The organism is Siminovitchia sp. FSL W7-1587 (assembly GCF_037963795.1).
Lineage (GTDB): Bacteria > Bacillota > Bacilli > Bacillales > Bacillaceae_C > Siminovitchia > Siminovitchia thermophila.
Map to the genome: position 1 here is coordinate 3,164,575 of NZ_CP150169.1, position 57,671 is coordinate 3,222,245.

At 43.4% G+C, this 57,671-nt stretch carries 47 protein-coding genes and 1 riboswitch (2 of these 48 only partly in view); of the genes, 34 read left to right on the forward strand and 13 right to left on the reverse strand.

The features are described from left to right. The 7 genes from NST31_RS14810 to NST31_RS14840 all read left to right on the forward strand — a co-directional run. A protein-coding gene (locus NST31_RS14810; protein ID WP_077113953.1) for a PDZ domain-containing protein crosses the window boundary here: on the forward strand, positions 1 to 829 show its 3' portion. The gene continues 374 nt to the left of window position 1, outside the view; only the last 829 of its 1,203 coding nucleotides appear in the window; the start codon falls outside the window, past its left edge; the stop codon is at positions 827 to 829. Positions 830 to 926: 97 nt separating this feature from the next. Continuing rightward, positions 927 to 1,844 (forward strand): oxidoreductase, encoded by a 918-nt coding sequence (locus NST31_RS14815; protein ID WP_077113952.1) that lies wholly within the window; start codon positions 927 to 929, stop codon positions 1,842 to 1,844. Further along, positions 1,837 to 2,277: a hypothetical protein gene (locus NST31_RS14820; RefSeq protein ID WP_339161642.1), complete on the forward strand. Its 441-nt coding sequence runs from the start codon at positions 1,837 to 1,839 to the stop codon at positions 2,275 to 2,277. The genes NST31_RS14815 and NST31_RS14820 overlap by 8 nt, the downstream gene beginning before the upstream one ends. Further along, positions 2,274 to 2,690 carry a hypothetical protein gene (locus NST31_RS14825; protein ID WP_339161644.1) on the forward strand — a complete coding sequence of 139 codons (417 nt, stop codon included), beginning with the start codon at positions 2,274 to 2,276 and terminating at the stop codon, positions 2,688 to 2,690. Before NST31_RS14820 ends, NST31_RS14825 begins: the two co-directional genes overlap by 4 nt. Positions 2,691 to 2,993: 303 nt before the next feature. Continuing rightward, complete coding sequence (locus tag NST31_RS14830) at positions 2,994 to 4,127, forward strand: DUF418 domain-containing protein (RefSeq protein ID WP_205178703.1); 1,134 nt, start codon at positions 2,994 to 2,996, stop codon at positions 4,125 to 4,127. Between the two features lie 15 nt (positions 4,128 to 4,142). After that, positions 4,143 to 5,267, forward strand: a complete 1,125-nt coding sequence (locus NST31_RS14835; protein WP_077112915.1) for a sensor histidine kinase — start codon at positions 4,143 to 4,145, stop codon at positions 5,265 to 5,267. Beyond that, entirely contained in the window at positions 5,264 to 5,869 is a 606-nt protein-coding gene (locus NST31_RS14840; RefSeq protein WP_077112914.1) for a response regulator transcription factor, read from the forward strand. The genes NST31_RS14835 and NST31_RS14840 overlap by 4 nt, the downstream gene beginning before the upstream one ends. Positions 5,870 to 6,318: 449 nt before the next feature. Here NST31_RS14840 and fetB read toward each other — a convergent pair whose 3' ends face one another. Further along, positions 6,319 to 7,074 (reverse strand): iron export ABC transporter permease subunit FetB, encoded by a 756-nt coding sequence (gene fetB, locus NST31_RS14845; protein ID WP_077112913.1) that lies wholly within the window; start codon positions 7,072 to 7,074, stop codon positions 6,319 to 6,321. Then, positions 7,071 to 7,763, reverse strand: a complete 693-nt coding sequence (locus tag NST31_RS14850; protein ID WP_253191903.1) for a phosphate ABC transporter ATP-binding protein — start codon at positions 7,761 to 7,763, stop codon at positions 7,071 to 7,073. The genes fetB and NST31_RS14850 overlap by 4 nt, the downstream gene beginning before the upstream one ends. A gap of 231 nt (positions 7,764 to 7,994) precedes the next feature. On the opposite strand from NST31_RS14850, the gene NST31_RS14855 reads away from it, so the two are divergent. Then, positions 7,995 to 8,702, forward strand: coding sequence for a cytochrome c biogenesis protein CcdA (locus NST31_RS14855; protein WP_077112911.1), 708 nt, complete (start codon positions 7,995 to 7,997; stop codon positions 8,700 to 8,702). Between the two features lie 106 nt (positions 8,703 to 8,808). Continuing rightward, positions 8,809 to 9,849, forward strand: coding sequence for a hypothetical protein (locus NST31_RS14860; protein WP_077112910.1), 1,041 nt, complete (start codon positions 8,809 to 8,811; stop codon positions 9,847 to 9,849). Between the two features lie 56 nt (positions 9,850 to 9,905). Here NST31_RS14860 and NST31_RS14865 read toward each other — a convergent pair whose 3' ends face one another. The 3 genes from NST31_RS14865 to NST31_RS14875 form a co-directional block, all read right to left on the reverse strand. Continuing rightward, the gene (locus NST31_RS14865) at positions 9,906 to 10,040 is read right to left on the reverse strand and encodes a YjcZ family sporulation protein (RefSeq protein WP_077112909.1); all 135 of its coding nucleotides are present in this window, start codon (positions 10,038 to 10,040) and stop codon (positions 9,906 to 9,908) included. A gap of 35 nt (positions 10,041 to 10,075) precedes the next feature. Continuing rightward, a complete protein-coding gene (locus NST31_RS14870) occupies positions 10,076 to 10,261 on the reverse strand; it encodes a hypothetical protein (protein ID WP_077112908.1) in 186 nt (61 codons plus the stop codon). A 224-nt stretch (positions 10,262 to 10,485) separates the two neighbouring features. Next, positions 10,486 to 11,400, reverse strand: coding sequence for a class I SAM-dependent methyltransferase (locus NST31_RS14875; RefSeq protein WP_077112906.1), 915 nt, complete (start codon positions 11,398 to 11,400; stop codon positions 10,486 to 10,488). A gap of 751 nt (positions 11,401 to 12,151) precedes the next feature. Between NST31_RS14875 and NST31_RS14880 the strand changes: the two genes are divergently transcribed. From NST31_RS14880 to NST31_RS14890, 3 genes are all read left to right on the forward strand, one after another. Beyond that, positions 12,152 to 18,769 carry a SpaA isopeptide-forming pilin-related protein gene (locus NST31_RS14880; protein ID WP_339161651.1) on the forward strand — a complete coding sequence of 2,206 codons (6,618 nt, stop codon included), beginning with the start codon at positions 12,152 to 12,154 and terminating at the stop codon, positions 18,767 to 18,769. Between the two features lie 745 nt (positions 18,770 to 19,514). Continuing rightward, on the forward strand, positions 19,515 to 20,687 hold the full coding sequence (locus tag NST31_RS14885; RefSeq protein ID WP_339161653.1) for a response regulator: 1,173 nt from the start codon (positions 19,515 to 19,517) through the stop codon (positions 20,685 to 20,687). A gap of 136 nt (positions 20,688 to 20,823) precedes the next feature. Beyond that, complete coding sequence (locus NST31_RS14890; protein WP_077112904.1) at positions 20,824 to 23,943, forward strand: ATP-binding protein; 3,120 nt, start codon at positions 20,824 to 20,826, stop codon at positions 23,941 to 23,943. A 65-nt stretch (positions 23,944 to 24,008) separates the two neighbouring features. Here the strand turns inward: NST31_RS14890 and NST31_RS14895 are convergent, their stop codons facing one another. Then, complete coding sequence (locus NST31_RS14895; RefSeq protein WP_171973952.1) at positions 24,009 to 24,248, reverse strand: 4Fe-4S binding protein; 240 nt, start codon at positions 24,246 to 24,248, stop codon at positions 24,009 to 24,011. Between the two features lie 245 nt (positions 24,249 to 24,493). Between NST31_RS14895 and NST31_RS14900 the strand changes: the two genes are divergently transcribed. From NST31_RS14900 to NST31_RS14915, 4 genes are read left to right on the forward strand one after another with little or no spacing between them, the layout of a single operon-like run. Continuing rightward, positions 24,494 to 24,814, forward strand: a complete 321-nt coding sequence (locus tag NST31_RS14900) for a metalloregulator ArsR/SmtB family transcription factor (RefSeq protein WP_077112902.1) — start codon at positions 24,494 to 24,496, stop codon at positions 24,812 to 24,814. A gap of 17 nt (positions 24,815 to 24,831) precedes the next feature. Further along, the gene (locus tag NST31_RS14905) at positions 24,832 to 26,925 is read left to right on the forward strand and encodes a heavy metal translocating P-type ATPase (protein ID WP_339161657.1); all 2,094 of its coding nucleotides are present in this window, start codon (positions 24,832 to 24,834) and stop codon (positions 26,923 to 26,925) included. A gap of 14 nt (positions 26,926 to 26,939) precedes the next feature. Beyond that, complete coding sequence (locus NST31_RS14910) at positions 26,940 to 27,647, forward strand: response regulator transcription factor (protein ID WP_077112900.1); 708 nt, start codon at positions 26,940 to 26,942, stop codon at positions 27,645 to 27,647. A 2-nt stretch (positions 27,648 to 27,649) separates the two neighbouring features. Continuing rightward, the gene (locus NST31_RS14915) at positions 27,650 to 29,422 is read left to right on the forward strand and encodes an ATP-binding protein (RefSeq protein WP_339161660.1); all 1,773 of its coding nucleotides are present in this window, start codon (positions 27,650 to 27,652) and stop codon (positions 29,420 to 29,422) included. Between the two features lie 225 nt (positions 29,423 to 29,647). On the opposite strand, the gene phoU is transcribed toward NST31_RS14915, so the two are convergent. The 5 genes from phoU to NST31_RS14940 all read right to left on the reverse strand — a co-directional run bounded on the left by phoU (position 29,648) and on the right by NST31_RS14940 (position 34,035). Then, on the reverse strand, positions 29,648 to 30,304 hold the full coding sequence (phoU, locus tag NST31_RS14920; protein WP_077112898.1) for a phosphate signaling complex protein PhoU: 657 nt from the start codon (positions 30,302 to 30,304) through the stop codon (positions 29,648 to 29,650). Positions 30,305 to 30,322: 18 nt separating this feature from the next. Further along, on the reverse strand, positions 30,323 to 31,135 hold the full coding sequence (pstB, locus tag NST31_RS14925) for a phosphate ABC transporter ATP-binding protein PstB (protein ID WP_139345682.1): 813 nt from the start codon (positions 31,133 to 31,135) through the stop codon (positions 30,323 to 30,325). A 30-nt stretch (positions 31,136 to 31,165) separates the two neighbouring features. Further along, positions 31,166 to 32,044 carry a phosphate ABC transporter permease PstA gene (gene pstA, locus NST31_RS14930; protein ID WP_077112896.1) on the reverse strand — a complete coding sequence of 293 codons (879 nt, stop codon included), beginning with the start codon at positions 32,042 to 32,044 and terminating at the stop codon, positions 31,166 to 31,168. Further along, on the reverse strand, positions 32,044 to 32,991 hold the full coding sequence (pstC, locus tag NST31_RS14935) for a phosphate ABC transporter permease subunit PstC (protein WP_083717624.1): 948 nt from the start codon (positions 32,989 to 32,991) through the stop codon (positions 32,044 to 32,046). The genes pstA (NST31_RS14930) and pstC (NST31_RS14935) overlap by 1 nt, the downstream gene beginning before the upstream one ends. 63 nt (positions 32,992 to 33,054) lie before the next feature. Further along, positions 33,055 to 34,035: a PstS family phosphate ABC transporter substrate-binding protein gene (locus NST31_RS14940; RefSeq protein WP_077112894.1), complete on the reverse strand. Its 981-nt coding sequence runs from the start codon at positions 34,033 to 34,035 to the stop codon at positions 33,055 to 33,057. A 303-nt stretch (positions 34,036 to 34,338) separates the two neighbouring features. Here NST31_RS14940 and NST31_RS14945 point away from each other — a divergent pair, with 303 nt between their 5' ends. The 7 genes from NST31_RS14945 (at position 34,339) to NST31_RS14975 (ending at position 40,501) form a co-directional block, all read left to right on the forward strand. Further along, positions 34,339 to 35,226 (forward strand): phosphate ABC transporter substrate-binding protein PstS family protein, encoded by an 888-nt coding sequence (locus NST31_RS14945; RefSeq protein WP_339161662.1) that lies wholly within the window; start codon positions 34,339 to 34,341, stop codon positions 35,224 to 35,226. A 24-nt stretch (positions 35,227 to 35,250) separates the two neighbouring features. After that, positions 35,251 to 36,183, forward strand: a complete 933-nt coding sequence (gene pstC / locus NST31_RS14950) for a phosphate ABC transporter permease subunit PstC (protein WP_339161663.1) — start codon at positions 35,251 to 35,253, stop codon at positions 36,181 to 36,183. Continuing rightward, positions 36,180 to 37,070 (forward strand): phosphate ABC transporter permease PstA, encoded by an 891-nt coding sequence (pstA, locus tag NST31_RS14955; RefSeq protein ID WP_339161664.1) that lies wholly within the window; start codon positions 36,180 to 36,182, stop codon positions 37,068 to 37,070. Before pstC (NST31_RS14950) ends, pstA (NST31_RS14955) begins: the two co-directional genes overlap by 4 nt. A 32-nt stretch (positions 37,071 to 37,102) precedes the next feature. Continuing rightward, a complete protein-coding gene (gene pstB, locus NST31_RS14960) occupies positions 37,103 to 37,897 on the forward strand; it encodes a phosphate ABC transporter ATP-binding protein PstB (RefSeq protein ID WP_139345680.1) in 795 nt (264 codons plus the stop codon). Positions 37,898 to 38,066: 169 nt separating this feature from the next. After that, positions 38,067 to 38,711, forward strand: coding sequence for an HD domain-containing protein (locus tag NST31_RS14965; protein WP_339165571.1), 645 nt, complete (start codon positions 38,067 to 38,069; stop codon positions 38,709 to 38,711). 72 nt (positions 38,712 to 38,783) lie between these two features. After that, positions 38,784 to 39,026, forward strand: coding sequence for a DUF2198 family protein (locus NST31_RS14970; RefSeq protein ID WP_077112890.1), 243 nt, complete (start codon positions 38,784 to 38,786; stop codon positions 39,024 to 39,026). A 518-nt stretch (positions 39,027 to 39,544) separates the two neighbouring features. Further along, entirely contained in the window at positions 39,545 to 40,501 is a 957-nt protein-coding gene (locus tag NST31_RS14975) for a multidrug resistance efflux transporter family protein (protein ID WP_339161666.1), read from the forward strand. Between the two features lie 925 nt (positions 40,502 to 41,426). Here the strand turns inward: NST31_RS14975 and NST31_RS14980 are convergent. Next, positions 41,427 to 43,142 carry an EAL domain-containing protein gene (locus NST31_RS14980; RefSeq protein ID WP_339161668.1) on the reverse strand — a complete coding sequence of 572 codons (1,716 nt, stop codon included), beginning with the start codon at positions 43,140 to 43,142 and terminating at the stop codon, positions 41,427 to 41,429. Positions 43,143 to 43,205: 63 nt separating this feature from the next. Further along, positions 43,206 to 43,400, reverse strand: a complete 195-nt coding sequence (locus NST31_RS14985) for an aspartyl-phosphate phosphatase Spo0E family protein (RefSeq protein ID WP_077112888.1) — start codon at positions 43,398 to 43,400, stop codon at positions 43,206 to 43,208. Between the two features lie 93 nt (positions 43,401 to 43,493). Continuing rightward, positions 43,494 to 43,575, reverse strand: a riboswitch (cyclic di-GMP riboswitch). A 273-nt stretch (positions 43,576 to 43,848) separates the two neighbouring features. On the opposite strand from NST31_RS14985, the gene uvrB reads away from it, so the two are divergent. The 11 genes from uvrB to trxB form a co-directional block, all read left to right on the forward strand. Then, entirely contained in the window at positions 43,849 to 45,822 is a 1,974-nt protein-coding gene (gene uvrB, locus NST31_RS14990) for an excinuclease ABC subunit UvrB (RefSeq protein WP_339161670.1), read from the forward strand. Positions 45,823 to 45,829: 7 nt separating this feature from the next. Continuing rightward, positions 45,830 to 48,718, forward strand: a complete 2,889-nt coding sequence (gene uvrA / locus NST31_RS14995; RefSeq protein ID WP_339161672.1) for an excinuclease ABC subunit UvrA — start codon at positions 45,830 to 45,832, stop codon at positions 48,716 to 48,718. Between the two features lie 72 nt (positions 48,719 to 48,790). Further along, complete coding sequence (locus tag NST31_RS15000) at positions 48,791 to 49,948, forward strand: DUF4097 domain-containing protein (RefSeq protein WP_339161673.1); 1,158 nt, start codon at positions 48,791 to 48,793, stop codon at positions 49,946 to 49,948. A gap of 3 nt (positions 49,949 to 49,951) precedes the next feature. Beyond that, positions 49,952 to 50,302 carry a phage holin family protein gene (locus NST31_RS15005; protein WP_077112884.1) on the forward strand — a complete coding sequence of 117 codons (351 nt, stop codon included), beginning with the start codon at positions 49,952 to 49,954 and terminating at the stop codon, positions 50,300 to 50,302. A gap of 230 nt (positions 50,303 to 50,532) precedes the next feature. Further along, positions 50,533 to 51,462: an HPr(Ser) kinase/phosphatase gene (gene hprK, locus NST31_RS15010; RefSeq protein ID WP_139345676.1), complete on the forward strand. Its 930-nt coding sequence runs from the start codon at positions 50,533 to 50,535 to the stop codon at positions 51,460 to 51,462. A 49-nt stretch (positions 51,463 to 51,511) separates the two neighbouring features. Then, complete coding sequence (gene lgt / locus NST31_RS15015) at positions 51,512 to 52,321, forward strand: prolipoprotein diacylglyceryl transferase (RefSeq protein WP_077112882.1); 810 nt, start codon at positions 51,512 to 51,514, stop codon at positions 52,319 to 52,321. Between the two features lie 29 nt (positions 52,322 to 52,350). Further along, the gene (locus tag NST31_RS15020; RefSeq protein ID WP_339161674.1) at positions 52,351 to 53,289 is read left to right on the forward strand and encodes a nucleoside recognition domain-containing protein; all 939 of its coding nucleotides are present in this window, start codon (positions 52,351 to 52,353) and stop codon (positions 53,287 to 53,289) included. 2 nt (positions 53,290 to 53,291) lie between these two features. Next, the gene (ppaX, locus tag NST31_RS15025; protein ID WP_205178727.1) at positions 53,292 to 53,945 is read left to right on the forward strand and encodes a pyrophosphatase PpaX; all 654 of its coding nucleotides are present in this window, start codon (positions 53,292 to 53,294) and stop codon (positions 53,943 to 53,945) included. After that, positions 53,942 to 54,484: an acyltransferase gene (locus tag NST31_RS15030; protein WP_077112879.1), complete on the forward strand. Its 543-nt coding sequence runs from the start codon at positions 53,942 to 53,944 to the stop codon at positions 54,482 to 54,484. Before ppaX ends, NST31_RS15030 begins: the two co-directional genes overlap by 4 nt. A gap of 264 nt (positions 54,485 to 54,748) precedes the next feature. After that, on the forward strand, positions 54,749 to 56,275 hold the full coding sequence (locus NST31_RS15035) for a tetratricopeptide repeat protein (protein ID WP_339161678.1): 1,527 nt from the start codon (positions 54,749 to 54,751) through the stop codon (positions 56,273 to 56,275). A gap of 655 nt (positions 56,276 to 56,930) precedes the next feature. Then, positions 56,931 to 57,671 carry the 5' portion of a thioredoxin-disulfide reductase gene (gene trxB, locus NST31_RS15040; RefSeq protein ID WP_339161679.1) on the forward strand. Its footprint extends 207 nt past the window's final position, so only the first 741 of its 948 coding nucleotides appear in the window; its start codon is at positions 56,931 to 56,933; its stop codon lies beyond the right edge, outside the window.

Sequence of the window (57,671 nt, forward strand, 5' to 3'; positions counted from 1 at the left end):
TCAGATTCCTTACATAGAGCAACTGCGGGGGAATATGACTTTTTTATCAGGCTTATCCATTCTGCTTGCACTCCTTATTTTAATGGAAGGCATTCTCATGATGCGGGGCGGCTTAAAAGATGTTTCGCCAAAATTGCGTACAAGCCGCAGAGGTTTGACCGTTGGCGCTCTCCAGGTGAAACGGTTATGGCTTGTTCCGGTACTCTTTGTTTATCCGGCGGGTCCTTTTGTATCGACACTCGACTGGTGGCCTGTCGTTCAATGGGGCGGAGAAACATTTACGATCATTCTTGTGCCTTTTTTACTCGGTTTCCAACAGCAAGTTCAAGGTTGTCTCCCTAAAGACGCCGTAGTCAAGCTGGGGAAACAAACGCTGATTCTTGGGATTATCGTACTTGTTGTGGCTAATGCCCTTGTATTTTTCTATCCGTCGGTTGCCCCTCCAATCGTTGCCGGAATCAGTATATTGGGGCGCTTTTGGATTTCATACCGCCACCGGGTTCGTGAAAATAATACATTATATTATTACACTCCGCTTAACGATGGCGTCATGATTTTGGATGTCCTTCCCGGGTCCCCGGCTGACCGGATGGAGTTGAAAACAGGAGAAGTTATCGTAAAATGTAATAACCTTGAAGTAACCAATAAAAAAGAATTGTACAAAGCAGTGCTAAAAAACAGGGCGTACTGCAAACTTGAAGTGCTGGACGAACATCAAGAAATTCGCTTTGTCCAGTGTTCCTTGTATGAAGGCGATCATCACGAGTTGGGGATTCTGTTTATAGAAAGACGGGAAAGGCCAAAGGACACGGAAGTCGCTTCTTTTTAAACGATGAGACAATGATATTGAAACCCGAATTCAAAAAAAGCATGTTGGCCGCAGTTTTTTGAGTTCGGGGCTTTATTTTTTTAAAGGAGAGTTTATCGTGAAACATGTCATCTTGGGGATTGCCTGCGTTGTCATAGTCGGACAAATTGCAGGACTCATTTTATACCATATTCCCGGCAAACAGGAAAAGGCTCTGGAAAGTCATCCGGTTTTGGACAGCCAAGATAGTACGGTGACTGAGGAACAACCTTTGTTTGCCGAAGAAGTGATTGACTATTCCCTTCAACATGATAAGTTGAGTGTTACGTTTGATAAAGGTGAGAACTGGACCCCGGTTCCAGTTGAAAAAGAGTCTCTTTTTGGCGGGGAATATAACGGTAACCAACAAGAGCTCATTGAGAATAGTTATATCCTTACGAAAGAGCGGGCCGCGTTTTTATATTCGGTGGGGAATAGTTCGGAAAGCGTGCAAATTAAGATGGCATATTCTCTTGACCAAGGGAGGTCTTGGGAGGAGACCGTCGTGGCGGAGCAATATCCTCCTATGCGTTTCCGAAAAGTGTCTTTTTTAAATGATCAATTTGGTTATGTGATCAGTTCGGGAGGGCGCACGATGTCGCAAGAAGTGTCGAGTGTCTTTCTAACGAACGATGGCGGGAAAAGTTGGAGAGAAACTAACAGTTCGAATGTAACGAGATTACTGGCGGATGGCGGCTTTACAGATGAGCAGACAGGGTTTTTATCGTTTGGGATTATAAATCCCGAGCGTCCTGAGCTTCATGTGACACAAGATGGAGGGGATACTTGGGAGGAAGCGGAGATCCGTATCCCGGAGCAATATGAAAAAATCTTTGTGATCGCTGAAACCCCCTTTAAGGAAGGGAACAGCCTGGCGGTGCTGGTGAATCAGGGTCCGAACGGAGATTATAAGGGGGGAAAAGTAAAAGGAAAATTCGTTTCGGATGACAACGGAAAAACGTGGGTGTTTTCGACGGAGGTACCGGCAAATGAATGAACACTTTAAAAAATTTAGCGGTTGGGCTCTGCTGCTTCTGGCTTTGGGTTTATTTTTATGGCAGGGCGGATTTTTATACTTGCATGCCAAATTTCAAGTGGAGTACAGTGATGGCCGGCTCTTTTACATGATCAATATTTTCAGCATCATCTGCCTGGGATTGGCCCTTCTTTTGTTCGTTACAGCTACAAGAAAGTGGAGGGTGGCAGGAGGCCTGATCATGGTGATAGTCATTTTAACAAACGGGCTGCTACTCGTTGCGGACGCTCGGAAAACAAATAATATAGTTAGCCTGTCACCGAACTTGAAACATGTGTTATCCATGAAAGAAGATAAGAAAACAGGTGAGACCACATACTACAGGACTTACTATTATCTCTTAGCCCGGCCAAAAGAAAGTTTCCCTTATCAACAGCAGGAGACTTCAAGGTGAAATGGATCGCCAACGACGTTGCGGCTGTCACTTATAAAGCGGCGGATCAAACGATTCATCAATACATCGGCACATACGGGGATCGCGGCAGTGGGGGATCCTATTACTATGTAGGACCATCCATTCACGGGCGCTGGTCCGGAGAAAATGCAGAGGTTATCAGCAATCAAGAAGGAATAACAGTGCGGCAAAACGGAGAAATGGATACCTTCAACTGGGATCAAGTTGTCCAGTTTGGAACCCTTGCGGTTGTGTTAGTGAACAATGGCGAAGCCGCTTGGACTATTTCTTTAAACGAAAATTTTGTTGTTCAATCCGATTCGTCTGTTCCGCCGATTGGAGACATCAGCCTATATAAGGCTACAATGGAGAAAAATGAGCCTGTAAAACTTACATATAAAGGTTCGGAATGAGGCCGCCATCGTCCGAAGGAGGTTGGGACATAAGCAAATACGAAACAGCAAATGGTAAAAGCTGATTCATATTCGTAAAAATCGTAAGAATAAAACCGCGTGAAATCAAGGTTTTAGGGGTAACCACCGTAACCACCTTGATTCCATGCGGTTTATTTCATTTTTACAGGGTTTTGTCCCGACCCCTGTTTTTGTAAAAATATGACACCTGTCATACATATTCACTTACAGGTGTGAATGTTTTTGAACTCTTTTCGCAGTTACAATAACATTATCAATCCGAATAAGAAAAGAGTGAGGAAGATGGAAGAACGCATAGGAAGAATCCGTCTGCTTGATATTCTGCGGGGCTTTGCCGTCCTGGGAACGCTGGGGACGAATATATGGATTTTTGCCCATCTTGGGGATTTGAGTTATATCACGACTTATCATTTTTCCGGATGGTGGAATGCGGATGATTTCTTGCGTATGGCCGTTCTGTTTCTTGTGAATGGAAAGTTTCTGGGGCTGCTGACTATCATGTTTGGGGTGGGTCTGGAATTAAAATACAGGCAGGCACTTCGAAAGGGGAATACCTGGCCCGGCGTTTATATATGGACATCCACTTTTTTGATCATCGAAGGCCTTATTCACTTTACCCTCGTGATGGAATATGACATTTTAATGAGCTACGGTCTTACAGCAATCATTGTCGCTTTCATTGTGAAAAAGGGCGACCGTTTTATATCGAAGACGATGAAGGTGATTGGGAGCATCCATGCTGTACTTATTTTAGGTATATTGATACTGAGCCTGCTGGCAGCGAATGCGTCATTGGGCCATTTCGGGGATGTTGTTTCCCTCTATAGGGATGGGACATGGCTTCAGCAAATTCAATATCGCCTTTCTCATTTCTTGCTGTTGAGAACGGAAGCGATTTGGGTTATTCCGATGAACATATTTTTATTTTTGCTCGGTGTGCGCCTGATGCGTTCCGGTGTTTTTGCCCCGGACGAAAATGGCAGGAGAAAGCGTGACAAGTTGTTTAAACTAGGGATTTATATCGGCTTGCCATTAAATCTGTTGATTTTTGTCCCTGGCGGCGATTTTGACTTGGCTGTCCGCTATTTATTTGCTCCGTTGATGTCGCTCGGCTATATTGCGATCATTGGAAGAATGATAGAATATAAGAAATGGAATAGACTTTGGAACCTTCTTGAAAATGTCGGCAAGATGTCTTTGAGCTGTTATGTGGTGCAAAATATTTTGTCATCCATCTTATTTTACGGATGGGGTTTTGCGCTAGGCGGGAAGCTGGACTCCCTGCAAGTCATTGTTTGTTGGGGGATCATCACCTTCATTCAACTGCTTTTTGCGTCTATCTGGTTCCGGTTCTTTCATCTTGGGCCGTTGGAGATGATTCGCAAGCGTGTCACTGGAATCGCTGTATCCCGATAACACCGGAGGATTTTTATGAAAAATAAAATCTACCCAAAAGAGCAAATCAAGCATTATTTGCTGATTGATGCCGTGTCTATCATATTTTTAAGTTACATCGTTTTGAGTTCAGAGAGCGATCTTGGCATCTTGGAAAGACTCTGTTCCCTGTTCATATTTTTTATATCGTTTTATGTTGCGCTTTGGTATAGGGACTGGCGCCTTTTGGCCGCTGTCATTACCGGTATTGCCATCTTGACACTGTTAGGCGTAATTGTTGGTTCTTCCGTTTTGCTGTTTGGTTTCATTTTTGCCGACCTTTTGGGAAGAGCGCATTCAAAGTGGCACATCGGCCTTGGCATTGTTGCTATTGCACTGATGTTTCTTCTCGTTCCCTGGAAAAGTCAAGAGGCCTTTTTCACACTGAAATATCCCATACTGTTGCCGATCATGATATTGCAAATAGTTTATCCGGTTTTGATTTATATAAAAGAAAAAAATAAAAGCCTGCGGGGAGAACTGGATGCAGCCAATCAACAAATACAACATTTTATTCAACAGGAGGAGCGGCAGCGGATCGCAAGGGATCTCCACGATACCCTTGGGCATACGCTGACAATGATTAAAATGAAAAGCGAGTTGACCGACCGGTTGATCGATCAGGATCCCCGGCAGGCAAAGAAAGAGCTGAAAGACATATTGGATACGTCCAGAATAGCTCTGAAGCAGGTCAGGGAGCTTGTCTCGGATATGAAATTCATTTCCCTTGAAAGTGAATGGGGGCACTCCAGACAACTGCTGCAAACAGCAGGTATGGAACTGTTCATCACCGTAAAGGGCCGTCTCCGGCTTTTATCAAGTGTGGAAGAGACGATGCTCGCCCTCTCTGTCAGGGAAGCGGTAACCAATATTGTCAAGCACAGCAAGGCGAAGCATTGCACGGTGGAACAGGGAGCGAACAGCCAAGTCTACTATGTAAAAATAATGGATGACGGAGTGGGGTTGGTAAAAACAGAAGGTGGAAACGGGATCCAGTCGATGAAGGAGAGAATGCAAGCACTTCAAGGGTCTGCTACGGTGGAAAATAGGCCTGACGGGGGGACGGCCGTCGTCTTAAAAATCCCCATTCGCCAAGATGGAAAGGGGAGACCTGCGTCATGATAAGAGTCGTAATAGCGGAAGACCAGCAGATGCTGCGCGGCGCCTTAACTTCCTTACTAAGGTTTGAGCCGGATATTGAAGTAGTGGCCGAAGTATCGGATGGAAAGAAAGCATGGGAAGTGATCCGGAGCTATCAGCCAGATGTGTGCGTGCTTGACATTGAAATGCCGGGGATCAGCGGATTGGAAGTTGCCGAAAAAATAAGGGATGAGCAATTGCCTTGCAAAGTCATGATTGTCACCACTTTTGCGCGTCCCGGCTATTTGCAAAAAGCAATGGATGCCCAAGTGGAGGGTTACTTGCTAAAAGATGAGCCGATTGATTTTTTGATTGAGTCCATTCGAAAGGTCATGGAAGGACAACGGATGATTAGCACCGACTTGGCTGCCGCTCTTTTTATAAGGGAGGAGAACCCGTTGAGTAAAAGAGAAGTGGAAGTGTTGCGCCTGGCGAATGAAGGCATGACGACAAACACCATCTGCAAGACACTCTTCTTGACGAAAGGGACCGTGCGGAATTATTTATCTTCGGCTATTCAGAAACTGGGAGCCGAATCGAGGCAACAGGCGGTAAAGATCGCCGAAGAAAAAGGATGGATATAAGAGAAAAAGGACCATTGGATTATTTTTTTAGGGAAGCCCTTGTTTTTCATTCCAAAACCCCACATCTATCTCTTCGCGAAAGCATTCACTTTCTCCTTGTGCGGTATAACTATTTGTGAACGAGTTATGCCGTTTTTTGTATCATGGCTTCACCATGGTTTGATCAACTTCCCAGTATATGGTCTGGACAAGAAAAACCAATATGGAGACGGAAAGCCTCATGAATACTTAAAGGATGCGACTTCCCTCTGTCATCGCCAAATACGATATGCATTGCTCCCTTACCCCATCTCTATAATGAATAGAGGGGGGAATGATTGACATGGACAGAATGGGCAGAGCATCTCGGAAAAACCACTTTGTTATTGGGAAGGTTTTTTGTCCATATCCTCATAAACTTTTTCAAAATCCGGTTTAGGGCCTGCTTGCCAAATGAGGGCAGCAGGCGCTTAGTTTTTCAAACGGTTTAGCTGCATTCGATTGTTAAACAACGATGGATAGGACAGGAAGCCCAGCATGGCGCCGGAAATGGCCGCGGCTGTCAGCAAAAGAAAGAGAACGAGCAACTGGAACATAACGGCCTGGAGCGGATCAGCCCCGGCGATGATCTGTCCGCTCATCATACCCGGCAATTGGACGAGTCCCATCGTTTTCTGGCTTTCGATCGTGGGAATCATGCTAGCTTTGATCGAAGAAATCAATTGGGAATGGATCGCCTGCTTCGGAGTGCCGCCCAGAGATAAAATTAATTCGGCCTCGTCTTCATGAGCTTCCACTTCGGAAATGAACCTGTTTAAGAAAAGAATAGAAAGCACCATGGCGTTTCCAATCACCATCCCGCTGATCGGTATGATGTATTGTGCAGTCGGGGGCGTAATCCGCAACCCGAGCAATATCCCTTGGGTGATAAGCTCAATGAATATAATCGTGATTGTCACTTTCCACGTAATGCCTTTAATAAAGCTCCCTTTTTTCCGAACATTTTCCACTGCTGCCCCAATCATTAACATAATCATCAATATCACATAGATGGGTTGCTCCGATTCAAAAACAAACTGCAATAAATATCCGACGATCAATAGCTGAATGATTGATCGGACTGTTGCCACAATCGTATCTTTTTCAAGTCCTAATTGAAGCGTTTTGGACAATAGGAGCGGAATGAGCACGAAAATGAGTGTGAAAGCCAATGCAGTATAGCTCATGACCATCCTCCTTCCACAAAGCGCTTCACTTTTTCTGTTTGCGGAGATTCAAGCAGGGTGCTTTCTCCAGCTTCAACGAGGCGCCCATCCATCATCACCCACGTATAATGTCCTATTGTTCTAGCCTGCTCCAAATGGTGGGTAATCCAAATCATCGTGACGCCGTATCTGCGGTTTATTTTTACAATCAATTGTTCAATCTCTTTCGAAGAAGCGGGATCGAGCGAAGCTGTAATCTCGTCCAACAGTAAAATATCCGGGCGATTGACAAGTGTCCTGGCTATCGAAACCTTTTGGCGTTGGCCGCCTGAAAGGCTTTTGCTGTCTCTATCTAAAAAAGCCTCGTCCAATCCAACGTCTTCCAAAAAAGAGGCAGCCTCTTTTTTCGGGAGGTTTTTTCCTGCCAATTTCAATGGTAAGGCCAGATTGTCATAAACTGTTCCTTTAATCATGGGCGCATTCTGAAGGGCGATCCCGGCCATTCGCCTAAGTTCAATAGGCGCATATTCATTTATATTTTTGTCATGAATAAAAATATCTCCGGAGGTGGGGGAGATCAAACCATTGCAGAGTTTCAACAGCGTTGTTTTCCCTGCTCCCGATGGACCGGCCAGCGTGGTGATTTTTCTGGCGGGAATCGAGCCGGTTATTTCTTTTAATATATCGGCATCACCGATAGAATAAGACACGCGGTGAAAATGAATGGCGGGTTTCAGCAGATGTTCTGTAGTAATTGTTCATGACACTTCCTTTCCCGACGTGAATCATGTATGAAATAATAGTACAGGAGATGCGAGTGAACCTCAAACAGGTTGTTTGCTTTTTGTTAAAATGGAGGAGCGGCACAGTTTTTTCACAATCATGTCAATTGTATTTGGCATCGTTCATGTTTAAGATAAAGAAAGAGGCTGGTGATCAATATGCAACAAATTAACCTTTTCCTTGCTTTCGGGGCGGGCTTTTTATCTTTTATTTCCCCTTGTTCCCTCCCATTATATCCGGCATTTCTTTCCTATTTAACCGGCATGTCGGTCAGTGAGTTGAAGTCGGATCAGGGAGTTTTCAAGAAGAAAGCCTTTATCCATACACTATTGTTCTTACTGGGCTTTTCCATCATCTTTTTGGTGATTGGCTTTTCTTCAACGCTGTTGGCGGACTTTTTCATCAAGTTTAAAGATCTTATGAGGCAAGTAGGCGCGATTGTCCTCGTTTTTTTTGGTTTAGTGTTGGCTGGTGTGCTGAACTTTAACTTCCTGAATATGGATAAGAAAATTCAATTTCAGAACAGGCCCGCAGGGTATGTGGGTTCTGTATTGATTGGACTGGCCTTTGCCGCAGGCTGGACTCCATGCACCGGGCCGATTTTAGTGGGGGTCGCTACCCTTGTCGCTCAAGATCCGGGAAAAGGACTCTTTTATATGGGCGCCTATGTCCTCGGATTTTCGATCCCATTTATTTTAATGTCTTTATTTATGGATAAAATGACATTCCTGAAAAGAAACGGACAGCGCTTTATGAAGATTGGCGGCATTTTGATGGTCATCGTAGGGATTCTTTTGTTCTTTGATTGGATGACTGTGATTATTTCCCTTTTACTCCCCCTATTTGGCGGTTTTACCGGGTTTTGAGATGCTTGGCATGGCATTTGTCACAAATTTATAATAATGAAAGTCGGTCCTGCGTTTTTGCGGGGCTTTTTCTATGTTACGATAAAAGTAAAACGAGGGGATTTTTATGACAGCTGTTCAAAGAGACCGTCGATTTTACGTTCTGCTATTTCTGCTCTTTCTTGTTCTTGGCGTCAATACATTCTTATATCGTTCCCCCATTACACCATTGGTTCTCTCTGCGGATGCGAATTGGGTCGTTATTGGGTCACTGATTGACTTGGCTATTGTTGCTCCGCTGCTCATTTTGTTCTTGAAGCGAGGGAAAAAGATCACGGTTAAATCATTCGTGATGTGGATGGTGCTTGGGGTTGTACTTGCCCGTTTTCTCATACCAAGCGTCTATTTCGAGCCATTCACCTACTTGCCAATTGCCGCCATCGGCTTGGAAGCTGTCATCTTATTGGCTGAATTGGGCTTGGTCGTTTTGCTGGCTTGGAGGCTTCCGGGCATTATTCGTTGGATCAAAGCGCATGGCGAAAGCCCGTTGTTCCTGCTCCCCGCAGCTGTTGAAAAGCGTGTTGGCTCCCATGTGTTGCTGAGGATTGTGGCACATGAAATCATCGTGTTCTTTTATGCGTTTGCTTCATGGAAAAAACATCCCCCGAAAGGTGAATCCTATTTTACCCTTCATCAAAAATCAAGCTTGATTGCTGTTTACATTATGCTGATTCATGCGGTGGTGATTGAGACGATTGGGATTCACTGGTTGATACACGGAAAGTCGCCGGTGATTTCTGTTATCCTGCTCATTCTTAACATTTACACTGTCATTTATTTTATCGGCGAAATTCAGGCGGTACGGTTAAATCCCTTATCGGTTAAAGATAAGAAACTGTATGTTTCGTTGGGGATGGGAAAGCGGATGGTTATCCCATTTGCAGAAATGGAGAAGATCCATTGGGGAAAGGAGGCAGCCGAATTCAACCTCAAGTCCAAAGAGCTGATTACGTTTATCGCCAAGGACTTTGAGGAAGTGCCGCCCCATTGTGTGATTGAATTTAGAAAACCGCTGGAGGCATCCATGCTTTATGGATTGAAAAAAACATACACGAAAGCGGCCATTCGCCTGGATGAGCCCGAACGCTTTAAATCACTTTTTTCATAAAAAAGAGCCGTCCTCGCTCCAGTGGCGGGACGGCTTATGATAATGCCAGTGTTCTACTAGTAGCAGACTGCTCCAATAATGACCAGCAGGATAAATAGTACGACGATTAACGCGAATCCGCCACCGTATCCGAAACCTCCGTATCCAAAGCCACCACATCCGAAACCGGGATATCCAAAACCGAAGCCCAAAAGTATCACCCCTTTCTCATTGAATTAGGAATTCCTTATTCACTGCTGCTTTCATTTTCTAGTCTCTCTTCTTCCCGCGGCCTTCCCCAAAAAAATGCCCAGGGATCCCTCGGAAGCTCCTCCCTGTCCCTATGAGGCTGCTCACGGACAAAATCCACATTTTGCGCGTGAATAACCAAATTATCCACGTGAATGACTTTTTCTTTCTTTTGGTTAGACATCGCTATCCTCCTCTCCCTGTGGGTAACGGTTCTTTGTTATATTATTCAACATGGATATTTGTGTATAGGCGAAAGAGGAAACGAATAAAAAAATTACCAAAAAAATTTGCAAAAACTTTAGATGGAAAAAAATGTGGGTTTTTAAAGCACAATGTGAGTATAAAAAATACATCCAAAAACCGGCTAACCTCCGTGAAAGGGGGTTGCCGGTTTGAATAAAGTGTTTATTTTTTTACAGCATGAATGTAATGAATCGTTTCAAAGGCAGACAGGTAGTCTGTACGTTTGTCAAAATATAGTTCGTGGATTCTTTCTGGAGTTAAGTGTTCATAAATGAGTAAACCCGATTGTTCCAACATGCTCTCCATTTCAGCATAGGAAAAGCATGACCTCATTGGTTCCCCGCTTGCTGCTGCCATTTTCACCATATTTTCTACTCTGTTGGAAACTCCTTTTTCTGTAAATAGCCTTTCATCGGCAAAATCCAAAACGATGGAACTTCCGTGTGGGACATTGGCAAATAACTGGTTGATCAGATTTGCGTTTTCTTCCTTCGTTAAATAATAAGATACGCCTAAAAGACTAAAAAGAGTTTTTTGGTTACTAAACCCAGCGTCCAGCAACTTTTGAACTAAGAAGTCTTTGGTGAAGTCCATGGCAACAAAATGAAGGTTGCCGGGAATTGTGAAGCCGGCTTTAGTCAATTTTTCCTGTTTCCATGCTTGTGTGTCGGGGTGATCGACTTCGAATATGTCAAGGGTATGCTCCATCTCGGGATGGCGAAAACAGAAAGTATCCAAGCCCGCTCCGAGTATGACATACTGTTTTAGCCCCAGTTTCATTTCAGTCCCCACTACCTGTTCACAATAGGCGGCTCGTGCCAATGGTGTTGGTGAAAGTTGAACTTGTGTGATCCATTTGATGATTTCTTCTTTATTTTCCAAAGATTTTTCCGCTATTTCTTGATTAAAAAACGCTATACCCTGAACCATATTTTCTTTAATGCTATGAAACTCTTCTGTGGTAATGAGCTCTTTGGCCAAATAGTCGTTAAAAATTTTCGGTGAATCGAATTCACTGTGATAAGCTCTGCCAAAAGCCGCTATCAATGAAGTTAAACTAGACTTGCCTTCTTCCACGCAAATTCACTCCTTCAAGTTAAAACGAAAAAAAATAGGATTCCCCTGGCCAGGAGAATCCTATTCTACAACTTAAATTCATAAAAGTAAATTATAGCACAAAAAATTAATTTTGTCAAGATATTAGGTGTAAGTAGTTAACGGGGGGGAAAATTCGGATTATTGAAATGAAAAGGGCATTCCAGGATGTCTTTTTTATAAAAAGCGTCAGGGAAGTCATGTAACAAAAATGTCATAAATAGATACGAAAAAATGACTTCTATATCCGAGGTTCAATGTTTGCAGTACTTGGTATCGCTTGCATGAAAAATTCACTTAAGCCTGCGAATTTCATTTTATACGTGTTCAATGGAAAAAACACCTTATTGTACAGATTTTGTAAAGTTTCACCATCCATAATCCTTTTTTGGGACCAAATTCAACGAGAACAGTAGTTCAAACTGTTTATTCGTTTTAGATCTCTCCAACGACTTGGCTTTTGACACCGATCTAGATGGGGGCACTTTAGACATCAAGCAGAAATCCTTCGTCTTTAAGAAAGCGAGAAAGCAGAGACTTGGGATTTGGTGTAAAAGCTGACCTTCTGAATGAGCTTCCGTGTTTTTCCCCCATCAAAGAGTGTAGAGATTTTCCCACTTTCTCATTTCGAAATGATGTGCCGAAGGAGGCGATTTTATCAAATGAATAGTTATGATGTCTGATTTCAAAAAACATTCAAGGAAAAAATTTTTGTTAGGGGGATTATGTTGAAATGGGGAAAAAGATTGGGCATATTGCCTTGTTATTCCTGCTTCTCTCTCAAACTTTTTTAAGCGGCTTTTCCAATTCGCCTGAAATAAAGAGCGCTGAAAAGCTGGAACAAGACTTGATCTCAAAGGTGACTCTGTTTGATGAAGAAGGAAAGATGATGGATTCAAGTCATGCAGTAAACAAAGATGACGTCGTAAATATACAGTTCGACTGGTCATATACAGAAGCTGTTCAAGTAGGGGAAACTTATACGTTTGCCATTCCCCGTGAATTGAAAGTTGTGAGGGAGCAACAGGGTTCATTACTGGGAACAAATGGCGACATTGGTTCTTTTCAAGTGAAAACAGATGGAACGGTCGCTCTGACTTTTCATGACAAGGTTGAAAATCGTGAAAATGCCCAAGGAACACTTCGTATTCAGGCTGCCTTCAATCAGGAGATCTTGAAAGGAAAAGATACAGCTTCCATTGAATTTGTCATTCAAGAAATAGCTCACGTATTGAACGTATCATTTCTAGCCGATTCAGCAGAGGAGAATCATGACAAGACAAATGCTGCACCAGGCTCTGATAGAGAGCAAAAAACGGAACCCACGAGAGTGGAGAACGAGAATGAAGCGAATAGCAAATCAAACAGTAAGACGGCTGAAGCAAGCGATATAACGAGTAGCAAAGCAACCGTCCGAGCACAAATGAACGCCGGAGCTGCTTCAGAAATAACAGAAAATATTTTAACATCGGTTTCCTTGAGGGATGAAGATGGAAATATCATTCATGCGGAAGAGAATCCGAATTATCGTCCAAGTTTGGGATCGACAGTGGGAATAGAATATACATGGAAGCTTGAAAATAATCATGGGTATGGAGCCGGGTCAACTTTTACATTTCAACTTCCAGAAATATTTAAAGTATATAATGACCTCGAAAATGAACCGCTGATATTTGGTGGTATCAATATGGGAACATTTACGGTCAAAACCGACGGCACGATAACCATGGTTTTTAACGAGGAAATAAAAAAACATTCCAATATTGAAGGTTCGTTGAAGCTATGGACGGAATTCAGGGAAGACTGGAAAGGAAGCGTCGAACAAGAGATTGTGTTCCCAATAAAAGATGGGGACACCATCAGCATTCCCGTACACTTTCAGCCAAAACCGGGTCCGGAAATTGATAAAAAGGGAATACCAAATCAAGCCTATAACGCAGAATCGATTGAATGGACAGTTGATTTTAACAAACAATTAAAGAAGATACAAAATGCTGTTCTCCGTGATCCGATCCAAACAGGGCAAAGGCTGCAAGCTGATTCGATCAAAGTTTACAAACTGGATGTCCAACTGGATGGAAGTGTGGTACAAGGGGATTTGATGGACCCGGGTGAATATGCCATAGAAAAAATAGCGGGCAGCGATTTTCTGGTTCGGTTCAAAGCAAAACAAATTGATTCCGCCTATCGAGTTGTGTTTGTAACAGATATTACCGATCAAGACGGAACCAAATATAAAAATGAGGCAGTATTGACAGGGGATGATGTAAGCCTTCCTGCAAGTGCAACGGTATCAGTGAACCGTGGAAAGCCAATATCCAAAAAATCAACACATTACGATCAACAAACACAAACGATCACATGGGAAATTCTATACAACTATAATGAAAAATCGATTTCCAAAAAAGATGCCTTTTTACAAGACTTTTTCAATAAAAGTCAAGGGCTCATTTCAGATTCTTTCGAAGTTTATAAAGTAACCATTGGTGAAGATGGAAATGAGGCGGGTACAGAGAAGGTTGAAAGTTTCTCGGTAACGCCAACATCCACGGAAAATCAAAACGGTTTTGAACTTACATTTAAGGAGGATATCGATTCCGCTTATAAAATTATTTATAAAACCAAAGCGACTGACCGCGTATTCGATTGGGAGAATATTACCAATAAAGTGGTGACGGGAGAAGGTAAAGAGGGTGAAGGATCAAGAGATATTCACCAGCAAATTTTGATTAAAGCCAATTACCCAAATCATCCTGAAACAGATTACGAAAAGAAAACGACTACGTGGGGAATTTCATTCAACAATGATAGCCACCTGATGAAAAATGTAAAATTAAAGGATGTTTTTTCTAATAAGGGGCTGACGTTTCAGCCTGATACGTTGAGGATCACAAATGCTGAAAAAACGTTAGTCAAGGGTGAAGACTATCATTTAATTGAAGAAGCTGATGGCTTTACAATCGAATTTGTTCATGATATTTCAATTCCGCATTTTATCGAGTATCAAACAAAATTTGATTATGATGCGAGAGAAAATGGAAAAAAGGCTTTCCAAAATAAAGCAACAATCATTTGGCAAGATAAGGATGGAGAAGAAAAACACAAAGATGGTACGGCAGAGTTTGATCCGGATCATTATACAAAAGGCAATGGCTTTAAAAATGGGTCGTACAATGCGGTTACCAAAGAAATTACCTGGAATATCGGCCTTAACTACAATCTGAAGAAAGTCGAAAATGCTTTGGTGACTGATTATATCCTGGGTAACCAGAAATTGGTGAAAGACTCCATTGAAGTCTATGAGATGAAGCTGGATGGTTCGGCAAACGGAGTTGAAAAAGGCGCCCTGCTGACTCTTGGTGAGGATTTTACCATTGAAAATGTTGAAGATAAAAACGGAAATCCAGGGTTTAAAATCAACTTCAATGGAGATATTGATACACCGTACTGGATTACGTATAAAACAAGTCTTCAAGATCAACTGATCCAAAAGGAATATAATAACACAGCGAAGCTTTTCAACGGTGATAATGAAATTACCAGTCTTGATGCGAAAGTATCTGTCGCTCATGGCGGGGAATATACACATAAATCGGGAGCTCAAAATGGAAAGGTGATTGACTGGAAAGTCAATATCAACTTTGGGCAATCGAAAGTTTCAGATGCAACATTAACCGATGATCCAAGTCCTAATCAAATCTTGCTGGAAAATTCATTCCATTTATACGGCACTAAAATTGCTGAAAATGGCACGGTGACAAAGGATCCCGAAAATGAACTGAAGCGAGGGGAAGATTACACCCTTGACATTAAAACAGATGATGAAGGCAAGCAAACCTTTGAAATAAAATTCCTCAACGACATTGATAAAGCCTATATTTTGGAATATCAGTCATACATCAATGCTCGAAATGGAGATGAAATAACCAATAAAACTTCATTTGACGGTAAGCAGATCACTACTGAAGTAACGGATTCTGAAGAAAAAATCGTCGTAAAAATAACCGGCGGTTCTGGAAGCGGCAGTGGCGAAACGGGCAGCCTGGAAGTGACGAAAGTGGATGCTTCCACAGGAGACGCGCTAAAAGGAGCGACGTTCACTTTATATGACAACGAAGGAAACATTGCCATTCGCACGCTGACAACTGGTGAAGACGGCAAAGCGGTATTCAAGAACTTGCTGTACAACGATTATATTTTAAAAGAAGACAAAGCGCCGGATGGATATGTTGTCGGCATCCAGGACAGCAAAACCGTCAAGATCGACTCCAAAGAGAACAACCAAATAACGGTGAAAAACAAGAAGATCGTTCATGCCGTTGAATTAATGAAAATAGATCAAGAAACGAAAGAAACGTTAGCCGGTGCGGTATTTGAACTCCAGCGCAAGGTCGGAGACAAATATCAAAAAGTGGCAGAACTAACAACCGATGAACAAGGGGGCATTTTTAAAGAAGAGCTTGAACCAGGAGATTATCAATTTATTGAAATAAAAGCTCCATCAGGTTATCAACTCAACCCTGAACCCATTTCATTCAAAATAGATGAAAAGCAAACAGAAATTGTCAGGAAAACAGCAGAAAATCAAATCGTTTTAGGAGCGGTTGAATTAACAAAGGTAGATCAAGACGATCCAGAAACTGTATTATCAGGTGCCATATTTCAACTTCGGGATGAGAAAGGCAATATTCTCCAAGAAGGTTTAACAACAGATAAAAATGGCAAACTCATTGTAAAAGATTTACGGCCGGGTCCATATCAATTTGTTGAAATGAAAGCACCCGAACATTACGGCCTGGATTCTTCACCAATTCCATTCGAAATTAAAAAAGGACAACAAGAAGCGTTACAAGTAACAGTAGATAACGAATTGATACCAGGTTCAGTCGAGTTAATCAAGGTTGATCATGATAACAAGGAAATGACACTGGCTGGTGCAGAGTTCGAGTTACAAGATGCGGCGGGCAAGGTGCTGCAAACGGGCTTAACAACTGATGAGGATGGAAAGCTCATCGTTAAAGATTTGAAACCGGGCAAGTATCAATTTGTTGAAACGAAAGCACCTAAAGATTATGCGCTTGATTCCAAGCCACTGCCGTTTGAAATTGAGAAAGGCCAAAAAGAAATCCTTCTTGTGACAGTTGAAAATGAATTGGCGCCAGGAGCTGTCGAGTTGACGAAAGTGGATAAAGACAACAAAGCACTCCCTTTATCCGGTGCGGAATTTACGTTGCAGACGGCAGATGGAATAGATCTTCAGGCAGGGTTAAAAACGGATCAGGAAGGAAAACTGATCGTGAAAGGATTAAAACCGGGCAAATACCAGCTTGTTGAAACGAAAGCGCCCGAACATTATCTCTTGGATTCTACTCCACTTGCATTTGAGATTGTCAGAGGCCAAAAAGAAATGCTCAAAATCACGGCATATAACGAACTGATACCAGGCTCTGTAGAATTGATAAAAGTGGATAAAGATCGCAAAGACTTGTCATTATCCGGTGCGGAATTCAAGTTGCAGACGGCAGAAGGAACGGACCTCCAAGAAGGCTTGACTACGAATGCCGAAGGCAAGCTCGTTGTACAAAACTTGAAACCAGGCAAGTACCAATTCATTGAAACAAAAGCGCCTGATTTTTATCAACTTACAGCAAAGCCAATACCATTTGAAATCGGCAAAAGCCAAAAAGAAACATTGAAGGTAACGGCTGAAAATGAATTCATCCGCGGTAAAGTGGAATTAACGAAGGTTGATAAAGACAACAAGAACGCACCATTACATGGGGTAGAATTTGCATTGCAAGATGCTAGCGGCAAAACCCTTCAAGAAGGCTTAACAACAGACAAAGACGGAAAAGTCGTCATAGAAGACTTAAAGCCGGGCAACTATCAATTTGTCGAAACAAAACCGCTATTTGGCTATAAATCAAACAACACGCCAATCACATTTACAATTGCCAAAAGTAAAACGGAAGCAGATGTAGAATGGATTAAACTGACAGCAGAAAATGAATTGGTGCCAGGATCAGTGGAATTGACAAAGGTGGATGGCGACAATAACAAGGCTCCATTGGCCGACGCGGAGTTTGAGCTTCAGGGTGCCAACGGCAAAACGCTTCAAGAAGGCTTGATGACAAATGAAAGTGGCAAGCTGATCGTAAGCAATTTAAAACCGGGCAAGTACCAGTTTGTGGAAACGAAAGCGCCTTTTGGCTATCATTTGGACCCGACCCCAATCGCATTCACGATTGAAAAAGGCCAAACAGAGGCAGTAAACGTAATTGCGCAAAATGCTCTTGCGACAGGCTCAGTCCAATTGCTCAAAGTCGATAAAGACAATGACGAGTTAACATTGGAAGGCGCGGAGTTTGAGCTTCAGGATGCCAACGGCAAAACGCTTCAGTCCGGCCTATCGACAAACAAGGAAGGCATAATTGCCGTCAAAGATTTAAAACCGGGCAAGTACCAGTTTGTGGAAACGAAAGCGCCTTTTGGCTATCATTTGGACCCGACCCCAATCGCATTCACGATTGAAAAAGGCCAAACAGAGGCAGTAAACGTAATTGCGCAAAATGATCTTGCGACAGGCTCAGTCCAATTGCTCAAAGTTGATAAAGACAATGACGAGTTAACTTTGGAAGGCGCGGAGTTTGAGCTTCAAGATGCCAATGGCAAAACGCTTCAAGAAGGCTTGATGACAAATGAAAGTGGCAAGCTGATCGTAAGCAATTTAAAACCGGGACAATACCAACTTGTAGAAACAAAAGCACCCGAACATTACAAACTCGATGCTTCACCGCTCGTCTTTGAAATTGTGAAAGGACAAAAAGAGGTATTGCGCCTCACAGCGGTCAACGAGTTAACTCCAGGTGCAGTGGAGTTAACTAAGATCGATAAAGATGATCAGGCATTGACGCTGCCTGGAGCAGAATTTGAGTTGCAGGATAAAGCAGGTCGTACACTTCAAGCAGGTTTAACAACAGATAAACAAGGAAAAATCATAGTCGACAGCTTGAAACCTGGTGATTATCAGTTTGTTGAAACGGAAGCACCTAAAGGCTATCAAAAACGAACGGAACCAGTACCATTTACAATTGAAAAAGGTCAGGAAGAGCGATTAAAGATCCAAGTAACGAATACGAAAGTTCCGGTTGATATAGGAGAGCAAAACGATTCTGATACTCCAGTCCGACCAGATAAACCAAACAACCCAATACAGCATCCAGAAAAACAAAATAGCGGGACGAAGCTCCCAAATACTGCTACAACCATATTCCAATATGCAGCAGCAGGACTGATTCTTCTACTAGTTGGCATTACTCTCACTAGATTTAGAAGAAATCGCCAAGAATAAACTGAAGTGCTTCCATATGCTAGTATAGTATATGGAAGCCATTACTTCTATTTGCCACTTCATACGGTCAGACACACCTCGACATTCTTCATGAAAGTTTCCCAAGTATATAAACATTTATTTTAAGAAATGAACTATACAATTTATGGTATAATAACTGTACATTTACTATTTCAATTTCAAGATGAAGATATAAATTTCCCAACTTCCTGTTGTTCATCAACATCAAAAAAGGTGCATTGCAACATCATTGATCTTCGTTGGCTTGAGCTTTTTTAGATATAGCGGCTTTTACCTTTGAAGTTCATCATATCCTTTAGCTCGGGTGGAAAAACTAGTTTTATACAATGAATGTCTTCCTTTCAAAGCACATTTGGAGATAAAACCGAAGTGTTTCGAGTTGCCCAAAGAATTGTAGAAAGTGGAGGACGCTGTTTCTAGTTAAAGGTTAGGGGCGGTGAAGGAAGGGCAAATGGTTTGGTCAGGACATCGGGATACGATTTTTCACTGGCCTGGAACATTCTAAACGAGTGACGGACTTCAAGTAAAAATGCTCAGCGGTGAATGTACATGTATGATCAAAAACAAAACGGAATTTTCTCCTTGCGGATGGTCATGCTTTTAATTGAAAAATATTGTAGGTGCAATTTGTTATCCATGCTTGATATGTAGAAGAAGCTTATGCCAAACCAGTGGAATCATTACCCGGCTTTCTTACTTAATTTACATTAAAAAGGTGGCTGTAATGTTGAGAGTTATTCTAGTTGATGACGAAGCCTTAGCTCTTGAGCACATGGAACATTTACTCGTGAAAATCTCTGGTGTTGAAATAGTTGGAAAATTCCAAAATCCATTCCGGGCACTGGAGGCCTCACTAAGAGAACGCCCTGATGTTATTTTTCTCGATATAGATATGCCGGAAATAAACGGAATTGAAATAGCGGAACAGATTCAAAGCTCTTATCCTGAAATATTAGTCGTATTCGTGACAGCTTATGATGAATATGCTGTAAAAGCCTTTGAAATCAATGCCATGGATTATGTTATCAAGCCTGTTCAGAGGACGCGGCTTGTTGAAACCGTTCGCCGATTAAAGAAAAGGGTTCCTTCACAAGCAGTTTCATCCGATGGTTCAGGTATCGTTTGCTGTTTTCAAACTTTACAATTTAAGAGATCAATGTGGGATTCTGAATTTGTTGACGTGTACTGGAGAACATCCAAGGCCCGGGAATTGTTTTCTTTTTTAATCCAGCATCGCGGGCGTCCAGTACGTAAAGATATTTTGCTAGATATGCTTTGGCCCGAGGTTGACGATAAAAAAGGTTATGCGCAACTGTACGCCGCTATTTATCAAATTCGTCGAACATTAAGCGCTATTCAAATGAATATTACGATTTCCAGTCTCGATCATAGCTACGTGCTGGAATTAAATGAAGTCAAGCTTGACGTAGATGAGTGGCAGAATGGAATGGCTGCATTAACTTCTGGAAGCGATGAAAATGTTGTCAAGCACCAAAACTTAATGACATTATATCGAGGGGACTATTTGGCCGAAGAAGGTTATTTGTGGGCGGAGAGCGAGCGGGAAAGGTTAAGGATTTTATGGCTTCACTACATCAATATGATGACGGATCACTTCGTTTCTAATGGTAAGTACACGGAAGCGATTTTACTTTATCGGCGAGTACAAGTATTACATCCATATGTGGATAGCAGCTATTTCATGCTGATGAAGCTGTATGATTTACTCGGGGATCATCACTCAGTTGAACAACAATACAAACATTTACGGAACATGCTAAAAGAAGAATATGACATGAAACCCAAACCTACAATTGAAAAGTGGTATGAGAAATGGAAATCAGAAATGAATAGACATAAAAACGGAGATGGAAACAATGAATGCCGCAGTCTTTAATGGCATTCATTGTTTATTTTTCGTTGTGCAATAGCGGGCGATCACCTCATCTTCCGTTGCGGATGTGAGCCGGCTTACAAGTGTAAAAAATCATTTGAGAGGCGGGGAGTTTGGCAGGGAGAAGGCCAAATCTTGTATGAAGAAAAGACATATTTTACTTATGCTGGGCTTACTTTTGATCGTTTTATCAAGTTCGCGGATTTTTTGGATGGAATTATTTCGGGATCAAAAGCAGCGGCCAGTTGAAAATGGGCAATTAGATTTGCGTAATTGGGATGCAGAGGACGGTGAAGTTCTTTTATTGGATGGTGATTGGGAGTTTTATCCATCAAGCTTGTTGATGGACGAAGAGCGGCAACCGGGACTGGGCAATGCGGCGCCACAGCTTATTCAAGTTCCGGGTAAATGGAATGAAGTATTGCACTCGCCGTATGGTTTTGCCACCTATCGATTGCGTGTTCTTGTCAATCCGGAAAAAAAGGATCTGAATTATAGCATCCGTGTACCAAGTGTACGCAGTTCTTCGGAAGTATATGTGAATGGGCGTCTGCTGGCCAAATCCGGGAAAGTGGCAAAACATCAAGAGGAATATATTGCGAAAAATTTACCCTATTCCACTACTTTTACAGCGGATGATAAGGGCGTCATAGAAATCGTCATTCAAGCCGCAAATTATGCGGATATACGAGGCAGCGGCATCATTCGCTCGATTAAGTTCGGTACGGAAGAAGCCATTGCCAAGGAAATGAAACTATCTTCCTCCATGCAGCTTTTGACTGCGATAATGTTCTTGATACATTCTGTCTATTCTCTTATTTTGTTTTTTCTGGGAAATCGGGAAAAGAAGCTATTATTCTTTTCTTTACTTACACTTTGTGTGGCATTGGGAAATTTATTCAGTAATGATGAGAAACTGTTTCACCAAGTTTTTTACATAGGGTATGAATGGGATTTTCGCTTGGCGAATGCAGCTGTACTCATCGGATGTTATGCGTTGCTTGAATGTACCGATCATCGGTTACTTCCGTATTGGCGCAAGATTTATCGTATTTATACTGTCAGCACCTTGGGCATTGCCGGTATAACGTTGTTGTTAACCCCACCCCAAGTGATAATGATCTTCCCGGTTTATTTTGTATTGGTGGGAGTTGCAGTCGTGATCACGGGGATTGCCATCATGCAAAAGTTCATCAAGGATATCAAAGCTAATCTGTTGCTGCTTTTTTCACTTACTGCTCTCATCCACCATTTTATTTGGGCAATCGGCTGGCGGGAAAATGGTATTAGTGTTGCCCACTATCCGTTTGATCTGTTTATTTCGATCGCCTGTTTTGCGTCTGTATGGTTTAAGGATTATTTTAAAATGCACGCCGACACAAGGGAGCTTGCCGCTGCATTACAAAGGATGAATGATCATAAGGATCAATTTTTGGCAAACACTTCACATGAATTTAAAAATCCGCTCCATGGCATTTTAAACATGTCACAAACTGTCTTAAAAAGGGAACGGGATATGCTGCAGGAAAGAAGTGTGAAAGAACTCGAAACGATTTTATCTGTCGGGCGGCGGATGACACTCATATTAAATGATTTGCTGGATGTAATGAGTCTTCAGGAAGGCAATCCGCGGCTGCAGAAAAAAGTCATCGCCATTCAGCCCATCATCACAGGGGTGCTGGATATGCTCCACTTTATGGTAGAGTTCAAGCCCGTGAAGATTGTGAATCAAATTTCCGAAGATTTCCCTCCCGTATATGCGGATGAAAATCGGGTCGTTCAAATTGTATTCAACTTGCTTCATAATGCGGTCAAATATACGAATGAAGGTCAAATTACCATTCGGGGCTTTGTAAAAGAAGGAAGAGGTTTTATCGTGATTGCGGATACCGGGGTCGGAATGGATAGAGCCATGCTAAAGCGTTTGTTTAATCCTTATGAGCAAGCAAATTCCGGTAAGACGATGATTGAAGGCGGCTTTGGGCTGGGATTAAGTATAAGCAGACAATTGGTCGAACTTCATGGAGGAGAACTGGAAGTGTCTTCTGCCTTGGGAGAAGGCTCCACATTTACATTTTCTCTAAAATTAGCCAGTGTAAAAGAGAAGGAAGCGGGCGATGTCTCCGGATCATTTGAACAGTCCGTCCCGATTCAGGAAAAAACTTCGCTTGATTGGACCAAGCTCGACATCTCGCCTGTTGTCAAGCGACCTCCATTAGGGGACACTGCGCTTAATCGTCCGGTCATCTTAATAGTGGATGATGATCCAGTAAACCTCCAAGTGCTTGAAGCCATTTTACCTCCGGAAGAATACGATGTGACGATGGTTACGAGCGGAAAAGAAGCGCTGGCCATATTGGGCGAGAAAGAGTGGGATTTGGTCATATCGGACGTCATGATGCCCCAAATGTCAGGGTATGAGTTAACTCAGATTATCCGCAAGCGGTTTTCTCTTACCGAGCTTCCCATTTTACTGCTTACGGCGAGAAGCCGGGCAGAGGATATTCAGAGTGGATTTTTGGCTGGTGCAAACGACTATGTAACAAAGCCGGTTGAAGCGCTGGAAATAAGATCACGGATTGAGGCATTGGCGATGATTAAACAAGTTGTGCGGGAACAGTTGCAATTGGAATCCGCCTGGCTGCAGGCACAAATTCAGCCTCACTTTTTATTTAACACGTTAAACGCGGTAACAGCGTTAAGTGAAATTGATTTGGATAAAATGCGTGATTTGCTTGATCATTTTAGCCATTATTTAAGAAATAAATTTCAATTTCAACATATGGATGCGCTGATTCCAGTTGAAGAGGAGTTAAGCATCGTGCGCTCTTATTTGTACATTGAACAGGTGCGTTTTCAAGACAGGCTGCAAGTTGTTTGGGAAATAGACGAATATAATGACTTGAAAATCCCATTCCTGACGATCCAGCCTTTAGTAGAAAATGCGATCAGGCACGGCATTATGAAACGGATCAGTGGCGGGAAAATAATGATTCGGATTTCCCAAAACGAAAAGCAGGTGGACATATCCGTTGAAGATGATGGGGTCGGAATGGAAGATGATAAATTGCGGCAAATAATGGATAGAAAGAAAAGCGGCCAGTCGGGAGTTGGTCTAATTAATACCGACATGCGCTTAAAGCGCCATTTTGGAAGGGGACTGCATATTCAAAGCACCCCCGGTTTGGGGACAAAGGTTTCTTTTACAGTGAGTAACCAACACTTGCAAACATCAACGGAGATTCATCAAGAGTCGTAGTCTTTTTTAGCCCCAAAAAAGTGGAGAAAAACGATGATTCGTTTTCTCCACCTTTTATTGAAGCATTACCTTGATGCGAAAAATTCCTTCGCTTTTTCCAAATAAACTTGGTCTTCCGGGAGCAATTCCTCTTCGTGATAAATGGCTTCCACGGGACAAACGGCTTGGCATGCGCCGCAGTCGATGCAAATATCGGGATCAATGTAAAACATTTTTTCCCCTTCTTCTATACAGTCGACCGGACAAACGTCTACGCATTCGCCGAATTTTTCACCTTCGCAAGGAGCTGTAATGACATATGACATTCGATAACCCACCCTTTATTTAATGTATATGAAATAGTTCGCAGCTTGTGCGGTTCAAACGGTAGAGAAAATGAAACTACTGCTAATATAGCAAACATGAGGCTTGTTTTCAATGAATCGGGCTGAATTACCAATAAGTAGGAGCATTTTTTCAGCAATTTTAACAGATTGGTTGCATATGGAACATGAATGTATTAAGATTGGAATATGAACATATGATCATATAAAAGGTGAGTGTGTTATAAATGGAACGTAAAAATGATAACCATGATGAGCATGATGAACTTGATGAAGAAACATTATTTATTGTTTCCCAAACATTCAAGGCATTGGGAGATCCGACTCGAATTCGGATTTTGCATTTGTTGTCGGAAGGGGAACGTTCAGTAAACCAAATCGCTGAGGCGCTTCATCTTCAACAGTCAACAGTTTCCCATCAGCTTCGATTTTTAAAAAATTTGCGGCTCGTTAAATATCGCAGAGAAGGCACGAGCATGTATTATTCACATGATGATGAACATGTTGTAAAAATACTTGAACAGACGATTGACCACGCAAGGCATTAATGAGGGAGGTTATATGCATGGCTGAATATCGCCTTAAAGGTCTTTCCTGCGCAAATTGCGCCAGGGAGATGGAAGAGGAAATTCAAAAGTTGGATCATGGTGACAATGCTAAAATAATGTTCAATTCTAGTAAATTAGTCGTTTCCGATGAAGTCGCCTTGCATAAAGTGGAAAAAATATTGGCAAGCGACGGCGCTTCCATTGTCCGTGAATCAAGTGACAGCACACATGACGACCATGATCACGGAAGTGGGCGCAAGCTACTCTATTTTATAGGTCTTTCAGCGGTTTTATTTGCGCTTGCCATTGCCCTGGAAAACATGATTCCGACTGTTGCTGCGGCCGGTATTTACGTCGCTGCTGCAGCCATCAGCGGCTATAAAACGTTTATAAAAGGCCTCAAAAACCTGGTAGCGTTCAAATTTAACATTGATACGCTTATGACAATTGCCCTCATTGGGGCTTTTGGAATCGGTGAATGGAAAGAGGGTACGCTTGTTGCGATCCTTTTTGGCATCAATGAATACTTGGAAGGCCTGGGAATGGAAAAGGCGCGCAAATCAATGGAAACACTGTTAAAGGTGGCTCCGAAAGAAGCGATACTGCTTTCCGGAAAAGAAGAAAGAGTAATCCCGATCGCCGATTTGCAAGCCGGAGATGTGGTTCTCGTGAAATCGGGTGAAAAAATTCCTTCCGACGGTGTTGTATCAGAAGGAAGAAGTTCGGTGAACGAAGCAGCCATTACGGGGGAAGCGATGCCTGTTGAAAAAACACCCGGCGAAACGGTATATGGCGGAAGCATTAATAACGAAGGTGTTTTGAAAGTTACCATTACAAAGCCTTACGAAGATTCCTCCCTTGCCAAAATATTGCATCTTGTTGAAGAGGCGCAGGAAACGAAAACACCAACGGAACAGTTTATTAACAAGTTCGCGAAATATTACACTCCGCTTATTATGGTGATCGCCCTTATTGTGATGATTGTTCCCCCGCTTTTCGTAGGAGATTGGGGAAGTTATTTTTACCAAGGCTTGGCAGTCCTCATTGTCGGTTGCCCGTGCGCGCTGATCATTTCTTCCCCCATTGCCATTATTTCCGGTATTACCCGGAATGCCCGAAACGGGATTTTGATCAAAGGCGGCGTGTTTTTGGAGCAGCTTGGGCATGTCGACGCCGTTGCATTTGATAAAACCGGTACGTTGACAAAAGGGGAACCCCATGTAGAAGAAATGATCGCCTATACGAATATTAAGGAATTGTTAAGAATCGCCGGATCAATTGAAAAGTCTTCCTCCCACCCGCTTGCAAAAGCTATAATGGAGAAGGTGGAACAACAATCTATTCCACTCGAAGAACCGACTGATTTAAAAACGATTGCCGGCCAGGGAGTTGAAGCGAACATTTCCGGACAGACATACAGACTGGGGAACGAAGCGAGCATACCATTTGACGAAATTCCACCGCAAATTCAAAGCGATCTGGAGCAATTAAAAGACGACGGGTACACAATTGTCGTTGTTTCAGATCACGAGCAAGTTTTGGGCTTGTTTGGGATTGCTGATGAAATTCGCCCTGAAAGTAAAGAAGTTGTCGCTGAATTATACGACGCAGGGGTTAAAAATGCCGTTATGTTGACAGGCGACCATGATAAAACGGCGAAAAAGGTAGCTTCCGCCGTTGGACTGAGCCATTATTACGCTAATCTTCTGCCCCATATGAAAGTGGAAAAAATGAAAGAGCTGATCAAAAAAGGAAAAACAGCCATGGTTGGAGACGGAATTAATGATGCTCCGGCACTGGCCGTTGCCGATCTCGGGATCGCGATGGGGAAAGGAACGGACAGCGCCATTGAAACAGCGGACATTGTCCTCATGCAGGACCATCTTGGAAAATTGCCGGGAGCCATAAAAATCGCCAAGCGAGTAAATACTATTATTAAAATAAATATTTCTCTCGCGTTAGGCTTGAAAATAATAGCTCTATTATTAACCATTCCGGGATTGTTGACGCTTTGGATCGCCATTCTTTCAGACATGGGGGCGACCATCCTTGTAACGTTAATCAGCTTGACCGTATTGATTGACAAAAACAAAGCCGGCACGCAAAAGTAAGGAGGTTAAAACCATTGGAACGGGTACTTGTCGTGGATGATGAACCATCCATCGTCACACTTCTTCAATATAACTTGGAAAAAGCGGGATATTCCGTCACAACAGCTGGAAATGGCGAAATCGGTTTGCAAAAAGCAATGCAGGAAAGGCCTGATCTCATTGTTCTTGACTTAATGCTTCCTGGAATCGATGGCATGGATATTTGCAAGAAGCTTCGTCAGGAAAAAATCAACACGCCTATTTTAATGTTGACGGCCCGTGACGATGAATTTGATAAAGTGTTGGGACTGGAATTGGGCGCTGACGATTATTTAACGAAACCTTTCAGCCCGCGCGAAGTCGTTGCGCGGGTCAAGGCGATATTACGCCGATCAAAAATGGTCGAAGAACCGAATATTGTCGTGGAGCAAAAAGGTGAACCGATGTACAAAATTGGAGAGCTGGCCGTTTTTCCGGAAAGATATGAAGCGCTTCTGCGGGAAGAAAAACTTGAGCTTACTCCAAAAGAGTTCGAACTGCTGGCGTATCTTGCCGCAAATGAAGGGAAAGTGCTAAATCGCACGCAGCTGTTGGATGCCGTCTGGAATTACGACTTTGTCGGTGATTCGCGGATTGTCGACGTGCATATTAGTAACTTACGTGAAAAGATTGAATTAGATACACGTAAGCCGCAATATATCAAAACGGTCCGAGGCTTTGGCTATAAGTTGGAGAGACCATAGCAATGCAAAAATTATGGCTTCGGATTACTTTTTCTTTTCTTTTATTAATGTCTATCGCATTGCTTGTTTCCGGTTTTTTTATAGCCGACAAAGTAAAGGATACATACATGGATCTCAAAAAGGACCAACTATACGAAATGGCGCAATTAACTGTAAGAGCCATTAACACGGGCACTGATAGCGAAGTAAGGCTGCAGGAACAGGTAAAAGAGCTTTCCAAGACCATTACTTCACGAATTACAGTGATTGACCGGGACGGACATGTGCTTGCCGATTCAGAGGACAACCCTTCTGCCATGGAAAATCATGCCGACAGGCCGGAAGTTCGGCAGATTATAAAAAGCGGAAAGGACTCGGGGATATCGATTCGCTATAGTAAAACATTGGGGTACAACATGATGTACGTCACGATCCCCATGATTGAAGGTGACCAGGTAAAAGGTGTTGTTCGGACATCACTATCCTTGGAGAAGGTGGAACAGGCAATCGAGCACCTGACAGCCACATTGACATTTGTTCTTTTTACAGCGATGCTGTTAACGACAATCGTCGGGGTCAGAATGGCAAAAGGGATTGCCAAGCCGATTGAAGAAATGATTACGGTATCCGAACGGTTAAAGGATAAAGATTATTCTGCAAGAGTGAGAATGCAGCCAAAAGGTGAGCTGGGGCGGCTTGCAAACGCCATCAACGTATTGGCGGCCAGCTTGAAAAGCCAAATGGAACAAATCCAGGAAAATGAGCAGCAACTGATGGGTGTGTTAACCTACATGAAAAGCGGGGTACTGCTCGTTGATAAGGACGGAAGGATTTTACTCGCCAACCGTGCCATGGGGGACATGCTGGGGCTTGAACCAGAAACGCTAAAAGGCAAATTGCACGTAGAGGCGGGAAAAAGCGCTGATCTGAGCCGCCTTATTGATCAATGTCTCCTTGAAGGCAAGGAAATTAGAGATGAAATCCAATTTTATTTTCCAGATGAACGGATACTGGATGCCCACTTAGCCCCTTATGTTGGAAAAAGGAACGAATTAAAGGGCATCGTTGCGGTTCTTCATGATATTACGGATATCCGGCGTCTCGAAAAAATGCGCAGCGAGTTTGTGGCAAACGTTTCGCATGAATTGAAAACGCCAATTACTTCTGTTAAAGGGTTTGCGGAAACGCTGCTCGATGGAGCCATGGATGATGAGGAGTTGCTCCACGATTTCTTGAATATTATTCATAAAGAAAGTGTGCGGCTGCATCGGCTCATCAATGATATTTTACATCTATCCAAAATTGAACAGCATCTCGTTACACCGATAGTTGAAGAGGTAAACGTGACGGAAGTCATCCGTAACGTGGCGGAGACCATTCGAAAAGAAGTGAAGACAAAAGGGCTTGAGCTTGAACTTCCTGACAACACAAATGTATGGGTGGAAGGAGAAAGAGACCGGATTCAGCAAATTATTTTAAATCTCGTCTCCAACGCGGTCGTCTATACGCCTGAGGGCGGAAAGATTTCCGTATCCGTTTCGGAAAGGGAAAACGAAGTTGATATTCGTGTTCAAGATAACGGCATTGGGATCTCGAAAAAAGATCTTCCACGTATTTTTGAGCGTTTTTACAGAGTTGATAAGGCAAGAGCGCGTGATTCTGGCGGGACGGGACTCGGTCTTGCCATCGTGAAACACTTGATAGAATCGCATCATGGTTCCATTAAAGTAGAAAGTGAAGAAGGAGAAGGGACCATTTTTACAGTGACCCTCCCGAAAAAACAAGCAAACATGTAAAGGCCCCGAAAGCATTCAATCTTTCGGGGCTTTTTTTGTGGAGAGTCTCCTGGTCTACAAACTTAATCATTGGGACGAACCATTCCAAAAACATCTGAACATTGGTCTAAACGCCATAGCTTAAAGCCGGGCAGCGGGTGAACAATGATTGCGGATTTTCGCTTCTTCTCAGTGGGGGCCGTTAACATGCTCCGATAATAATTACCGCTGATGAAGCATCATATCTTAATTATTCAGTTCGATCATTTTACCGGCTGCCATATAAACAATCCACTCGCAAATGTTTGTTGTGTAATCACCGATTCGTTCCAAATACTGGGCAACAAGCAAGAGGTGTGATGATTGGCTTATGGATGCCCGGTCACTTTTCATTAAATCAATCAGATCAAGAAAAATCTTTTTAAAATAAGCATCAACTTCATCATCCCGTTTGGAAATGGCGATGGCTTCATCCTTGTTCATTTCGATATACGCATCGAGCGTATCGCGAAGCATTTTTTGGGCGAGTTCCGCCATTAACGGGATATCCACCAGCGGTTTCGCATAGGTTTCATCTTTTAAATGAATGGTTGCTTTGGCGATGCTGACGGCGTGGTCCGCCATACGCTCCAAGTCTGTCGCTACTTTCAACGTCATGGCAATCCTTCTCAAATCGCTCCCGACGGGCTGTTGCAAAGCGATCAAGGAAAAACAAGATTTTTCAATGTTGACTTCGGCATCGTTGATCAGCTTGTCGCCTTCAATGACGGCTTCTGCAAGCGGAATATCCTTTTGAACGAGCGATTTGACCGATTTGTGTACTGCCTCTTCCACCATGATGCCCATCGTGAGAAGCTGTTGGTGCAGTTCCTTTAATTGCTCTTCAAACTGGGATCTGAGCATATTAAGTGTCCTCCTTTTTTAACCGAAGCGTCCGGTAATATAGTCTTCCGTTCTTTGATCGGAAGGGTTGGAAAACATGATGGAAGTATCATCGAACTCAATGAGCTCCCCGTTCAGGAAAAAGGCTGTCTTATCTGAAATTCTTGCAGCTTGCTGCATATTATGAGTAACGATGATAATACTGTATTTTTGCTTTAGCTCTTGCACCAACTCTTCGACTTTCATTGTCGAGATGGGGTCAAGTGCCGAAGTAGGTTCATCCATCAAGATAACATCCGGTTCCACTGCTAAACATCTCGCGATACATAGGCGCTGTTGTTGTCCTCCGGAAAGGCCATAGGCGTTTTCATGTAAGCGGTCCTTTACCTCATTCCAAAGGGCTGCACCCTTTAAGCTTTTTTCTGCAATTTCACGGAGAATTTTTTTATCCCGAATGCCGTGAATGACCGGGCCGTATATAACATTTTCATAAATGGATTTTGGAAACGGATTGGGCTTTTGAAACACCATGCCCACTTTCGTTCTCAATTCCTCTACTCCGTACTTGCGGTCTAATATATTTTGATCTCTATATAATAACTGTCCAGACATTTTTACAGTCGGAATCAAATCGACCATACGGTTAAGGGATTTGACAAATGTGGACTTGCCGCAACCGGATGGTCCGATAATGGCGGTAACGTTATTTTCGGCAATGGCAATATTGATGTTTTTTAAAGCCTGGTCTTCTCCGTACCAGAGGTTTAATTCTTTAGCTTCAAAAACAGTATTCTGTTCAACACGGCTTTTTTTGGTTGTTTCCGGAGCTTTCTGTACTGCCTTTATAGTCATAGCCGACATATAAAGTCCTCCCTTTCGGTTTTAATAGCGTTTTGAAAACTTGTTTCTGATAATAATGGCAATCGAGTTCATCAAAATGAGCATGAACAGAAGGACAATAATTCCTGCAGCGGCTACATCATGAAACTCTGCTTGCGGTCTGCTTGTCCAGTTGTATATTTGGATTGGCATAACGGTAAAGCCCGACCAGATGCTTTCTGGAATAAATGCGATAAAAGTCATCGCTCCGATCATAATGAGTGGGGCTGTTTCACCGACTGCACGTGATAATGCCAAGATCGAACCGGTTAAGATTCCCGGAATGGCCGCCGGTAAAATGACGCGACGAATCGTTTGCCATTTCGTTGCTCCCATTCCGTAGGAGGCTTCTTGAAGATCCTTCGGAACGGCCCGGAGCGCTTCTTGTGATGCTACGACAATAACGGGAAGGATCAACAAACTCATGGTTAAACCACCGGCGAGAACACTTCTGCCCATTTCCAACATCCTTACAAAAACCGTCAGGCCCAAAAGACCGAAGACGATGGAAGGGACACCCGCCAAGTTGGAAATATTTACTTGGATAAAACGTGTAAAGCGATTTTTTTTCGCGTATAACTCAAGGTAAATCGCACAACCGACACCTAAAATAATCGAGACCGGCCCGGTAATCGCCATCACCCACAAGGTCCCAAAGATGGCGGCCTTAATTCCAGACTCTTCTGGTTTGCGGGAGGCAAAGTTTGTCAGAAAATCAAGGTCCAAATATCGGATGCCTTGACTCATTATACGATAAATGAGGATGGCCAAGACAATCAAACCTATCGACGTAGCCAGCATAAACAGCCATTTGGAAATGGTGTTTTTTATGAGCCGGCTGCCGATTCTTTTTTTAACCTCGGCTTTATTGATGAGTTCCATTAATATTCCTCCCTAAATCGCCTTGAAATCCATTGAGCAATCAAGTTCATAATGAGCGTGAAGACAAAGAGTGTCATTCCAACTGCATAAATGCTGTAGTAAATCGTTGAACCATAGGCAGCATCTCCGAGGCTCACCTGAACAATATAGGCGGTCATCGTTTGTATCGTTTCTGTTGGATCGAAAGTGAGGTTAGGCTTAGCGCCTCCGGCAATCGTTACAATCATCGTCTCACCTATTGCCCGAGAAAGCCCGAGGACAAAGGAGGCGATAATGCCTGATAATGCAGCGGGCAATACGACTTTCAAAGATACTTCAAGCTTTGTGGAGCCGAGCGCCAATGCCCCTTCCCTCATCGACCTTGGAACTGCCGACATGGCATCTTCCGATAATGAAGCAATAGATGGGATGATCATAATACCGACAACGATTCCCGGACTTAAAGCATTGAAGAAGTTAAGGTCAGGGATTATTTTTTGAAGGACGGGCGTTACAAATGTAAGTGCAAAAAAACCGTAAACAATCGTAGGGATACCGGCCAATACTTCCAAAATCGGTTTAATCACCTTTCTTGCTCTTTCACTTGCGTATTCACTTAAATAAATAGCAGCTGCGAGGCCAAGCGGAAATGCCACGATCACAGCGATCAAGGCAACGAGCAATGTTCCGGATATAAGAGAAATGATGCCATATTTTGGATCCGCTTCAAAAAAGGGAAGCCATTCTTTGCTCGTTATAAAATGTATAAAGTCAACACGGCTGAAAAATGTGAAGGTTTCAAATAGGAGTGTAGCAACAATGCCAATGGTCGTTAAAATAGAGATAATAGCCATTAAAAACAAAAAAACCGGAACGGATTTTTCGGCCAATCCCTGTTTAAATTTATTCTTTCTTTTATTTTCTTCAATCATTTTTGCAATGGAGATTTGCTCATTTTTCAGTTCCATTGGAAAACTCCTCATCTATTCATTAGTGAAGGTGAGGGGATACCAATCCCCTCACCTGTAACATTACTTTTTAAGTTCTTCCAACTTTGCCAAGCCATCCTCATATTCTTTTTCCTGGAGGCTGATATAGCCTACATCTTCAGATAAAGAACTTGCATTTTCAAGTGCGAATTTTACGTAATCATATACATGTTCTTTTTCAGCAATTGATTTATTGTTTACATAAAAGAACAGTGGACGTGAAAGCGGCTCATACTCGCCGTTCATGATCGTGTCATTGTCAGGAGTAATTGCTTCTCCTTTGCTGTTTACAATCGGAACGATTTTCAGGTCGTCTTTATTTTCAATGTAGTACGCGTAACCGAAAAATGCGATGGCGCCTTTGTCTCCCATGACACCTTGTACAAGCACATTGTCATCTTCAGATAAAGTAGCATCTTTTCTCATTTGCTCTTCTTCCAAAATGACTTCATTCCAATAGTCATATGTTCCGGAATCTGTTCCTGGGCTGAAGAAAGAAATTGGTTCTTCCGGCCATCCTTCACGGACGTCCGCCCACGTTTTTACCTTTCCGCTTTCCAACCACATTTTTTTCAACTCATCAACTGTTAGTTTGTCCACAAAGTCATTATCTTTATTTACGACAACCGAAAGGCCGTCATAGGCAATTTTAAATTCCGTGTATTCTATTCCAGCCTCTTTTAACTTAGCTGCTTCCTCATCTTTAATAGGCCGGGATGCGTTGCTGATATCTGTTTCGCCAGCGATGAACTTATTAAATCCTCCACCCGTTCCGGATACTCCTACGGGGGCTTTTACGTCAGGCTGCTCGGCAGCATATTCTTCAGATACGGCTTCCATGATTGGAAAGACGGTTGATGATCCGTCAATACCGACTGTTCCGGATAGTTCTTCCGCGCTTTTTGAATTGTTCCCACTTGAATTTTTCTCGTTGTCAGAGTTGCTGCCGTCCCCATTACCGCAAGCAGTGAGCAGCAATCCAAAGGATAAAGTGAGTGTTGCCAATGCGGGCTTCAATTTCATTGATAATTTTCCCCCTGTGTTTATGTGATGTTTACTACATGATCATCATAAGCGGACTTTATCAAGGTGCGGTTAAACTAATGTAAAGGATTTGTAAATATTTTATTAAGGGAAAATGAAGATCGCTTGATTGATAGATTGCAGACAAATAGGGAGACAAAGGAATTAATTGTTTTTCGTTGCGAAATTCACATCTTTTACTGCTTTTTTACATAGCTTTCATACTGCTTGAACGCATTCTTAAATATGAAATAGTACATTGAATATGCTAGCCTGCTTTCATCATAAAGGGGGTTTTTTACCTTGAGGAAAAGGTATATGGAGATGTTGGCTCTTATTTTTGCCATGGCGATGGCATCTGGGTGCATTGGCAAAGGCCAAACAGATGCCGCTCCCACATCAGAAGACCTTTCAGGTTCGATAACGATCGTGGGATCAAGTGCTCTGCAGCCATTAGTAGAAGCGGCTGCCCAACAATTTACAAGCATGCATCTTGATGCGGCCATCCATGTACAGGGAGGGGGCAGTGGAACAGGCTTGAGCAGTATTAGCGAAGGATATGTTGATATTGGAAATGCCGATTTATTTGCCGAGGAAAAAGCGGGTGTCGATCCTTCCCAACTCGTTGATCATAAAGTAGCTGTTACTGGAATGGGGCCGGTCACACATCCGGATACTGGTGTTGCCAATATTTCACATGAACAATTGATCGATATTTTTACCGGAAAAGTGAAGAATTGGAAAGAAGTAGGAGGAAAAGACGAGGAGATCGTGATCATTCATCGGGCGAAAGGTTCCGGTACGAGAGAGGTATTTGAGCAGATCGGGCTTAAAGAGGCCGAGCCAGCACCCGGAATGGAGCAAGATTCTTCCGGGACCGTCCGGAAAATTGTAAGTGAAACCCCTGGAGCAATCAGCTATCTTTCATTCTCTTATTTTGATGATTCTGTTATTGCTTTGGCCATTGATGGCATTGAACCGACATTGGAAAATGTCAGTACAAACTATTGGAAGATTTGGGCATATCAACACATGTATACAAATGGAGAGCCGACGGGGTTAACGAAATCGTTTCTGGATTATATGTTATCCGATGAGGTTCAAGAAGTGCTTGTGCCTGAGATGAATTATCTCCCGGTTCGTGAAATGGCTGTCGAGCGGGATGCGGAAGGAAATGTGATTGAAAAATAGTAGGTACCATAGGAGGAGCATTTTTTGGGAAAATCAATGATAGATTTGCATCCTTTGTATCAGGCAAATCCTAAATCCAAAATAGAACGAATAGTGCGGATGGCCCTGCGAGGGGCGGCATGGATTGCTCTATCTATAGCCCTATTTATTCTTGCTTTTGTGCTATGGAAAGGGCTGACGCCATTTATCGTAAATGATGGAAGCATATTCGTTTTTTTAACTGGACACATCTGGGACCCAGGGGCGGTCAACGGGTTGGGAAAGCCTTTGATCGGCGCGTTGCCGTTGATTTTGGGGTCATTTTCGGTGACGATCCTGTCGGTGCTGGCCACTGCCCCGATCGCCATCGGGGCAGCCATATTTATAAATGAAATTTCGCCGCGAATAGGCAAAACATTTTTGCAGCCGGTATTGGAATTGTTAATCGGAATTCCCTCTGTCGTATATGGTTTTTTGGGATTAAGCATGATCGTGCCACTGATTAGAAATCATATCGGGGGAAGCGGTTTTGGAGTGGCGGCGGCAGCCGTTGTACTATCTGCGATGATGTTGCCTACGGTGACATGTTTAGCGGTCAATGCTCTAAAACGGGTGCCTCCAGAATTTAGGGAGGCTTCTCTTGCTCTCGGTGCCACACGTTGGCAAACGATTTCTCGAATGGTGATGACGATTGCCCGCCCCGGTTTATGTTCAGCCGTCATTTTTGGTATATCCCGTGCTTTTGGAGAATCATTGGCGGTACAAATGGTGATAGGAAACGCTGTGGTGATTCCCGACTCACTGTTTCAGCCTGCTGCTACAATCACGAGCATATTAACTATGGGAATGGGCAATACGGTAATGGGCCAGACGGAAAATAACGCTTTATGGTCTCTTGCTCTTATTTTAATGGCGATGTCCTGTATTTTCATGATTTTCATGCGGTTGACAGGAAATTTAAGGAGAACTTTTTCATGAACCGAAAAGTGGCAGATCGGATAGCGACTATAGTGTTTTATTTGATTGCCGCAGTTCTTGTTGTCGTTTTGGCAGCCCTGCTCGGCTATAGTGTTTATCAAGGATTTCCCCAAATAAGCCGGGAATTTATCACATCGCCTCCGAACATATTTGCAGAAGGGGGAGGGATAGGTCCGCAACTGTTTAATTCCTTTTATTTAATGGTCCTTTCCATGTTGATGGCAACGCCTGTCGCTCTGGGGGCAGGCATTTATCTGGCCGAGTACGCCAAGAAAAATGTTTGGACTGAATGGATAAGAGCTTTGATTGAAATGCTGGCATCACTTCCGTCGATTGTGATAGGAATTTTTATTTTTCTCACCTTTGTCGTCCATATGGGCTGGGGTTTTTCCATTTTATCAGGGGCAGTGGCATTAGCCATTTTTAATATGCCGCTCTTGGTCCAAGTCGTTGAAGAATCGGTACGAAGCGTCCCCAAGCAACAAAAACAGGCTGGTCTGGCCCTTGGTGTTTCCCGGTGGGAAACAATTGCTCATATCGTCTTGCCCGCTGCGCTTCCGGAGATCGTTACGGGGATGATTTTAGGGGCTGGAAGAGTGTTTGGTGAAGCGGGAGCCCTCATTTATACGGCGGGTATGAGCTCGCCCAATCTCGATTTTGCGAATTGGAATCCGTTCTCCCCTTCCTCTCCGCTCAATCCGATGAGACCGGCCGAGACGCTCGCAGTTCATATTTGGAAGGTGAATGGGGAAAGTATTGTACCTGATGCAGAAGCGATTTCAAGCGGTGCGACCCTTCTTCTCATCTTGTCCATCTTTATTTGTAATATCAGTGCCCGTATCATTGGAGCTTTCGTTTACCGAAGACTCACTTCTTCAAGCAAATAGGGGAGGCGCGAATCCGGATGTCTGTGTTTCAGATGGAAAAAACGGTAGATATCACAACACTACCCCAAGTAGAAACGATCGCTATAGAAGCGAAATCTATAAGTGTTTATTACAGAAAAAAGCATGGAATTTACAAAGTATCCCTTCGTTTTTCAGCCAACCATGTCACCGCGCTCATCGGTCCATCCGGCTGCGGAAAAACGACTCTGCTGCGCAGTTTGAACCGAATGAATGACGAAGTGGAAGGATGTATCGTGTCAGGGTCGATTTTGTTCAGCGGGGTCAATATAAATGCTCCATCCATCAATGTATTTGAATTAAGAAAGCGGATTGGCATGGTTTTTCAGGAGCCGAATGTGTTTGCCAAATCGGTTTATCAAAATGTGGCGTTTGGACCTATCCGCCACGGTGTAAAAGATAAGCATCGCTTGGCGGAAATTGTGGAAGAGAGTCTGCAAATGGCCGCATTATGGGATGAAGTAAAAGATAAGCTCCACAGCTCGGCGTTGACGTTATCGGGAGGGCAGCAGCAAAGGCTTTGCATCGCCAGAGCGATTGCTTTACAGCCTGAAATTTTGTTATTGGATGAACCAACCTCATCCCTCGACCCGATTTCTACCGGGAAATTGGAGCAGTTGATCGGAGAACTGAAAAAGAATTATACGATCATCTTCGTCACCCACGATATGCAGCAAGCGGCGCGCATATCGGATTATACAGCTTTTTTTCACATGGGTAAGCTGATCGAAAGCGGAAGGACGAAAGAGTTGTTTACAAATCCAAAGGACGAGCGCACTGAAAGGTTTATCAGCGGAAGGTTTGGATGATAGAGTATAGGAGTTTGAAATGCTGTTTCCGCAGCCGGTAAAAGTACGGTATGTGCGGGGCAGCTTTGTTTATTTTCCATTATATATGGTAAGTCGGGATAAAATCACTTTGAAGGGAACCGGTCTCATGGTACAATCTTCAAAATAAAGAAATGGATGGGTGATGCAATTGGGAATACATCATTATTTTAAAAGCTTGTCGGACTTAGAGATGATTTACCGCTGTCCCGGGAAGTTTAAGTTTCAGGAACATTCCGTTGCCAGCCATTCTTTTAAGGTGGCCAAAATTGCCCAGTTTCTGGGTACGGTAGAAGAGTTGGCGGGCAAGGATGTCGATTGGCGGCTTTTATATGAAAAAGCCTTAAACCATGATTATGCCGAGCTTTTCACAGGAGATATCAAAACTCCGGTGAAATATTCTTCCCCAGAATTGAAGCGGCTTTTCAATGAGGTGGAGGAGGAGATGACGCGGAAGTTCATTGAAAGGGAATTTCCGAAAGAATTCCAGAAAGTTTACTTGGGGCGTTTCAAGGAAGGGAAGGATGAAACGCTTGAAGGGCGAATTTTGGCAGTGGCGGATAAAATTGATTTATTATATGAATCCTTCGGCGAAATTCAGAAGGAAAATCCGGAGCCGTTATTTTTGGAAATTTACGAGGAAGCTTTAAGTACGATCCTATTATTTAAGGAAATGACGAGCGTTCAGTACTTTTTGCAGGAAATCCTCCCGGATATGCTGCGGGAGCGCTTTATTGAGCAGAGTGAACTTGTGGAGATTACGGAAAAGATGGTTGAAGCGAGCAAAAACGATTAAAAAACTGCTTGCACTTTTCAAGCGTATCGGAAACACTTGTAATAGGCGATCGTTTGAGACGGGGGGATGTCCATGATTGATAAAATCATTTCAGCAATCTTTTTGCCAGCTTTCTTTATGATCTTTTTTACAAGGGTGACTTATAGCCGGCTTGTGGGATTTTTGCTTACCGTGGCGCTGATAATCGTGTCTGCGTATAATGGTTACTTGCATAAATGGTGGGTGATTATTATCGAGGCAGCGTCGCTCACGATTGGTCTTTTTATCGTGAACTGGACAATAATGAAAAAAAGAAACAAGAAAAACACTTCATAAATCGGAAATGAACATCCCGATGACATGAAGTGTTTTAACATTTCTGAAAGGGATATGGAGTTCCGAAGGAAGAAGGTTGAGGGACAGGGAGGGTGTTGTCCGCGGATGAGCGTCTAATCCCCGTATAAGGTGAAAATTCCCGTGGATGAGCGTCTAATGCCCGTGTATAAGGTGAAAATCCCCGTGGATGAGCGTTAATACCCCGTATAAGGTGAAAACCCCCGCGGATGAGCGTCTAATGCCCGTATAAGGTGAAAATCCCCGTGGGTGAGCGTCTAATGCCCCGTATAAGGTGAAAATCCCCGTGGATGAGCGTCTAATGCCCCGCGTATAAGCAGAAATATCCGCGGTTCAGAGGAGTGCAACGGTTGTCACCAGTTTTGCAATCCCAACAAGCGGTGTGTACATTTGCCGAAACCTTCATATTTGTCGAGTGGCCAAGTTTGGTTAACAAATATTCTTTATAGTAAGTGATTCGTCCCATAGTATAATGGTTTTGATGTATGGAGGTGAAGCCGGTGCGGCCCATTTTACTCGGTGTAGTTGCGGCGTTCTTTTTTTCAGTCACTTTTATATTTAACAGGGCGATGGAGTTGTCGGGGGGAAGCTGGATTTGGAGCGCTTCTTTGCGATATTTGTTTATGATCCCTTTTTTGGTTGCCATCGTCGCTTTTAAGGGAAATTTCTTGCCACTAATACGGGAATTGAAAGCCCGGCCAATGGAATGGCTTCTTTGGAGCACTGTCGGGTTTGGTTTGTTTTACGCGCCACTTACATTTGCGGCCGGATATGGCCCCGGATGGCTGATTGCGGGAACTTGGCAAGTGACAATTATTTCCGGGTCGCTGCTCGTTCCGCTGTTTTACGAGACGATCCAAACTGAAACCGGGCCGATTGTGATAAGAGGACGAATCCCGTACAGGGGGCTGGCCATGTCGCTGATTATGTTATTGGGAATCGGTTTGATGCAAATGGAACATATGAAGCAATTATCGTGGCAAAATGTCCTTTTGTGCATGGTCCCGGTGATTGTGGCCTCTTTTGCGTATCCTCTTGGAAACCGAAAGATGATGGCAGTATGTGGAGGAAGGTTGGATGCTTATCAGCGTGTGCTTGGGATGACGCTTGCCAGCATGCCGTTTTGGGGTGTGCTTGTCATATGGGAGTGGGGTTCTTCAGGTCCTCCGTCTATGGAGCAAACTATGCAATCATTGCTCGTGGCGGTTTCCTCCGGTGTCATTGCAACAGTGCTGTTCTTCCGGGCAACCGACCTTGTGAAAGACGATATGAGAAAACTGGCGGCGGTCGAAGCAACACAGTCAATGGAGGTATTGTTCGCTCTTGGCGGAGAGGTTATTTTATTAAGTACTCCCCTGCCGACATTGGTTTCACTTGCTGGCATGCTTCTTGTTGTTGCCGGGATGGTTTTGCACAGTTATGTATCACATGCAAATAGTATGGAAAAAGCCGCGTAAACTGGTACTTGTATGGAAGCGTTCGCTTTTGATTTTGTATGGGGAAACCTGAACTCTGTTTGGGTTAATGGCAGGCGCCACGCTTTTTTTATGGATAACTTGGCTGCACGTTGTATTTGGAAACTTACTGGTGCTGTAATCCCGAACCCGGCATTTTTAATATGAACGGAAAAAAGCCGGTTGAAGCCATGTGTCCTTGAAGAACAAAAGGCTTTAGGAAATATCAAAAAGCAAGATCCGCGCCGATTAGCACAAGGAGGATTTATTGTCCGATGTCTAATGGATAGGTACTATTCCAATGGTCATTCTGGTGGGATTTAAGCTAGGGTTTATTTATGGTGTTGTTGTTTTTATACTCGCGATTGTCATGCAGTTAATCATAGAGTTTTGTGTGCAGGCAAAAAGTTGACACGCTCGAAAAAAGTCCTTGAAGCCATGGCGGTGGTGGTATAGGGAGTCAAGTGCTTTTTGACGAGGCGAATTTCACATTCGCTTATGTCAGGAAGCGGGAAGGGGGCAATAAGTCAATGCCCTTCCCTTCTATTATAACAGAGATATGTAAACGCCGTTCGACTTAGTTCGACAGAATCAGAGCAAACTTCGGCAGTGACACATCGATATTTTCAAGAATGTCTGCCTACAGCAGTACGAGTGCAAGCGAAGGTGACAGGGTAAAAGGAAAGATTTGAAAGCATCGTCAGCGCCTAAAAGATGCTATAAGCTTTTTCAAGGACGTCGCTCTCTGAAGTTGCCAACAGGACACTGCGATCTCAGGCCTTTGGTGTATTTTTATCAGAGGGACTTAGAGTTGGCAGACTAAGCAAACTTCCTCGTATAGCAACGTCTGCATGGGCCCAACGCTCCGGCTGCTTGCAGTTTCGCTGTATCTCATAGTAGAGGGCTCCCGCTTAAACGGCCGCTCGTGTTATAGCAATCTTGTTTCCACTTCTTTTTCTTTTAAGACCGCCTTGTCTTTTAGAAACATGTTGGCGATTTCCTTGCCGGCGATGGAGCGGCTGAACAGAAAACCTTGCACTTCATTGCAGCCGTATTTTTTTAGGAGTTGATATTGGGCACTCGTTTCCACTCCTTCTGCGATTACTTTTTTTTGCAGCCCTTTCGACAATTCAATGATAAATTTAACAATCATCTCATCTTCAACACTGTGAACGATGTTATGTATAAAGGATCTGTCGATTTTGATCGTATGGAATGGATACTGCTTTAAATAGTGTATGGATGAAAAGCCTGTGCCATAATCGTCCAAAGCAATGCTGATGCCCATTTCCGCCAGTTTTTCCAGTTGCTTTCGGATGAGTTCGCTTGATTTTAACAAGGAACTTTCCGTTAACTCCAGTTCAATGGAAGAAGGTGGTACAGAATAATCTTTCAAGCACTGCCTTATCCTGTCTATTAGGTCATTTTTCAAAAAGCTTTTTGCTGACAAGTTTATGGAAATTTTATGAAAAGGGACCTGCTCTTTTTTCCATTGCTGGATTTGTTGGCAAACCGTACGGATAACAAAGTCATCAATGAGTTGAATGACTTTCCCGTTTTCTTCGGCCATCGGAATAAATGTTGCGGGTGCCACATTCCCTTTGCAGGGATGCTCCCAACGGACAAGCGCCTCGGCTCCAATCGCTTTTTGAGTAAGGACATCAATTTTTGGTTGGTATTCTACATAAAGCTCTTCATTTTGTATGGCCTTTAGCAAGTCGGCTTCCAATTCAAATTTTTTCAGTGTTTCTGCTTTCATCTCGGGCAAATAAAATTGGAAGTTTCCGTTTCCCCGTTCTTCAGCATGTTTCAAAGCAATTCGCGCTTTTTTAAACAATGTTTGAAAATTTTTCCCGTCATAAGGAAACATGCTTCCCCCGATTGTTGCTGTAAATTGAAGATCTTGATGGTTTATGGTGAAGGGGGTTTCAATATGATTGATCAGCTTTTGAGCATCGGAAATGTATTGGTCGTAAGTGTCTGGCTCTGTCCCTTTTAGAAGAATGCCAAGAGTATTTTCTTCGATGCGGAAAACGATATCGTCGTTCTTTTCGTTATTGGTCATATGAGAAACGATTGATTGAATCACTTTTTCTCCTGCTTCAAGTCCGTATACATCAATCACATCATCTAGTTCATCAATGGTTACATAAAAAAAAGCAAAGGTGTCATTTTTATCCACATGTGAAAGCCGTTGATTGACATATTTCTTGGCATGATAATAGCCTGGTTCGCCTTTTAAATAATTAAGCTTTTGGCATGTTTTCAGCTCGATGATGACGACAACTCCTAATAAATCATCATCAATGGATAACGGAATAAATGTAAACTCAGTGTTCAACTGTTGATTGTCAGGGCCTTTGACCGTTGCCTCACTAATGAGGATGGATTCGTCAGCGGCCTTATTCACTTTAAAATATGAAAAAATATGATCAAATATGTTTAGAGCAGATGGATTTTCAATGTCTGCTATATGTAGCAGTTCATGCCCTTTTTGATTGCAAAAAATGATGTTGCCCTTATGGTCAAAAAGGCAAATTGCATGTTCGGAATGCTGGAATGCAATAGAAAAAGCTTCTTCCAAGTTTATGGGCGGCCTGCGTATTTGCCGCCTTTTCCATGTAACTAGCTTCTTAAAGTTCAATGTTGCCCCTTCTTTCCATACTACGCTAATATCGGATCACCTTGCAGAATACAAAGAGTGTCATTATTGTGTTTGATCCATCGCTTGTTTTAATAATTCCTTTTGTTTCAGGTTTAATAATTGGTCGAGTTCTTGACTAAGCTTAACCGTTTTAGCGGCTGTTAGGCCAAATTTTCGCGCACTTCTAATCATTTGTTTCTTCTTAATATAAATGGAGTAATCAATAAAAGGTTTTATAGTCGTGTCACCTCCAAACAAAAAAATCCACCCGATAGAAAAGGTGGATTTTTATTGCATGGAAAAAGTGAACAAAATGATACAATAGTTCCGTCATTTCCAGATCCATCCTTCTTCGGTAACCCGGCTGCCATAGATTTCCCGTAGGCCCGTGGCTTTGCGTCCCTGATTTTCATCAAGTTTGCCATTATCGAAAGGTAGTCATATGTACCCACATTTTAACACCCCATTTTTTTATTTACAACGAAAATTGCCGAAATTTATAATAAATGGTCGAAAATGGTATAGTCTTTTAGGCCTGCCCTTTTCAAACGGCTCTGTATGGCAATGTCATACGAAAATATGTTCGGCCAAACTGTTTACGAAGGCGCATGTTGTGTTAAAATGAATGTATGTGAATCATATCCATTACCTTTCCGATTAACAGTCGGAAGATCATATAGATAGCAGATAAAGGGAGGATGCGGCTTTGATCAACCAGTTTGATATCGTATCGAATTATAAGCCGTCCGGCGATCAGCCAAAGGCGATTGCTCAGCTTGTGGAAGGAATTCGTTCCGGAAAAAAATATCAGACGCTTTTGGGGGCAACAGGAACGGGAAAAACGTTTACGGTGTCGAATGTCATTAAGGAAGTAAACAAACCGACACTCGTCATTGCCCATAACAAGACGCTCGCCGGTCAGCTTTATAGTGAGTTTAAAGAGTTTTTTCCTAACAATGCTGTTGAATATTTTGTCAGTTTCTATGATTATTATCAACCTGAGGCCTATGTTCCCCAGACAGATACATTTATTGAAAAAGACTCCAGTGTCAATGATGAGATCAACAGACTCAGGCACTCGGCGACGTCAGCTTTATTTGAGCGGAAAGATGTCATTATTATTGCGAGTGTTTCCTGTATTTACGGACTCGGTTCCCCGACAGAATACCGTGAGCACGTCCTTTCTCTCCGGACAGGAATGGAGATTGAAAGAAACAATCTGCTTCGCAGGCTGGTGGATCTACAATACGCGCGCAATGATATTGAATTTACAAATGGAACTTTTCGGGTTCGTGGGGATGTCGTCGAAATTTTCCCGATTGCGCGAGAAGAACAATGCATACGGGTGGAATTTTTTGGAGATGAAATCGACCGGATTCGAGTGGTCGACGCCCTCACGGGGGAAATAGTGGGAGACAGAGAACATGCCGCTATTTTTCCGGCTTCCCACTATGTGACAGCGGAAGATAAATTGAGAATTGCCATTAAGAATATAGAAGAAGAACTGGAAGAGCGTTTAGCCGAGCTGCGTGCGGAAGATAAATTGCTCGAAGCCCAGCGTCTAGAACAAAGAACCCGGTATGATTTGGAAATGATGCGGGAAATGGGCTTTTGCTCAGGGATTGAAAACTATTCCCGTCATTTAACGCTCAGACCGCCAGGCGCAACGCCATACACGTTGCTCGACTATTTTCCAGATGACTTCCAAATAGTCATTGACGAATCACACGTAACACTCCCGCAAATCCGCGGCATGTATAATGGAGATCAGGCAAGGAAGCAGGTGCTCGTTGATCACGGTTTCCGCCTCCCGTCAGCCTTAGATAACCGGCCGCTCAAGTTTGAAGAGTTTGAGCAGTACATCCACCAGGTTATTTTTGTGTCGGCCACACCAGGCCCTTATGAACTGGAAAAAACACCCAAAATGGTGGAGCAAATTATCCGTCCGACCGGACTGTTGGATCCAACCATTGATGTCCGGCCAATTGAGGGCCAAATTGATGATTTGCTCGGCGAAATTCAGGATCGGGTTGCCAAAAACGAGCGTGTCCTTATTACGACGCTGACGAAAAAAATGTCGGAAGATTTAACGGATTATTTGAAGGATGTAGGGGTCAAGGTACAGTATTTGCACTCGGAGATAAAAACACTTGAGCGAATAGAAATCATACGGGATTTACGTGTCGGCAAATTTGATGTCCTTGTCGGTATCAACTTGCTCCGGGAAGGGCTTGATATTCCGGAGGTATCGCTTGTAGCTATTCTTGATGCCGATAAGGAAGGATTCCTCCGTTCCGAGCGTTCACTGATTCAAACAATCGGCCGGGCCGCTCGGAATGCGAACGGCCATGTGATCATGTACGCCGACAATGTGACAGACTCGATGAAAAAAGCGATTTCCGAAACAAAGCGGAGGCGCGCCATCCAAGAAGAGTACAATCGAAAACATGGCATTATCCCAACAACCATTCAAAAAGATATTCGCGACGTCATTCGCGCGACGGTTGCGGCTGAAGACAGCGCAGAATACGAATATCAAACGGAAAAACTATCGAAAAACGAAAAAGAAAAGCTGATTGCTTCAATGGAAATAGAAATGAAAGAAGCAGCCAAAGCGCTTGATTTTGAAAGAGCGGCACAGCTTCGAGACGCTATTTTGGAGCTAAAAGCGGAAGGATGAAACGACGATGGCACTTGATAAAATAGTTGTTCAAGGCGCACGGGCCCATAACTTAAAAAATATTGATGTCACAATCCCGAGAGATAAATTGGTAGTTGTAACGGGATTATCAGGCTCCGGGAAATCTTCGCTTGCATTCGATACGATTTATGCAGAAGGTCAAAGACGCTACGTGGAATCACTTTCTGCTTATGCACGGCAGTTCTTGGGACAAATGGATAAGCCTGACGTCGATGCAATCGAAGGGCTGTCTCCGGCGATCTCGATTGACCAGAAGACGACGAGCCGGAATCCGCGCTCCACTGTCGGTACGGTGACAGAGATTTATGATTATTTGCGTTTGCTGTTTGCCCGAATCGGCAAACCTGTATGTCCGATTCACGGAATCGAAATTACGTCGCAAACGATTGAGCAAATGGTTGATCGAATCATGGCGTATCCAGAGCGCACACGACTTCAAGTACTGGCGCCTGTCGTTTCTGGACGCAAGGGAACCCACGCTAAGGTGCTGGAAGAGATTAAAAAGCAGGGCTTTGTTCGTCTCAGGGTTAATGGTGAAACGCTTGATCTCAGTGAAGAAATTCGCCTGGAAAAAAATAAAAAACACTCTATCGAAGTCATAGTTGACCGCATTATTGTTAAAGAGGGGGTGGAAAGCCGTCTGGCAGATTCCCTCGAAACGGCCCTCGGCCTTGGGGATGGAAAAGTCATCATTGATGTCATTGGAGAAGAGGAACTGCTTTTTAGCGAACAGCTCGCATGTCCGGAATGCGGTTTTTCCATTAATAAGCTGGAACCGCGCATGTTTTCTTTCAACAGTCCATTTGGAGCGTGCCCAGATTGTGACGGACTCGGCTCCAAGCTCGAAGTAGATGAAGAACTTGTCATTCCCGATTGGGATTTGACGTTGAACGAGGGTGCGATTGCCCCATGGATCCCGGTGAGCTCTCGATATTATCCACAGCTCTTACAATCGGTTTGCCATCACTATGGCATCGATATGGATGTTCCGGTAAAGAACTTGCCTAAAGCCCAAATGGACAAAATTTTGTATGGTTCCGGAAATGAGGTCATCTTGTTCCGATATCAAAATGACTTTGGGCAAATACGCGAAAACAAAATCCGGTTTGAAGGGGTTTTGAGAAATGTGGAACGGCGTTATCAGGAGACGAGTTCTGATTATATCCGGGAGCAAATGGAAAGATATATGGCGGAACATCCTTGCCAGAGCTGTAACGGTTATCGGTTGAGGGTGGAAAGCCTCGCTGTAAAAGTGGAGGGCAACCATATCGGCGAGGTGACCGAGTTATCAATCAAGGAAGCGCAGCAGTTTTTTCAAACGATTCATTTGACGGAAAAAGAAAAACAAATTGCGAACCTGATTTTAAAAGAAATATCTGAACGCCTGCACTTTTTGGTGAATGTCGGTCTGGATTACTTGACGTTGAGTCGTACGGCCGGAACATTATCAGGCGGTGAGGCGCAACGGATCAGGCTTGCCACCCAAATCGGCTCCCGGCTGACCGGAGTGCTGTATATATTGGACGAACCGTCTATTGGTCTTCATCAGCGTGATAACGACAGATTGATCGACACGCTTAAAAGCATGCGCGACATAGGCAATACTCTTATCGTCGTGGAGCATGATGAAGATACGATACTTGCGGCTGACTATCTCATTGACATCGGTCCGGGAGCGGGCGTGCATGGCGGTGAGGTTGTCGCGTGTGGAACACCCGAAGAAGTGATGAAGCAAGCAGGCTCATTGACGGGAGAGTATTTGTCTGGAGTAAAATTCATTCCCATTCCGTTAGAGCGTCGTCCGGGAGATGGCCGATTTCTGGAAATAAAAGGTGCGAAAGAAAACAATTTAAAAAACGTCAATGTGAAGCTTCCACTTGGTGTTTTTATTACAGTAACCGGCGTTTCCGGGTCGGGAAAAAGCACACTCGTAAATGAGATTTTGCATAAAACATTAGCGCAAAAGCTCCACAAAGCAAAAGCAAAACCCGGCTTGCATAAAGAAATCAAAGGTTTGGAGCATTTGGAGAAAGTCATAGATATCGACCAGTCGCCCATTGGCCGGACGCCAAGATCAAACCCGGCAACCTATACGGGCGTATTTGATGATATACGCGACGTGTTTGCTGCCACGAACGAAGCAAAGGTGCGCGGGTACAAAAAAGGCCGCTTCAGTTTCAATGTGAAAGGCGGCCGCTGTGAAGCTTGCCGCGGGGACGGAATTATCAAGATTGAAATGCACTTTTTGCCTGATGTGTATGTTCCATGTGAAGTGTGCCACGGAAAAAGGTATAACCGCGAAACGCTGGAAGTAAAATATAAAGGCAAAAATATCTCAGATGTACTTGATATGACCATTGATGACGCATTGGAGTTTTTCGAAAATATCCCGAGGATCAAAAGAAAATTACAAACAATTACGGATGTCGGACTTGGTTACATGAAGTTGGGCCAACCAGCCACGACACTTTCGGGCGGAGAGGCCCAGCGTGTGAAGCTTGCTTCTGAATTGCACAAACGTTCAAATGGGCGCTCCATCTATATTTTGGATGAGCCGACAACGGGGTTGCATACGGATGATATTGCCCGGTTGTTGACGGTATTGCAGCGTCTTGTCGACAGCGGCAATACGGTGCTTGTGATCGAGCATAATCTCGATGTCATCAAGACGGCCGACTATATTATTGACCTTGGACCGGAAGGCGGGGATAAAGGAGGAACGGTCGTTGTGACAGGAACTCCTGAAAAAGTGGTGCAATGTGAGAACTCTTATACAGGACGATATTTAAAGCCCATATTAGAGCGTGATAAAAAGCGGATGAAGCGGCTCATTTCCTCGGGAGCAACCAGTGTGAAACAGGCTGTTGCCAAATAAATCTTTTTAAAGTGAAACAAAAAGGCTGCTCTAATCGTATAATCCAGTACACAACCAAAAAGGAGGAGCGACATGAATCAAGATCGAAAAAGAATACTTGAAATGGTACAAGAGGGGAAGCTGTCCGCTCAGGAAGCGATTATTTTGCTCGATGCATTGGAAGGGAAAGCACCCGCTCCTGATTTGAAAAGTGGTGCCGCTGAAGAAAGCCAGGCAGAATTTGATTTTTCAACAACTGATTCATCTGCAAAGCAAAGTGCTGGAAAAGAAGGTACAGACGGTGGAAAAAACGAGGAAGACAATTTTTACAAGCAAATTGAAAATGCTGGTGAACGAATTTTTGACTTTGTCAATACGGCGTTGCGAAAGGTTAAAGAAATGGACTTTCAGTTCAATCAATCTGTTGAAATACCGCATGTTTTTCAGCAAAGCGGGGAAGGAATTGAGAGGATCGATATCGATATCGCCAATGGGCCGGTAAGGGTCATTCCTTGGGACCAAGAAGAGGTGCGCATCGAATGTCAAGCCAAAGTATACCGTATTGAAGATCGGGAAGAAGGGCGCAGCTATTTCTTGGATAATACGATTTTTTCACAAGACAACAGCATGCTTTGCTTTGCTACGAAATCAAAGTGGATGCGGGTTGAATCTATCGTTTATGTTCCGAAAAAAAGGTATAAAAAGATTGCGGTTCGGATTTTTACTGGCGAATTGACGAGTGAACGGTTGGAATGTGATTATTTGCTCGTGAAAACGACAAACGGAAAAGTGGATTTGGAAAATGTTTCAGGTGAAAAATTGGAGATCGAAACGGTCAACGGGCAAATTAAAGTGAAGGAATCCCAGGCTGATGAAGTGGAAGCTGAAACGATTAATGGGGCTATCGATGTAATTGCTTCATGTAAAAAAGCGGAGCTCAAATCGTTTAACGGAAATATCACTTGTTCTCTAAAAGATACTGAAACGAAAATATTCGAGGCAAAAGCTGTAACGGGAAATATTCATCTATATGTTCCGGTTACCGCTGGAGTGGACGGGGAACTTCGTTCCAATCTCGGAAGTTATACTCTTAATTTGCAGGATGTAAACATCTTGCATGAAAAACGGGAAGTTATACAAAAGCAGATGAAGTTTAAACGGACAGGTACTGAGGGAGAAACGATCCATGTTCTCGCAGATACTAAAACCGGTTCCGTATTTGTCTCAAGCAATGCCGAAAAGGAAGCCTAACATATGAGGTGGCTTATCGGAATTGTCATCAATGGGATTTTGTTTATCGCTCTTGCTGGCTATTTTGAGGGCTTTTACGTTTCCGGTTTCGGAGCCGCACTTGCCGCCAGCCTAGTGCTGTCTATCTTAAACATACTTGTGCGGCCGATTCTGATTTTGTTTACCTTGCCCATCACGATTTTAACGTTAGGACTGTTTCTTCTTGTCATCAATGCCCTTACATTATTGATGACGGACGCCCTCATGGGCAGCAGCTTTGAAATCGACGGCTTTGGATTGGCATTTCTCACTGCCATCATCATGTCTATCGTCAATATCATCATTCAAAAAGCGGTTATCGAACCCCGCAAGTAAAAAACCGGACAGCGCGGCTGTCCGGTTTTTTTTTATCCGCGTATAAAGCAAAATACCCGCGTATAGCGGAATCAATTTTAAAAGTTCCCACGCCATGTAAAACGACAGGCTTTCCTGTCTAAAATAGAAGAAAGATGTTGAAGGGTAGAGATTCCCTCTGATAAAATGCTAAAATAGATCTATGATTTTGGAATTGAACAGCAAGAGGCTTTGTTATGGGAGGGATTCCGTTGGCGACAGTTCGTACGGAAGATATTATAAAAGAATTCAACTTGGAGTTGATCAGCGGTGAAGATGGGGTTCATCGGCCCGTGACAACGAGCGATATTTCAAGGCCGGGATTGGAAATTGCCGGCTTTTTTCACTATTATCCAGCGGAACGTCTGCAGCTTTTGGGAAGGACGGAAGTGAAATTCACTGAGATGCTCATGAAGCGGGAAAGGCGTTTCCGGATGGAGCAGTTATGCAGTGATTTGACTCCGGGCATTATTATTACAAGGGAGCTGGATGTTCCGCAAGAATTGATTGAAGTATCTGAAGAAAAGTCTGTTCCGGTAATGCGGACTCCGATGAAAACGACTGGCTTTGCAAGCCGTTTGACATATTATTTGGAAAACAAACTGGCGCCAACGACTGCCGTACATGGAGTGCTTGTTGATATTTTCGGCGTCGGTGTCTTAATTACGGGTCAAAGCGGAGTCGGAAAAAGTGAGACGGCACTCGCTCTCATAGAAAGAGGACACAGGCTAGTGGCGGACGATTGCGTTGAGATCAGGCAGGTTGACATGGATCGCCTTGTCGGAACGGCTCCTGAATTGCTTGAGCATCTGCTTGAAATCCGCGGGCTCGGCATTATTAATGTCATGACCCTATTTGGAGCGGGGGCCGTCAGGCCGTATAAGCGGATTACTTTAACCATCCATTTGGAATTATGGGATGAAAATAAGCATTACGATCGTCTCGGCTTAGATGAAGAAAAAGTAAAAATTTTCGACACGGAAATTACAAAATTGACGGTGCCCGTCAGGCCCGGCCGCAACCTCGCCGTTATTATTGAAGTGGCGGCTATGAATTTCCGATCAAAAAGAATGGGAATGAATGCAGCAGAACAATTTGCCAATCGCCTTTCGGAAGTCATGACAAAAGAACAAGATGATTAATGTTGCTGGAAAATTTTCATATATATTAACAAATTGGAGTTGAGAACGTATGGAGTCGGAAATTCAGCCGTTAAATCCGGTTGCGATCGAGTTAGGACCGCTTCCAGTCCATTGGTATGGGATTATTATCGGGCTTGGAATTGCCATTGCCCTTTATCTCGCCATGCGCGAAGGTCAAAAACATAAACTTGATAAAGAAATTTTTCCCGACTTGCTGATTTGGGCCATTCCCATATCGATCCTTTCAGCGAGAGCTTATTATGTATTGTTTCAATGGGAATATTATTCTCAAAATCCGGGAGACATCATCAAAGTCTGGGAAGGCGGCATCGCGATTCACGGGGCATTGATCGGTGCGGTCGCGACAGCCGTTATCTTTGCAAGAGCGCGCGGACTATCTTTTTGGAAGCTTGCTGACATTGCAGCGCCAAGCATCATTTTAGGGCAAGCGATTGGACGATGGGGAAACTTCATAAACCAAGAAGCATACGGAGAAGAAGTATCCAGGCAGTTTCTTGAGGGTTTACATCTCCCTCAATTTATCATTGATCAGATGTACATAAACGGGGCGTATCACCACCCTACATTCCTATATGAGTCAATTTGGAACATATTGGGCTTTATACTGCTGATCGTGCTTAGAAAAGCAAACTTGCGCCGCGGGGAGCTCTTTTTGTCCTATGTGATTTGGTATTCGATCGGCCGCTTCTTTATTGAAGGCATGAGGACGGACAGTCTCATGTTAATGGGCAGCCTCCGAATGGCTCAAGTCATTTCCCTCATTTTAATAATCGGAGCCATCCTTTTGATCATTTATAGAAGAAAAGCTGGCTATGCCAAAGCCGGTTATAACGAATGAAATATAATACGTTATGAGGAGAATAAAGAATGTTTGCAACTTCGCTGAAAAATGGCGGCATCGTCGGTCTTAAGACAACGTGGACTTTGGGAAAAATTATATTTCCTGTCACGCTGATCGTTGTTTTGCTGCAGCATACGCCTGTCTTGCCAGGGGTGGTCCGCCTTCTTGAACCGCTTATGGGACTGTTCGGTTTGTCCGGAGACGCGGCTATTCCGCTTGCTCTAGGAAATTTCTTAAATCTGTATGCTGCTATCGGTGGTATTTTATCGTTGGATTTGACGGTGAAAGAGGTCTTTATCATTGCCGTCATGCTTTCTTTTTCACATAACTTATTAATCGAATCGTCTGTTGCCGTCAAAGTCGGGGTTTCTTTTTGGGTGATTCTTGCTGTTAGGATCGGTCTGGCCGTCATGTCGGCAATTGTCATTAATCTTGTTTGGAGCGGCGGACAAGAGATGGCCCAATATGGGATGATTCCCGCCCAAGAAGAACAGGTGGCCGGGATGGTCGCTATCATTCTGCTCGCTTTAAAAAAAGCGACGTTGGGGATTGTTCAGCTAGCTATCATTGTCATCCCGCTCATGATGGGGATTCAACTTTTAAAAGACTATAGTTGGCTTGATACTTTTTCCCGCTGGACTTCCCCATTCACCCGGATGCTTGGAATGAAAGAAAATACATCTACAACATTGGCAGCCGGATTGGTGTTTGGGCTTGCTTTTGGGGCAGGAGTCATGATCCAGGCCGTCAAGGAAGATGGGGTATCCAAAAAGGATGCAACGCTTGCCTTTATATTTCTAGTGGCTTGCCATGCTGTTATTGAAGACACTTTAATATTCATTCCCCTGGGGATTCCAATATTGCCGCTGTTTTTAATTCGCCTCGTCACAGCTATCCTGCTTACCATGTTTGTGGCTGTTGTTTGGAGGCAAGTTGAAACTGCCAGAGAAGGGAAAGTGGCTTAAATATGAATGAACAAATTACAACGATTTTATTTGACCTGGACGGAACCTTGCTCGACACGAACGAACTGATCGTTACATCATATTTGCATACGTTTGAGCAATTTTTTCCCGGACGTTTCAAACGTGAAGATGTCATGCCGTTTCTCGGACCGCCATTGTATGACGCCTTTGAAAGTGTCGATCCGGACAAAGCGGAAGAAATGGTGAAAATTTACCGGGATTTCAACATGGAAAAGCATGATCTTCTTGTTCGGGAATTTGAAGGTGTATTTGAAACAATCCGGACACTCCACGAAAATGACATGAAAATGGCGATTGTTTCCACAAAAATTAGAAAAACAGTTGTAAAAGGCTTGAAGCTTACAGGTTTGGATCAATTTTTTGATGTCATCATAACACTTGACGATGTGGAAAAAGCCAAACCCGATCCTGAACCGCTTTTAAAAGCGCTTGGCGCACTTGAATCAGAGCCGCATGAAGCCATTATGATCGGGGATAATTACCATGACATTTTAGGCGGAAAAAATGCTGGTACGTTTACGTGCGGAGTCGCATGGTCTTTAAAGGGAAAGGATTACCTGGAGCAGTTTCATCCAGACTTTATGTTGAAAAAAATGCCTGATTTATTGGATATTGTCAAGGTGGGTGTACAATGAGAAAAACGGATCGTTTTCCCGTCAAGGGAGCCAATTCCCTTTGGCATGTGTATAAAACAGTTCCATTTTGGAAAGTGATCCGAAATTTTATTGTGATACAGCTAGCCCGCTATACCCCCTTTTTGGCAATGAAAAATTGGATGTATCGCTTTTTTTTAAAGGTAAAAGTCGGGGAAAACACTTCGTTTGCGCTGATGGTTATGCTTGATGTGATGTTTCCTGAAAAAATATCAGTCGGTAAAAACTCGATCATCGGCTACAATACGACTATCTTGGCACATGAATATTTGATCGAAGAATACCGGCTCGGAGATGTGGTGATTGGGGATGAAGTGATGATCGGTGCCAACTCCACCATCCTTCCGGGGGTAACGATTGGAAACGGGGCGATTGTTTCCGCAGGTACGCTCGTTCACAAAGATGTCCCTGCAGGTGTTTTTGCCGGAGGCAATCCGATGAGGATCATCTATACGAAAGAAGAAATGGAAGAGCGAAGGAAATCCGATCCTTTATATAATAAAACCGAGACCCGTCAATAACCTCCGACACGGAGGTTATTTTTGTTCCAAGTAGTATATAGAAAGTATATGATTAAATTGTCGCTGTTCTTGGGGAAGGTCGCCTTCACCAAGTTTTTGGCGTTAAAAAAATAAGGAACCTGCCGACATGTGAATTCTGAATTCCGAACATCCTTCATACATTATGTAAGCGGTATCTTCGGTAGATGATTTTTGAGATACAAACAAGATTGTTAGTATGATATACTACAAAAAGCGACAAAGGACGATAAAAACGGAGGAAATATGATGTCCAAACACCCAAAGAAACATGAAGGGCGTGCGAAAGTCTACTCGTTTATACCAACGGGAGAATACTATTTTCATAAAGGTCTGGAAGCGTACGACCGCTTCGACTTTCAAAAGGCGAAAAAATATTTGAAGCGTGCTCTGGAGCTGGAGCCAATGGAGCCGATGATTGCCTGCCAGCTGTCCCTCGTTTATACAGAAACGGGAGAATACGCCCAGTCTAATGAATTGCTTTTAGCCATTTTGAATGAAATGGATGAGAGGATGACGGAATGTCATTACTTTTTGGCGAATAATTATGCCCATTTAGGTGTGTACTCGGAAGCATACCGGCATGCGAAACTATACTTGGAAAGAGATGAAATTGGCGAATTTGCGGAGGATGCGGAAGATTTGCTGGAATGGATCCATCAGCATGAAGGCGATGCAGAATCCTCAATGGAACAAGAAACACTTCTTTATTTGCAGGAAAAGTCCAGAGCGATGCTTGAAGATGGCCACTATATGGAAGCCGTCAAACTGTTAAAAAAACTGATCAAATCCCATCCAGAATTTTGGCCGGCTTATAATAATATGGCCCTTGCTTATTTTTATGGAGGGAATACAGATGAGGCATTCCGCACTCTGGAAAAAGTTCTGGACCACAATAAAGGAAATCTGCATGCGCTATGCAATCTGGCCGTTTTTTATTATTATGAACAAAAAACAGAACGCTTGCAGTCTCTTTTAAAGCTATTGGAAAAAATTCAACCGCTTAATCCAGAACACCGATACAAACTGGGGACGACTTTTGCCCTGACAAAAAGGTATGAAAGAGCATATTGTTTGTTAAAACAACTGCAAAAAACCGGTTACGCCGGCAGTCCGGGATATTATTACTGGCTCTCTAAAGCCGCCTTTTTTACGGGCAATCAAAAGACTGCGGAAGCGGCGTGGAACCAGCTTCTCGTTCTGGAGCCCCAAAAAGCGGGTTCCGAGCCGTGGAATGAGGATGTTAAGCGATCAAAAAATGGGGAAGATAACCAGTATGAGGAACTTATTTTAAAATTGTTGCGCAGCCACGAAATACCAGAACGGCTATGTGCCATCTTTTTCATGGAAATATCCGGGCGAAAGCGCACGATTATATCCAGTCCTTCTTTCAAATCATTGGAAGAGTTTACCTTTCCGGAAAAGGTATATTTAGCAACGATACTTCAGCTGGAAAAAGACCATGAGATGAATATAAATGTGAATGTGAAAACAGGCCATGAAACAGCACTCGAGTTGTATGAGCAACACGCTAGTGACCAATCGGAATTATCTGTACTGCTTGTCGACTGGTTTGCGGCTTTTGAAAAGATGCTCGAAACGGGGGAAAAATTGTCAAACCCTTCCGCTTTGGCAGCCGCTACCGAGTATCTTTCTGCAACAGAAAGAAATAAGAAAAAAACACAGCGTGAAATTGCTAAGCAATATGGAATATCTCCGGCCACTTTGCGCAAATATACGAATAAAATTGCAGATTACTTTATTCCGCTCTAACTGGCAGCATTTTAACATGAAAAAGTAGAAGATGACGAAAGAGGAGACGAATCACTGGTAAAACCTGGAAGGAATTTGGCGGCTATACACTTACGCATAAAAAGTACCGTTCTTTTTCAAGGTGTCGATCCCAAAGATATGACGATGTACTGGATATATAAGTAAAAGGGCGAAGTGACAGGACAAGGAAAGCTTCGCCAGCATCGTCATCACACGGCGAATAAGCGCGAGCATCGAGAACGTCGCTCCCAGAGCTGGCAACACCATTGGGATTCTAACCTCTGTTCTACATCCAATCAGGAGGATCGAGTATAGCAAAATCTCGTTTTTCAATAAAACATTGTACTCAATCCGGATGATTTACTTTTTTCGACATTTCGTAGAAATCAGCGTTCGCGCATTTAGATCCATCGTCAGCACCAATCATTTTTCACCTCAATCTTCCATTTTGTTTGCTGATAGCATCAGACTAAGAACGTAAGGCCGTATGGCGACGTCTGGAAGGACTCCACCCTGCGGGCTCGATTCACTGACTTTATTTGAGCATATGTTTGGACGTTCGGTAAATACTTTATTACGATAGCTATAAAGTGAACTTTACAAGATAAGGTCCACATTTTCAGTGGGTCTTTACCTGCAGAAGGAGTGTAGAAACATGTCAGAAGATAAAGTGTACGATGTAATCGTGGCGGGTGCCGGGCCAGCAGGAATGACGGCCGCAGTGTATACATCAAGAGCGAATTTGTCGACTCTTATGCTCGAGCGGGGCGTTCCGGGAGGGCAAATGGCCGATACGGCAGACGTTGAAAACTATCCTGGTTTTGACCACATTTTAGGTCCGGACCTCTCTGCCAAGATGTTTGAGCATGCCAAAAAATTCGGGGCAGAATATGCATACGGTGATGTTCAAGAAATCGTTGACGAAGGATCATATAAAATTGTAAAAGCAGGTTCGAAAGAATACAAAGCATTGTCTGTTATCGTGGCTACGGGAGCCGAATACAGAAAGCTCGGTGTTCCGGGGGAAACTGAATTGACGGGGCGCGGCGTTTCCTACTGCGCGGTTTGTGACGGAGCTTTCTTTAAAGATAAAGAGCTTGTTGTGATCGGTGGAGGAGATTCGGCTGTAGAGGAAGGGGTCTATTTAACCCGATTTGCCTCCAAAGTAACAATTATTCACCGCCGGGATGAGCTCCGTGCCCAAAAAATTCTTCAACAGCGGGCATTCGCTAACGAAAAGGTCGACTTTATTTGGAGCCATACCGTAAAACAGATCAACGAAAAAGACGGGAAAGTAGGATCGGTCACACTTGTTTCAACGGAGACAGGTGAAGAAAGAGAGTTTTCAACGGACGGCGTGTTCGTCTATATCGGGATGGACCCGCTCACCAAATCT

Bases quoted from the DNA above. Each gene is read 5' to 3' on its own strand.
- NST31_RS14820 (WP_339161642.1), top strand. From the start codon at position 1,837: ATGAATGAACACTTTAAAAAATTTAGCGGTTGGGCTCTGCTGCTTCTG.
- NST31_RS14830 (WP_205178703.1), top strand. From the start codon at position 2,994: ATGGAAGAACGCATAGGAAGAATCCGTCTGCTTGATATTCTGCGGGGC.
- NST31_RS14835 (WP_077112915.1), top strand. From the start codon at position 4,143: ATGAAAAATAAAATCTACCCAAAAGAGCAAATCAAGCATTATTTGCTG.
- NST31_RS14840 (WP_077112914.1), top strand. From the start codon at position 5,264: ATGATAAGAGTCGTAATAGCGGAAGACCAGCAGATGCTGCGCGGCGCC.
- fetB (WP_077112913.1), bottom strand. From the start codon at position 7,074: ATGAGCTATACTGCATTGGCTTTCACACTCATTTTCGTGCTCATTCCG.
- NST31_RS14855 (WP_077112911.1), top strand. From the start codon at position 7,995: ATGCAACAAATTAACCTTTTCCTTGCTTTCGGGGCGGGCTTTTTATCT.
- NST31_RS14860 (WP_077112910.1), top strand. From the start codon at position 8,809: ATGACAGCTGTTCAAAGAGACCGTCGATTTTACGTTCTGCTATTTCTG.
- NST31_RS14870 (WP_077112908.1), bottom strand. From the start codon at position 10,261: ATGTCTAACCAAAAGAAAGAAAAAGTCATTCACGTGGATAATTTGGTT.
- NST31_RS14880 (WP_339161651.1), top strand. From the start codon at position 12,152: ATGGGGAAAAAGATTGGGCATATTGCCTTGTTATTCCTGCTTCTCTCT.
- NST31_RS14885 (WP_339161653.1), top strand. From the start codon at position 19,515: ATGTTGAGAGTTATTCTAGTTGATGACGAAGCCTTAGCTCTTGAGCAC.
- NST31_RS14890 (WP_077112904.1), top strand. From the start codon at position 20,824: ATGAAGAAAAGACATATTTTACTTATGCTGGGCTTACTTTTGATCGTT.
- NST31_RS14895 (WP_171973952.1), bottom strand. From the start codon at position 24,248: ATGTCATATGTCATTACAGCTCCTTGCGAAGGTGAAAAATTCGGCGAA.
- NST31_RS14900 (WP_077112902.1), top strand. From the start codon at position 24,494: ATGGAACGTAAAAATGATAACCATGATGAGCATGATGAACTTGATGAA.
- NST31_RS14905 (WP_339161657.1), top strand. From the start codon at position 24,832: ATGGCTGAATATCGCCTTAAAGGTCTTTCCTGCGCAAATTGCGCCAGG.
- NST31_RS14915 (WP_339161660.1), top strand. From the start codon at position 27,650: ATGCAAAAATTATGGCTTCGGATTACTTTTTCTTTTCTTTTATTAATG.
- phoU (WP_077112898.1), bottom strand. From the start codon at position 30,304: ATGCTCAGATCCCAGTTTGAAGAGCAATTAAAGGAACTGCACCAACAG.
- pstB (WP_139345682.1), bottom strand. From the start codon at position 31,135: ATGACTATAAAGGCAGTACAGAAAGCTCCGGAAACAACCAAAAAAAGC.
- pstA (WP_077112896.1), bottom strand. From the start codon at position 32,044: ATGGAACTCATCAATAAAGCCGAGGTTAAAAAAAGAATCGGCAGCCGG.
- pstC (WP_083717624.1), bottom strand. From the start codon at position 32,991: ATGGAACTGAAAAATGAGCAAATCTCCATTGCAAAAATGATTGAAGAA.
- NST31_RS14940 (WP_077112894.1), bottom strand. From the start codon at position 34,035: ATGAAATTGAAGCCCGCATTGGCAACACTCACTTTATCCTTTGGATTG.
- pstA (WP_339161664.1), top strand. From the start codon at position 36,180: ATGAACCGAAAAGTGGCAGATCGGATAGCGACTATAGTGTTTTATTTG.
- pstB (WP_139345680.1), top strand. From the start codon at position 37,103: ATGGAAAAAACGGTAGATATCACAACACTACCCCAAGTAGAAACGATC.
- NST31_RS14970 (WP_077112890.1), top strand. From the start codon at position 38,784: ATGATTGATAAAATCATTTCAGCAATCTTTTTGCCAGCTTTCTTTATG.
- uvrA (WP_339161672.1), top strand. From the start codon at position 45,830: ATGGCACTTGATAAAATAGTTGTTCAAGGCGCACGGGCCCATAACTTA.
- NST31_RS15000 (WP_339161673.1), top strand. From the start codon at position 48,791: ATGAATCAAGATCGAAAAAGAATACTTGAAATGGTACAAGAGGGGAAG.
- NST31_RS15005 (WP_077112884.1), top strand. From the start codon at position 49,952: ATGAGGTGGCTTATCGGAATTGTCATCAATGGGATTTTGTTTATCGCT.
- lgt (WP_077112882.1), top strand. From the start codon at position 51,512: ATGGAGTCGGAAATTCAGCCGTTAAATCCGGTTGCGATCGAGTTAGGA.
- NST31_RS15020 (WP_339161674.1), top strand. From the start codon at position 52,351: ATGTTTGCAACTTCGCTGAAAAATGGCGGCATCGTCGGTCTTAAGACA.
- ppaX (WP_205178727.1), top strand. From the start codon at position 53,292: ATGAATGAACAAATTACAACGATTTTATTTGACCTGGACGGAACCTTG.
- NST31_RS15030 (WP_077112879.1), top strand. From the start codon at position 53,942: ATGAGAAAAACGGATCGTTTTCCCGTCAAGGGAGCCAATTCCCTTTGG.
- NST31_RS15035 (WP_339161678.1), top strand. From the start codon at position 54,749: ATGATGTCCAAACACCCAAAGAAACATGAAGGGCGTGCGAAAGTCTAC.